General features: G+C 40.5%; 45 protein-coding genes, 1 other RNA gene and 1 riboswitch (1 of these 47 cut by a window edge). Of the genes, 23 read left to right on the forward strand and 23 right to left on the reverse strand.

The features are described from left to right. Positions 1–1149 carry the 3' portion of a phosphoglucosamine mutase gene (gene glmM, locus DBR32_RS03125; protein ID WP_124634812.1) on the forward strand. Its footprint begins 234 nt before the window's first position, so only the last 1149 of its 1383 coding nucleotides appear in the window; the start codon falls outside the window, past its left edge; the stop codon is at positions 1147–1149. Between the two features lie 89 nt (positions 1150–1238). On the opposite strand, the gene DBR32_RS03130 is transcribed toward glmM, so the two are convergent. The 7 genes from DBR32_RS03130 to DBR32_RS03160 all read right to left on the reverse strand — a co-directional run bounded on the left by DBR32_RS03130 (position 1239) and on the right by DBR32_RS03160 (position 8523). Continuing rightward, positions 1239–2087 carry an energy transducer TonB gene (locus DBR32_RS03130; RefSeq protein WP_124634813.1) on the reverse strand — a complete coding sequence of 283 codons (849 nt, stop codon included), beginning with the start codon at positions 2085–2087 and terminating at the stop codon, positions 1239–1241. 25 nt (positions 2088–2112) lie between these two features. Then, a complete protein-coding gene (locus DBR32_RS03135) occupies positions 2113–2667 on the reverse strand; it encodes a biopolymer transporter ExbD (RefSeq protein ID WP_124634814.1) in 555 nt (184 codons plus the stop codon). Between the two features lie 86 nt (positions 2668–2753). After that, positions 2754–3410 (reverse strand): biopolymer transporter ExbD, encoded by a 657-nt coding sequence (locus DBR32_RS03140; protein WP_124634815.1) that lies wholly within the window; start codon positions 3408–3410, stop codon positions 2754–2756. 73 nt (positions 3411–3483) lie between these two features. Further along, positions 3484–4317 (reverse strand): MotA/TolQ/ExbB proton channel family protein, encoded by an 834-nt coding sequence (locus tag DBR32_RS03145; protein ID WP_124634816.1) that lies wholly within the window; start codon positions 4315–4317, stop codon positions 3484–3486. Between the two features lie 246 nt (positions 4318–4563). Next, entirely contained in the window at positions 4564–6396 is a 1833-nt protein-coding gene (gene mutL / locus DBR32_RS03150) for a DNA mismatch repair endonuclease MutL (RefSeq protein ID WP_124634817.1), read from the reverse strand. A gap of 107 nt (positions 6397–6503) precedes the next feature. After that, entirely contained in the window at positions 6504–7493 is a 990-nt protein-coding gene (locus DBR32_RS03155; protein WP_158605889.1) for a YCF48-related protein, read from the reverse strand. Then, positions 7480–8523, reverse strand: coding sequence for an AI-2E family transporter (locus tag DBR32_RS03160; RefSeq protein ID WP_124634819.1), 1044 nt, complete (start codon positions 8521–8523; stop codon positions 7480–7482). The genes DBR32_RS03155 and DBR32_RS03160 overlap by 14 nt, the downstream gene beginning before the upstream one ends. Before the next feature lie 158 nt (positions 8524–8681). On the opposite strand from DBR32_RS03160, the gene DBR32_RS03165 reads away from it, so the two are divergent. From DBR32_RS03165 to DBR32_RS03180, 4 genes are all read left to right on the forward strand, one after another. Then, complete coding sequence (locus DBR32_RS03165; protein ID WP_124634820.1) at positions 8682–8879, forward strand: YtxH domain-containing protein; 198 nt, start codon at positions 8682–8684, stop codon at positions 8877–8879. 59 nt (positions 8880–8938) lie between these two features. After that, positions 8939–9304, forward strand: coding sequence for a hypothetical protein (locus DBR32_RS03170; RefSeq protein ID WP_124634821.1), 366 nt, complete (start codon positions 8939–8941; stop codon positions 9302–9304). Between the two features lie 18 nt (positions 9305–9322). Further along, a complete protein-coding gene (locus DBR32_RS03175) occupies positions 9323–9814 on the forward strand; it encodes a hypothetical protein (RefSeq protein ID WP_124634822.1) in 492 nt (163 codons plus the stop codon). 101 nt (positions 9815–9915) lie between these two features. Further along, positions 9916–10992, forward strand: a complete 1077-nt coding sequence (locus DBR32_RS03180; protein ID WP_233559648.1) for an acyl-CoA desaturase — start codon at positions 9916–9918, stop codon at positions 10990–10992. Between the two features lie 87 nt (positions 10993–11079). On the opposite strand, the gene DBR32_RS03185 is transcribed toward DBR32_RS03180, so the two are convergent. Next, positions 11080–12708, reverse strand: coding sequence for an acyl-CoA carboxylase subunit beta (locus DBR32_RS03185; RefSeq protein ID WP_124634823.1), 1629 nt, complete (start codon positions 12706–12708; stop codon positions 11080–11082). Positions 12709–12963: 255 nt separating this feature from the next. Between DBR32_RS03185 and pruA the strand changes: the two genes are divergently transcribed. The 7 genes from pruA (at position 12964) to DBR32_RS03220 (ending at position 22591) form a co-directional block, all read left to right on the forward strand. Next, a complete protein-coding gene (pruA, locus tag DBR32_RS03190) occupies positions 12964–14595 on the forward strand; it encodes an L-glutamate gamma-semialdehyde dehydrogenase (protein ID WP_124634824.1) in 1632 nt (543 codons plus the stop codon). A 97-nt stretch (positions 14596–14692) separates the two neighbouring features. Next, a riboswitch (TPP riboswitch) is annotated at positions 14693–14785 on the forward strand. Positions 14786–14868: 83 nt separating this feature from the next. Further along, positions 14869–15705, forward strand: coding sequence for a bifunctional hydroxymethylpyrimidine kinase/phosphomethylpyrimidine kinase (gene thiD / locus DBR32_RS03195; protein ID WP_124634825.1), 837 nt, complete (start codon positions 14869–14871; stop codon positions 15703–15705). A 15-nt stretch (positions 15706–15720) separates the two neighbouring features. Continuing rightward, positions 15721–16368 carry a hexitol phosphatase HxpB gene (gene hxpB / locus DBR32_RS03200; RefSeq protein ID WP_124634826.1) on the forward strand — a complete coding sequence of 216 codons (648 nt, stop codon included), beginning with the start codon at positions 15721–15723 and terminating at the stop codon, positions 16366–16368. Between the two features lie 108 nt (positions 16369–16476). After that, positions 16477–17376, forward strand: a complete 900-nt coding sequence (locus DBR32_RS03205) for a YafY family protein (protein ID WP_158605890.1) — start codon at positions 16477–16479, stop codon at positions 17374–17376. Between the two features lie 105 nt (positions 17377–17481). Further along, positions 17482–18525: a 23S rRNA (adenine(2503)-C(2))-methyltransferase RlmN gene (gene rlmN, locus DBR32_RS03210; protein WP_124634828.1), complete on the forward strand. Its 1044-nt coding sequence runs from the start codon at positions 17482–17484 to the stop codon at positions 18523–18525. Positions 18526–18577: 52 nt separating this feature from the next. Next, positions 18578–20695, forward strand: a complete 2118-nt coding sequence (locus tag DBR32_RS15675; protein WP_124634829.1) for a pseudouridine synthase — start codon at positions 18578–18580, stop codon at positions 20693–20695. A gap of 93 nt (positions 20696–20788) precedes the next feature. Further along, positions 20789–22591: an ABC transporter ATP-binding protein gene (locus DBR32_RS03220; RefSeq protein ID WP_199724308.1), complete on the forward strand. Its 1803-nt coding sequence runs from the start codon at positions 20789–20791 to the stop codon at positions 22589–22591. A gap of 70 nt (positions 22592–22661) precedes the next feature. Here DBR32_RS03220 and DBR32_RS03225 read toward each other — a convergent pair whose 3' ends face one another. From DBR32_RS03225 to DBR32_RS03235, 3 genes are read right to left on the reverse strand one after another with little or no spacing between them, the layout of a single operon-like run. Beyond that, positions 22662–23732, reverse strand: a complete 1071-nt coding sequence (locus DBR32_RS03225) for a hypothetical protein (protein ID WP_124634830.1) — start codon at positions 23730–23732, stop codon at positions 22662–22664. An 8-nt stretch (positions 23733–23740) separates the two neighbouring features. Then, a complete protein-coding gene (locus DBR32_RS03230) occupies positions 23741–24409 on the reverse strand; it encodes a hypothetical protein (protein WP_124634831.1) in 669 nt (222 codons plus the stop codon). After that, positions 24393–24953 carry an RNA polymerase sigma factor gene (locus tag DBR32_RS03235; protein ID WP_124634832.1) on the reverse strand — a complete coding sequence of 187 codons (561 nt, stop codon included), beginning with the start codon at positions 24951–24953 and terminating at the stop codon, positions 24393–24395. Before DBR32_RS03235 ends, DBR32_RS03230 begins: the two co-directional genes overlap by 17 nt. 151 nt (positions 24954–25104) lie before the next feature. On the opposite strand from DBR32_RS03235, the gene ssrA reads away from it, so the two are divergent. Continuing rightward, positions 25105–25479, forward strand: a transfer-messenger RNA (tmRNA) gene (gene ssrA / locus DBR32_RS03240). Positions 25480–26071: 592 nt separating this feature from the next. Here ssrA and DBR32_RS03245 read toward each other — a convergent pair. Both DBR32_RS03245 and DBR32_RS03250 read right to left on the reverse strand, forming a co-directional pair. Next, a complete protein-coding gene (locus DBR32_RS03245) occupies positions 26072–29770 on the reverse strand; it encodes a T9SS type A sorting domain-containing protein (RefSeq protein WP_124634833.1) in 3699 nt (1232 codons plus the stop codon). Positions 29771–30134: 364 nt separating this feature from the next. After that, positions 30135–36371, reverse strand: a complete 6237-nt coding sequence (locus DBR32_RS03250; protein WP_124634834.1) for a T9SS type A sorting domain-containing protein — start codon at positions 36369–36371, stop codon at positions 30135–30137. A 1256-nt stretch (positions 36372–37627) separates the two neighbouring features. On the opposite strand from DBR32_RS03250, the gene DBR32_RS03255 reads away from it, so the two are divergent. From DBR32_RS03255 to DBR32_RS03265, 3 genes are all read left to right on the forward strand, one after another. Continuing rightward, the gene (locus tag DBR32_RS03255) at positions 37628–38311 is read left to right on the forward strand and encodes a response regulator transcription factor (RefSeq protein WP_124634835.1); all 684 of its coding nucleotides are present in this window, start codon (positions 37628–37630) and stop codon (positions 38309–38311) included. A gap of 488 nt (positions 38312–38799) precedes the next feature. Beyond that, positions 38800–40092, forward strand: coding sequence for a T9SS type A sorting domain-containing protein (locus DBR32_RS03260; protein WP_124634836.1), 1293 nt, complete (start codon positions 38800–38802; stop codon positions 40090–40092). 755 nt (positions 40093–40847) lie between these two features. After that, complete coding sequence (locus tag DBR32_RS03265) at positions 40848–41486, forward strand: hypothetical protein (RefSeq protein WP_124634837.1); 639 nt, start codon at positions 40848–40850, stop codon at positions 41484–41486. 495 nt (positions 41487–41981) lie between these two features. Here DBR32_RS03265 and DBR32_RS03270 read toward each other — a convergent pair whose 3' ends face one another. Then, a complete protein-coding gene (locus DBR32_RS03270; protein ID WP_124634838.1) occupies positions 41982–42962 on the reverse strand; it encodes a S41 family peptidase in 981 nt (326 codons plus the stop codon). 953 nt (positions 42963–43915) lie between these two features. On the opposite strand from DBR32_RS03270, the gene DBR32_RS03275 reads away from it, so the two are divergent. After that, the gene (locus DBR32_RS03275) at positions 43916–47539 is read left to right on the forward strand and encodes an S-layer family protein (protein WP_124634839.1); all 3624 of its coding nucleotides are present in this window, start codon (positions 43916–43918) and stop codon (positions 47537–47539) included. Further along, a complete protein-coding gene (locus DBR32_RS03280) occupies positions 47464–48465 on the forward strand; it encodes a hypothetical protein (protein WP_124634840.1) in 1002 nt (333 codons plus the stop codon). Before DBR32_RS03275 ends, DBR32_RS03280 begins: the two co-directional genes overlap by 76 nt. Before the next feature lie 31 nt (positions 48466–48496). Here the strand turns inward: DBR32_RS03280 and DBR32_RS03285 are convergent, their stop codons facing one another. Beyond that, positions 48497–48751: a hypothetical protein gene (locus DBR32_RS03285; protein ID WP_124634841.1), complete on the reverse strand. Its 255-nt coding sequence runs from the start codon at positions 48749–48751 to the stop codon at positions 48497–48499. A 543-nt stretch (positions 48752–49294) separates the two neighbouring features. On the opposite strand from DBR32_RS03285, the gene DBR32_RS03290 reads away from it, so the two are divergent. Next, positions 49295–50065, forward strand: coding sequence for a hypothetical protein (locus DBR32_RS03290; protein WP_124634842.1), 771 nt, complete (start codon positions 49295–49297; stop codon positions 50063–50065). A gap of 329 nt (positions 50066–50394) precedes the next feature. Continuing rightward, complete coding sequence (locus DBR32_RS15530) at positions 50395–50568, forward strand: hypothetical protein (protein WP_158605891.1); 174 nt, start codon at positions 50395–50397, stop codon at positions 50566–50568. A gap of 14 nt (positions 50569–50582) precedes the next feature. Here the strand turns inward: DBR32_RS15530 and DBR32_RS15535 are convergent, their stop codons facing one another. Both DBR32_RS15535 and DBR32_RS03295 read right to left on the reverse strand, forming a co-directional pair. Next, on the reverse strand, positions 50583–50720 hold the full coding sequence (locus tag DBR32_RS15535; protein ID WP_158605892.1) for a hypothetical protein: 138 nt from the start codon (positions 50718–50720) through the stop codon (positions 50583–50585). A 26-nt stretch (positions 50721–50746) separates the two neighbouring features. Beyond that, positions 50747–50977, reverse strand: coding sequence for a hypothetical protein (locus tag DBR32_RS03295; RefSeq protein ID WP_124634843.1), 231 nt, complete (start codon positions 50975–50977; stop codon positions 50747–50749). Positions 50978–51069: 92 nt separating this feature from the next. Here DBR32_RS03295 and DBR32_RS03300 point away from each other — a divergent pair, with 92 nt between their 5' ends. Beyond that, on the forward strand, positions 51070–52008 hold the full coding sequence (locus DBR32_RS03300; RefSeq protein WP_124634844.1) for a helix-turn-helix domain-containing protein: 939 nt from the start codon (positions 51070–51072) through the stop codon (positions 52006–52008). A gap of 31 nt (positions 52009–52039) precedes the next feature. Here DBR32_RS03300 and DBR32_RS03305 read toward each other — a convergent pair whose 3' ends face one another. Beyond that, positions 52040–52903, reverse strand: coding sequence for a restriction endonuclease (locus DBR32_RS03305; protein ID WP_124634845.1), 864 nt, complete (start codon positions 52901–52903; stop codon positions 52040–52042). A 115-nt stretch (positions 52904–53018) separates the two neighbouring features. Here DBR32_RS03305 and DBR32_RS03310 point away from each other — a divergent pair, with 115 nt between their 5' ends. Next, entirely contained in the window at positions 53019–53234 is a 216-nt protein-coding gene (locus DBR32_RS03310; RefSeq protein ID WP_124634846.1) for a helix-turn-helix domain-containing protein, read from the forward strand. A 34-nt stretch (positions 53235–53268) separates the two neighbouring features. On the opposite strand, the gene DBR32_RS03315 is transcribed toward DBR32_RS03310, so the two are convergent. The 5 genes from DBR32_RS03315 to DBR32_RS03330 all read right to left on the reverse strand — a co-directional run bounded on the left by DBR32_RS03315 (position 53269) and on the right by DBR32_RS03330 (position 57077). After that, positions 53269–54084: a hypothetical protein gene (locus tag DBR32_RS03315; protein WP_124634847.1), complete on the reverse strand. Its 816-nt coding sequence runs from the start codon at positions 54082–54084 to the stop codon at positions 53269–53271. Positions 54085–54094: 10 nt separating this feature from the next. Further along, positions 54095–55495 carry a hypothetical protein gene (locus tag DBR32_RS03320; protein ID WP_124634848.1) on the reverse strand — a complete coding sequence of 467 codons (1401 nt, stop codon included), beginning with the start codon at positions 55493–55495 and terminating at the stop codon, positions 54095–54097. 101 nt (positions 55496–55596) lie between these two features. Beyond that, a complete protein-coding gene (locus DBR32_RS15540; protein ID WP_158605894.1) occupies positions 55597–55743 on the reverse strand; it encodes a hypothetical protein in 147 nt (48 codons plus the stop codon). 141 nt (positions 55744–55884) lie between these two features. Further along, positions 55885–56565, reverse strand: coding sequence for a fibrobacter succinogenes major paralogous domain-containing protein (locus tag DBR32_RS03325; protein WP_124634849.1), 681 nt, complete (start codon positions 56563–56565; stop codon positions 55885–55887). A 35-nt stretch (positions 56566–56600) separates the two neighbouring features. Beyond that, a complete protein-coding gene (locus tag DBR32_RS03330) occupies positions 56601–57077 on the reverse strand; it encodes a hypothetical protein (RefSeq protein WP_124634850.1) in 477 nt (158 codons plus the stop codon). 147 nt (positions 57078–57224) lie between these two features. Here DBR32_RS03330 and DBR32_RS03335 point away from each other — a divergent pair, with 147 nt between their 5' ends. Then, positions 57225–57596, forward strand: a complete 372-nt coding sequence (locus DBR32_RS03335; RefSeq protein WP_124634851.1) for a helix-turn-helix domain-containing protein — start codon at positions 57225–57227, stop codon at positions 57594–57596. The last annotated feature ends 75 nt before the right edge of the window (positions 57597–57671 follow it).

Raw genomic sequence — 57671 nt, forward strand, 5'->3', positions numbered from 1 at the left:
CTTGGATTGAGCACTACCCCTACGGTAGAAGTGGCCGTAACGATGGCAGCCGCAGCCGGAGGCATTATCCTTACGGCAAGTCATAACCCAAAAGAATGGAATGCCTTAAAATTATTGAACGAGAAAGGAGAATTCATTAGCGCTGCTGAGGGTGCAGAACTGTTAGCCATCGCGCAAAATGATGAATACTCTTTTGCCGAAATCAATCAATTGGGTTCTATCACTCAGGATGACAGCTATTTGCAAAAACACATTGATTATATATTAGCACACCCTCTGGTGGACAAAGAAGCCATCGCTGCCGCCGATTTTAATATCGTGGTAGATGCTATCAACTCCACCGGTGCTACATTTGTTCCGGCATTGCTGGAGGCTTTAGGTGTTACCAAAATAAAAGTGCTGAATGAAGAAGTAACGGGAAATTTTGCCCATAACCCGGAACCTTTGGCCGAAAACCTCAGGGAACTGTGTAGTTATGTCGCCAAAAACAATGCGGACATGGGTATTGCCGTAGATCCGGATGTAGATCGCCTTTGTTTTGTTTGTGAAGATGGTAGCTTATTTGGCGAAGAATATACTTTAGTTGCCGTCGCAGATTATATTTTGCAACACAAAAAAGGAAATACGGTTTCTAATATGTCTTCAACCCGTGCCTTAAGGGATATCACGGAAAAACATGGGGGTATTTATTACCCAAGTGCCGTGGGTGAGGTTAATGTAGTGGCTAAAATGAAAGCCGTAGATGCGGTTATCGGCGGCGAAGGTAATGGCGGTATTATTGATCCGCAATCCCACTATGGTCGTGATGCCCTGATCGGTATCGCATTATTCTTAACACACCTGGCTAAAACAGGCAAAGGCGTTAAAGCCTTACGGAATACTTATCCAAACTATTTTATCTCTAAAAATAAGATCGAATTAAGCCCGGAGATCAATGTAACGACGCTGTTTGCCAATATCCAAGACAAATACAAGAAACAACCGATCAACACCGAAGATGGTTTGAAAATAGAATTTGATATGGATTGGGTACACTTAAGAACTTCCAACACGGAACCGATCATCCGTATTTACAGTGAAAGTAATAGTGAAACGACTGCAGAAAATATTGCCAAGCGTATTATGGCGGATATCAGTGAGTTGATATAAGAAGCATACCGAAAAAGATATAAGGAACATAAAAAAAGGACCGATGCTGATCAGCATCGGTCCTTTTTTATGTTTGTATTATTAAAGCATTATTGTAATCTGTAGTTCACCGGAACGGTAAAGTAACAACGTACTGCTTGTCCGTTTTGTTTACCTGGCTCCCACTTCGGCATAGATTTCACTACGCGTATTGCTTCTTCCGGTAATCCGTTACCCAATTCTTTTCCTTTCGCTACAGCCACATTAGAGATAGAACCATCTCTTTCTACAACAAATGACACATATACTTTACCCTGGATACCATCTTCACGAGCAGCATTAGGATATTTCACGTTGTTAGAAAGATATTTGTTCCAATCATAAGGTGCTTTCGGAGGATTCTCTACCGAACGGAAGATTTCCGTCTTAGAAGGACCACCGTCTCCGTCTCCACCTGTTTTTACCGGCTCTGGTTTACCATTACCGCTTGGCAGGTTACTTAAAGAAGGATCTAAGGCATCCGGGTTATCCGAACCATCTTGTGTGCTTTTACCCACTACAACTTTATCATCTTTAGGTTTTTCAACCAGCTTTTCCTCTTTAGGTACTTCCGCATCTTTTTTAATCTCCGGCACGGTAAACTTCACAGAAGGTTTTACCGGTGGCGGTGCCACGGGCGGCGGCGGTGGTGGCGGTTCATTTTCTTTCAATGGCGGTGGTGGTTCCAGATTTTTCATTTCTGTTACCGTAGGAACATTAGCTGTAAGGCCTTCATCTTTAGGTTTACGCTTAATCAAGGTAGCCCCAAAAACGCCTCCTACCACCAAAACACTGATCAAACCTGCTACCAATGCACGACGAGGATATTTTTTACGCAACTCATATCCACCATACTTTTTGTTTTTACCTTCAAAAAGTATGTCAAGATAACTTGAGTCTAATATTTTTTTAGCATCCATAATTTAATATTTGTTGGGCTTTGAATTATTGAATCCCATTTGCTTTTTCTGTTGCCGCGATAAATTCCAAATCTACCGGGGTAATGTCTACTACTGCATAGATCGGTACTGCATTGATGGTCATTTCGTCCAATACATTGATCAGATCATCTGTGGTTGAATTTTCAGCAGGCTTCACCATAATGGTCAATTTATCATCTGCCTCTAATTGTCCGCCGGAGATCAATCCCTGTACTTCTTTTTTCTTTGCAATAATCGCGTCTCTGATACCATCCAGGTCTTTAAACCCAGTCACTTTTAATTCCGGTGGCTTTGTAGGATCAGAGCCGATACCATAATAATAATAGATACGATGATCTTTACTTAAAAGGATGGTCATTGCGGTACTCTCTTTAACCTTGCTTTTATCCGTATCCTTCATCAAATCATCCTTAAAAGGCATCTGAATCTCCATTGTCTTAGGTTTAGACATGGTAGTGGTAAACATAAAGAAGGTAATCAACAAGAATCCTAAGTCCACCATCGGTGTTAGATCTACTCGGGGGGAACCTTTCCCACCTTTGACTTCCATATCAGCCATAACTCAGTTTTTTGATAGCAAAAGAAATGGGTTGCATTTCTTTTGCTATTAGTTAATAGTATTTTGAATAAGATATAACGCTCTTATTATTTAGCTTTTGGTGTGGCCAGCTCTTGCGCTAATGCCGATCCCGGAGGAACCCCTTTACCGTCGGTAATGAAGTTAAAGCGGAATACTTTCTGATGGCCTAAAGTCGCAATTACTTTTTGGATTTCAGGATACTTCGCATCCCCGTCCGCTTTTATGGCAATACGCAATTTGGCATTGGCATAACGCGCTGTTTTAATCCAATAGGCAAGCTCATTTGTATCATAAGAGTCTGTAGTATCGGTTGGGATACCCGGTGCCGTTTTATCATACTCATTTCTCTGAGCCGGTGTTAAAGACAAATAAGAAGGCAATTTATTAAAAGGAACACCGATAGATCCACCTTCTTTAAATGCTTTAATCTGCTGTGCATTCAAATTTAAGCCTTTAGCCGTGCTGATCTCCGTGATTAACTCTTCTCTTACGTTTAAGTTATCGATAGAGAAAAATACTTTACCGTCTTTAGAAAGAGACAATAAGATATAGTCATTCGGGATAGGCATCGTTGAAGTAGATGCCGGTGTACGAATCACTACAGGCTCTTGTGGCTTAAACTTTGTTGCCAACATGAAGAACGTCAATAGTAGAAACGCTACGTCACACATCGCCGTCATGTCCACATGGCTCCCTTTACGGGGCAATTTTACTTTTGGCATTTTCTTTGTATTTTAAATATTAGACGTAAATGGAAAAACTTTCCACAAAAATTTTTCAGAAAAGCTACAAATATTATTTGTGGTTAACTGCAAAGCTTTGTGTCAAAGTGAAACCACTCTCATCAATATTATAGTTTACACCATCTATGATTGTTGTATAGAAGTTGTAGAAAATGATTGCAAAGAAAGAGGTAGAGATACCTAATGCAGTGTTATACAAGGCCTCAGAGATACCCGCAGCCAAAGCTGTTGCATCAGGAGCACCTGCATTCGCCATTGCAGAGAAGGATTTGATCATCCCGATTACCGTACCGATCAGACCTAATAAGGTTGCTGCGGAAGCAATCGTAGATAAGAATACCAAGTTTTTCTCTAACATCGGAACTTCCAAAGCAGTTGCTTCTTCTACTTCTTTTTGGATAGATAATACTTTTTCGTCTACAGTCAATTCACTGTTAGTCGTCATTTCTTTATATTTCAATAAACCGGCACGCATTACATTACCTACAGAACCGCTTTGTTTATCACATTCTGCGATCGCTGCGTCAATGTTTTTGTTTGCCAGGTGATATTGTACTTTACGTACAAACTCACCACCGTTTGTTTTACCTTTTGCTTTCATGATTGTGATCGCACGCTCAATAACGAATGCTAACATTACTAAGAAAGTAGCCATCAACAAGGGTACGATAAATCCACCCAAGTACATATTACCCATAAAGTCACCTGGTTTTGGTTTGTGCTTCTCTGCATCTAAGAAGTGAGAAGGATCGCCCAATACAAGATGATATATAACCTGTCCTACAATAATACACAATGCTACAATAAGGAGATTCACCCAAAAGCCATTTGAGTTTTTAGATTTAGTAGGTGCTGCTGCTTTCGGAGCATTTCTAACTTCTGCCATAATTCAATTTTTTGTTGTTTACGATTTTGTGTTTTTTAATTGTTCTGTCTATAAAATGTACTAGCAAAGATATTGGTTCAGTTGAAATAAACAATACCTAGAAAAAAAAATTACTGCAAGCATCAGGCAGCAAAGTACGGTTACTTCCAATATAGGGTACAATAATATGTTTACAATATGTTTATCAGCTAATTATCAACGGAAATTATATTTAATTTATTATTTTTCGTCCAAAAAATCACAATTTCATAACAGCGATTCGATACTTTCTTTATGTAATATCCTGAAAATCAACGATCCATCTGGAGCATACTGGGGTTGATCGCAGGCAAAAAGCTCATCGATCAAAGCCTGAGCCTGTTCTTTTTGCATGGTTCTCGGTATCGCCATCCGTTTCGACATCGTTTTAATGATTGCTAACTGCTTGGTATTTTGTACCATATCAGATTCATGTTTCAATTGTTCGATGATCGCTTCCAGGACTTCTGTTTCATAACCTAAAGGAATATCTGTTGGCGTTCCCTGAATCAAAAAGGAATGCGCCGTATCCGGTTTTATATCATAACCTAATAAGAATAAGTCGCTTAGAATCTCTTCAAGGATAAGAGCATCTGCCGGTGCAAAATTGACCGTGATCGGAAACAAAAGCTGTTGGGATACATGCCGTTTGTTTTCCAGACTTGAGGCGAGTTTTTCATAAATAATGCGCTCCAAAGCACGCTTCTGGTGTAGGATCACCACACCCGATTTCATTGTCGTAATCAGGTAATCATTCCATTGGATAATGGCTTTATACCCCACGTCATCCAACACTTCTGTACTCATCAGCGCTGCCTGAACCGGTCGCTCATCCGGTATTATACTTTCGGGAATACCTAAAGAAGGCATATCCGGGAAAAATGTTTTTTGTTGCTGCTTCCAGGCCGCCCGGTCCTCCTGCTTGTCAATAAAATGAGCCTGCCCCCCTTTCGAGAATTTATCGAATAAATAACCCGAAGTGGCGGCTTGCCTTGCCTGCGTTTGCGGCATTTGCAGGGCCGATAAATGCTGTATTTCGGGATCTAAAGTAAAGTCAATAGAAGGCGCTACATTGAATTTATTTAACGCATATTTTATGGCTGCCTGCAAATAGGCATACATCATTTTATCATCATCAAATTTCACCTCCTGCTTAGTAGGATGCACATTGACATCTACTTTTCGCGGATCAATCTCCAGAAACAGCACATACAGGGGAAAGGCATCTTTGGCAATCAGCCCTTCAAAGGCACTATTGACGGCATGATTGAGGTAAGCGTTCTTAATAAACCGGTTATTGATAAAAAAATACTGGTTGCCCCGCGTGCGATTAGCCGCTTCGGGTTTACCGATAAAGCCGGTAATATTCAGCAGGTCAGTTTGCTCCTCGACCGGCACTAAATGACGATCGATATTGTTTCCGATCAGCGCCAGCACCCTTTGTTTGAGGTTACCGACGGGCAGGTTAAACTGCTCTACATTATTATGGGTAAACTTAAAAGCAATATCCGGATGCGCCATGGCAATGCGAATAAACTCATCCAGCACGTGTTTGAGCTCTGTCGTGTTTGACTTTAGAAAATGCCTTCTGGCCGGTACATTATAAAAAAGATTCTTGATCGAAAAACTAGTGCCTTCGGCACAGGCAACGGGTTCCTGTTTGGTCACCGAGGAGGCTTCTATTTCGATAAGCGTTCCCAATGCATCGCCTGTTTGTTTGGTCTTCAGTACCACCTGCGCTACCGCAGCAATAGAAGCCAGGGCCTCGCCACGAAAGCCTTTGGTACGGATCTCAAAAAGGTCCTCTATTTTTTTAATCTTGGAGGTCGCATGGCGTTCAAAACTCATACGGGCATCAATCGCACTCATTCCTTTGCCATTATCCACTACCTGTATCAATTCTTTCCCGGCATCTTTCAGTACCAGGTGAATGCTACTTGCGCCCGCATCAATCGCATTTTCAAGCAACTCCTTTACTGCAGAGGCGGGTCGTTGGATGACTTCTCCTGCAGCAATCTGATTGGCTAAATGATCGGGTAATAATTGAATAATATCGGGCATAAAAGTATCTGAGGGGGAAAGACTATCAGGCTACAAAAATAAAAAATAGCCCGCGCAAAACGCAAAAAAATAAAAAATAAAGAAGGTCAATCGTAGCTGATCCCGTATTAATTACCAACGGTTGTCTTGAAGGCCACATGATGATTTCCGACAAAATAGACGGTATTCCTGGTGGGATGAAAGGCAACCCCGTGTAAATCTTCGGAGGTAAATTTCTTCATTTTAGACCAGGACTTGCCGGCATTACTGGTGTACATAACCACTCCTTTCTCGCCTACAATATATCCATCAGCTCCTTTAAATGCTATATCGCGGTAACGATCGGTATTACCCAAAGGGTTTTGCCCGTTTTTCACTTTATTAAAATGGGTACCGTTCTGCGTAATGTGTGCGATCGTGCCATTATAGCCAACCGTCCAGATATTATCTTTATCAATACCGTATATCGCTCTATAGTTATCGTTGGTCAGGGACAATTGCTGCCAGGTTTTGCCACTGTCTACGGTTTTCACTAAAGCCCCATAGCCTGCAGCATAGGCTGTTGCCGCATCGACAAAGCAAATGTCGTTAATCGCAAAAGGAAAAGAATCGACCTGAAGACTATGCGCCTCAGCATCAATACGTTGAATAACCCCTCGATCATAGCCCGCATGGCCTACGGCACATCCGTTTTGATCAGAACCGAAGGCGATTCCGGTATAGGAATACCAAAAATAATCGCCCTGGCGCAACAACCATTGATCATACCGAAAGTCGGGATTACGAAATATTTTACCATCGTAGCCTACTGCATAAACCATATTATGCCGAATCGTACCGGCATAAAGTACCTTATTGGAATATAACTCTGCATTATAATGAAATACCTGCCAGGTAGCCCCGTTATCGTTGCTTTGTAAGAAATCATTTCGCTCAAACCGGTCTCCACCCAAAATAAATACCCGGTCAAAAGAATCAACGAGCACGGTATTGTACATCCCTTCCCCGACATAAGGCAAGGTTAATTGTGTCACCGCCGTGTCCCAGGATTTCTTTTTGCAGGCATAAAAGCACAGCAGCAAGCCCAGAATCAGGCTTGTATTTTTAACTATCGCCACCACGCTCCGGCAGCGCTTCCTCGTGTTCCCCATATTCGGCTCTGTAAATTCTGATTAACATTAAAAAATAAGACAGGACCAAAGGTCCGAAGATCAAGCCTACAATTCCGAAAAGATTTAAACCCAGGATCACCCCAAATACGGTAATCAGCGGATGTACATCTCCAAATTTTTTCAGGAATAAAAAGCGGATCACATTATCGGTCGACCCGACAATGATAAAACAGTATAAGGCCAGCCCGATAGCATAGTTTGTTTCTCCTTTTGCCAATAAATAAATACAAACGGGTACCCAAACAACCATCGTACCGATGACCGGAATAATCGTGGCAAAACCCGTAAGGGCTCCCCATAAAACGGCTCCCTCAATGCCGCAAAACCAATACGCCAATATCGCGACCAATCCTTGACACAAAGCCAAGAAAGGAATACCGATGGCATTAGATATAACCAGGTTTTGGGTTTCTTTCCATACTTCCTGGCGGCTTCTTCTGGCTAAAGGAATATAAGAACGGAATGCAGCCTCCATAGCCCTTCCGCCCATCAGTAAAAAGTAGAAAATGAATAGCGCAGTAAAGATATTGGCAAACAGATTGGCGGTAGCATTCAGGATTAAGGGCAATATCCCAACTCCTTTCTGCACAAATCCAAGCACCTGTTGCTGAGAAATACTTACCTGAGGTACCTTTTCCTGTACATAGGCATATACCTTAAGTACATTATTTTTAATGTTATCGGTATTGCTTAGTACGGTATTAATTTTGGGGGTCAATACTTCCACCATAAGATAAACCGGCCCCACCATTGCAACCAGCAAACCCAAAATCAGTGTGGTCGCCGCCAGCCATTTTTTCCATTTCCGTTTTTCCGTGAGTTTAAAATACCAGGAGCGAAACATGATATATAAAGCGGCGGAACCCAGGAACCCGGGAATAAAATAGGACAGTTTCCATACAATCACAATTCCTAAAAAAGCAATAAGCAAGAGTATCACGATCTGTCTGATCACATTGTTTTTAATGGCGTCCATATAGCTGTGTTTTAGTTAATTTACAAAATATTTAAGAAAAGATACCCTTAAATATTAATGAATCTATAATTTTTTAATCATATTTTTATAGCAAACAAAAGTAATATAGATTTGTGTTACAAAAGTATACCAAACATAAATCATTAAATTTAAACACTATGGCAAACAGTACAGGAAAAACACTAGCAACCCTTTTGATCGGAACCGCAGTAGGCGCAGCAGTAGGCTATATCTTAGGCACAGACAAAGACAAGCGTGATGAACAAATCGAAAAATTGAAAGATTCTGTTTCTAAATTGAAGGACAGGGTTTCTAAAAAAACAAAAGATTTAGAACAAGAGATCTTTGAATCTTAAGATCGCTTTGATTTATTGGGGTCAAAAAGTTATTTTTGTTTCAAAATCAAAACATTCTCTTGGAAAATCCTATAACAGCTTTAAAAGCATACATAACCCGTTATATCAGCCTTCGTGTTCAAGAAGTTCGTTTAGAAGCACTTGAACGTGTGGTGAATGTAATGGGTTATTTAATTTACGCCTCCGTAGCCTTTCTTTTTGTATTTGCTATGTTTTGCTTTGGCGCTTTGGGCCTTGCCGAATTCCTGAGTGCGGTATTCGAAAGTAAAACCATGGGCTATCTATCCATTGCAGGACTAATGCTCTTGTTCTTATTTGTGTTGTTTCTTTTCAAAAAGAATATCATGCGTTTCCTTACCGGAAAGTTTATCTGGTTGCTCACTAAATCCAGAGACGAAGACGAAGACGAGATTAAAAGTACTTAACACCAGAAACTACGACTTATGCCAAACCAACCAGCAGCTCCCAAGCAAAAAAACAAGACCTCCTTTAGCTCGATGAAATCTTTACAGGAAGCGCAACTTAAGGTCAAGAAGGAATATGAATATTTGGAAGATAATATGTTTTCCAGCATTTTCGATCCACAAACGCTGGGTATGGGTCTGGTTTCCAAAATCATTAATCCTAATGAGGGCGGCCTCTTAAGCCTGAACTCAATCACCTCCTTATTCCGAAAAAAAAGCAAGCCTGCGAAGCCCGCTGAGGTATTGGCGGCAAAAGCACTTACGGATACCAAAGAAATCAGCAGCACCAAAAAGCCGAAAAAATCCTTCGCTAAAAAAGTGGCTGTTTCTTTTGTCAAATGGCAGTTATTTAATCTTGCCTGTTGGGGCATTCATAAAGCCTATGATGCCTATACTGAAAAGCGAAAAAAAGAAAAAGCCCTCAAAGCCCTGAATAAAACCGCCACCAAACTGTTAAAAGAATTGGATTAAGTGGTTCTTATCTTTATTTTAGGATAGATAAATGACATTAATCATTATTTATACCACAATTAAATAGTATTTTTGCTAGATAATTATTCAATCTGGTATTTGTGGCGAAAAACATCTCATTCATAAACAGCATCAACCCTGACTTCACAAAGGAGTTAAAGGGCAAAGTAGATGCCTACTTCAAAGACAACAATAAGAAGCAGACAGGAGACTGGCGTATCTATCATAAGACGCTGGTGTTGGTACTCTCTTTGATTGTCTTGTACGCCTTGCTGGTATTTGGCAGCTTGCCTGTTTGGGTCAACATTATTATGTGTGCCTTGTTAGGACTGACCTTCTCCCTGATCGGATTTAATGTGATGCATGATGGTGGTCACGGCAGCTATTCTGAAAAGAAATGGCTGAATAATGTTATGGGCCATTCGCTGAACATTATGGGTGCCAGTACGTTCTTATGGAAATTCAAGCATAATATCATGCACCATACCTATACCAATATCGAAGGGCATGATGAGGATATTGATATCAAACCTTTTATTCGCACTACACGGGAGCAAAAATTATATTATATGCACCGCTTCCAGCATATCTATTCTATCTTCTTATACTCCCTGACCTATATCTTTTGGGTTGGATATAATGATTTCAAAAAATATTTCGCAGGCAATATCCTAGACAAAAAAATTCCTAATATGAAATTCAGGAACCATTTGGGTTTCTGGTTGACTAAAGTATTTTACGCTACTTTTTTTATTGTTATTCCGATTATGGTCGTAGGCTGGCAACACGCCTTGATTGGCTTCCTGATTGTAGCTGGTGTAACTGGCGTTATTATCAGTATTGTATTTCAGCTGGCACACCTTGTAGAAGGTGTTGACTTTCCGGTACCTAATGAAGATACCCACAAAGTAGAGCAAAACTGGTTTATACACCAATTACAGACTACTGCAAATTTCTCTACCAGAAGCAAAATCGTTTCTTGGATGACCGGTGGTTTGAATTTTCAGGTAGAACATCACTTATTTCCGAAAATCAGCCATATACACTACCCTGCCATCAATAAGATTGTCCAGCAGGTATGTGCCAAATACAATGTACCGTACAATGAGCACCGTACTTTAGGAAAAGCCTTTGGATCGCATTTACACTACCTAAAAGTAGTGGGACAGTCGGCATAAGATTGATTCCCCTTATAATTACCTATAAATAGAAAGGCGCTTGTTGTAACAAGCGCCTTTCTATTTATATGCAACGGATTCTTTTATTTAAACCTGGAATACACCGGCTTTCCATTCTTTAAGGATCGGTGCATTGTTCGCTGCTTTGATCCCTTCGGCAATTACCTTACGGGTGTCTAAAGGATCGATAATATCATCTACCCAAAGCCTTGCCGCCGCATAATACGGTGTGGTTTGGCTCAGATAACGATCGGTAATCGTTTTCAGCAATTCTTTTTCTTTCTCCGGGTCGATCTCTTCTCCTTTGTCTTTTAAAGAAGCCACCTGTATTTGCAATAAGGTTTTCGCAGCTTGTTCTCCGCCCATTACCGCAACCTTAGCATTAGGCCAGGCATAAATAAACCTTGGATCGTATGCTTTGCCACACATGGCATAATTACCTGCACCAAAAGAGTTTCCGATGATAATCGTAATCTTAGGCACTACCGAATTGGCTACGGCATTCACCATTTTAGCCCCATCTTTCGTAATTCCGGAATGCTCACTACGGGTACCCACCATAAAGCCGGTTACATCCTGTAAAAACACCAGGGGTATTTTCTTTTGATTACAATTTTGGATAAAACGGGCTGCCTTGTCGGCACTATCACCGTAGATCACCCCACCCAATTGCATTTCTTTCTTTCCACTCTTTACAATCGTACGCTGATTGGCCACAATCCCTACTGCCCAACCATCTACACGGCCATAACCACAAACAATCGTCTTACCATAATCTTCTTTAAACTGATCAAATTGAGAGTTATCTACAATGCGTTCGATAATCTCTACAACATTATAAGGCTTATTATTTTCAGCACTGACAAAGCCACAAATCTCTTTAGGGTCTTTGGTTGGTAATGCCGGTTTAACCCGGTCATAACCCGCATCTTCCGGTTTACCCAGCTTATCCATGATGCGTTTTACCTGATCCAGGCACTCCTGTTCTGTATCAAATTTATAATCGGCAATACCGCTGATCTCTGTATGCGTCGCAGCGCCACCCAAGGTTTCCTGGTCTGCATCTTCTCCGATAGCCGCTTTCACCAAATAAGGTCCTGCGAGGAAAATAGAAGCGTTACCCGATACCATAAGCGTCTCATCGCTCATAATCGGCAAATAAGCGCCACCGGCTACACAACTACCGGTAACGGCAGCAATCTGTGTAATGCCCATCGCACTCATCTGTGCATTATTGCGGAAGATACGGCCGAAATGCTCCTTATCGGGGAAGATCTCGTCCTGCATCGGCAGGTAAACGCCCGCGCTATCTACAATATAAATTACCGGCAACCTGTTTTCCATCGCAATTTCTTGCAGGCGCAGATTTTTCTTACCTGTAATCGGGAACCATGCTCCGGCTTTTACGGTATAGTCATTAGCAATGATCATACACTGACGGCCACTCACATATCCGATACCGGCTACGGTACCGCCTGCAGGGCAACCGCCATGTTCAGGATACATTTCATACCCGGCAAAGGCGCCTAATTCTAAAAAATCACTTCCGTCATCCGTCAGGTATTCAATGCGCTCCCGGGGAGACATCTTACCTTTTGCCCTTCCTTTTTCAAGGGCCTTTTTGCCACCACCCTCTTCTATTACAGCTTTGCGCTGTTTCATCTGGCTGGTAATTAAACGCATGCCATCTTCGTTTTTGTTGAATTCTAAATTCATATGATACTACTAAATACGCATAAAATGTTTCGGGCTGTAAGATAAGTGTTTTTTTATTTATTTAAATGCCGGGACACCTACAGCAGTTTAGGTTCAGATAAGCAAACCCGCAATATGCCGCATAAAATACCTCAAAAAGGCATTTTCCAAAACAAAACAAGCCATAGAATATACCTATAGATGGTACGCGCGCATAATCATTAAGGTTGGTACAATTTTCCTACCTTTGCTACAAATTGATAAAAAATTCGATATATGAATAATGCATATTTTTCTTTTCCGATGCCTCAAAACGAGCCGGTACGCGATTATGCGCCTAATAGTGCCGATGCACTAAACCTTCAGGCAGCGATTAAGGAGCTTAAAGGTAAAAAGCGTGATATCCCGATGTATATTGGTGGTAAAGAGATTCGCACAGATAAGAAAGTAGATATCTTCCCCCCACACGAAACGGCGCATCTATTGGGCCAGTTTAGTATGGGTGATGAAAGCCATATTAATAAAGCCATTGAGTCTGCTTTAAAAGCACGCGAACAATGGGCTGCTACCAGCTGGGAACACCGCGCCGCAATTTTCTTAAAAGCCGCAGATCTTCTGGCCCATAAATACCGTTTCAAAATGAATGCGGCCACGATGTTGGGGCAAAGTAAAAATGCCTACCAGGCAGAGATCGACAGTGCTTGTGAATTGATCGACTTCTTGCGTTTCAATGTGCATTTCTTAAGCCAGATCTATGCACAACAACCTATATCTGCACCCGGTATCAATAACCGTACAGAATACCGTCCTTTAGAAGGGTTTGTACTGGCTATTACACCATTCAACTTTACAGCAATCGGAGGAAATCTTCCTACTGCGCCCGCCATGTGTGGTAATGTAGTGGTATGGAAACCCGCCAATACACAGGTATATTCTGCCAGTATCTTTATGGAGATTCTGAAAGAAGCCGGTTTACCGGATGGTGTTATCAACCTGGTATATGCCAGCGGTCCGAGCATAGGTGATATCTGTTTCAAACACAGAGATTTTGCCGGCGTACACTTTACGGGTTCTACAGGCGTATTCAATACCATGTGGAAAACGATCGGAGAAAATGCCACCAACTATAAATCTTATCCGAGAATCGTTGGAGAAACCGGTGGTAAAGACTTTGTCTACGTACACCCTACTGCAGACCCTGATGCCGTTGCTGCCAACTTATTACGTGGTGCCTTTGAATATCAGGGACAGAAATGCTCTGCCGCTTCAAGGGCATACCTGCCTTCTAACCTTGCAGAGAAGATTAAAACAAAATTACTGGCCGAGATGAAAACCCTTAAAATGGGTGTGGTAGATGATTTCAGTAATTTCATTAACGCGGTGATCGATGAGAAATCATTTGATAAATTAGCCAGTTATATTGATAGCGCAAAAAAGAGCAAATCGGCTAAGATCCTTGCCGGTGGTACTTATGATAAAACAAACGGATACTTTATCGAGCCTACGGTTATCGAAGCCAGCAAACCCGATTACGTAACCATGTGTGAAGAATTGTTCGGGCCGGTATTGACCATTTACGTTTATGACAAAAAAGATTGGGATAAAATCATCGACACGGTAGACAGCACCTCTGGTTATGCCTTAACCGGTTCCATCTTTGCCCAGGACCGTAACATTATTGAGTACCTGGCCAAACGCCTGGTCAATGCAGCGGGTAATTTCTATATCAACGATAAACCAACGGGTGCAGTCGTGGGTCAGCAACCTTTTGGTGGTGCCCGCGCTTCCGGCACAAATGACAAAGCAGGTTCTGCTTTAAACTTGTATCGTTGGTTAAGTGCCCGTACCATTAAAGAAACCTTTGTACCGGTTACCAATTACCGTTACGCGTTCCACCAGGAAGGATAAACAAACAATTGATATTTTATACAAAAGCGGTTGCAAATTTGCAGCCGCTTTTTATGTGTATATACGCTCCATATTCCCAAAAAACGCCTTACCTTCGTATTGGCTTTAGGGGTATTCTGAACAGAATTGAGACAGTCCCTTCGAACCTGATTCGGTTGATACCGGCGTAGGGAAAAGCGATTAAAAACAGGATGTCTGCTCTTTCTGTGTTTTCTTTCCTTTTCCATGCTTCTTATCCCGTTTTAGCCAGCCTAAACCCTAACGAAGCAGTCCATGAATCCAAAGTACAGATACCCTATAGCATTGACCATCGCCGGATTTGACGGCAGCGGAGGCGCCGGCATTCAGGCCGATTGCAAGACTTTTTCTGCCTTGGGTTGTTATGCGACGTCCATACTTACGGCCTTGCCGGTACAGAATACCCAGGGGGTAAAAAATATCTATCCGATTCCTTGCGCTGCAGTAGAAGCGCAAATAGGAACGATACTTGATGATATTTTTCCGGATGCCATTAAGATTGGCATGGTACACACTGCAGCATTGGTCCAAACGATTGCGGCCGGTTTAACACAATACCCGCAAACACCTCTGATCCTTGATCCCGTAATGGTATCCAGCAGCGGACACCGGCTTATTGAAGACCGCACTATTGCGGCATTGATCGACCAACTATTTCCGATAGCCGAGCTGATCACACCCAATATGGACGAGGCCGCTGTATTGGCCGAAATGGAGATTAAAACACTGGATGATATGTTCCTTGCCGGAACCAAGATACAGCAGCTCGGCTGCCGCGCTGTTTTACTAAAAGGCGGCCATCTCGATTTACCCGAAATCACTTCACTGTATTTCGATACCACCGGACAGGTGCATGCCTTTCGCTTTGAAAAATACAATACCCAAAATACACATGGCACTGGTTGTACGCTGTCTGCTGCTATTGCCGCATATCGTGCGCGAGGCAAAAACCTGGCAGAAGCTATCAACCTCGGCCAAAACTATGTACAGCAGGCAATCGCAGCCGGAAGCGACGTCCGCACAGGCAAAGGGCATGGCCCTTTGAACCATTTCTTTCAGCCTGAGCCATTAATCAAATATAATTTACCTTAAAGCACACTTAGACAAATGATTACAGACCATATAGAAGCCGTTATTTTTGATATGGACGGAGTCCTTATCGACTCTGTCGATTTATGGCAAAAAGCAGAAGCCGAGATCTTTTCTGCGCTGGGCGTGCAACTTAGCGAAGAGGGCTGTGCACAGACATCTGCAATGACCACCGATGAAGTAACCCGTTTCTGGCATGCACGTTTTCCCTGGACCGGAAAGTCTCTGGAGGTGGTAGAAAATGAAGTGATCGATTATGTAGGCCATCTGATCCAGACAGAAGCGCAAGAAATCAAAGGCATACACCATTTACTGGCGCAGGTAAAACAGCGCGGCTACAAAATCGGTTTGGCAACCAATGCCCCTTACCGCTTGATCCCCATCGTCCTAAATAAACTCAACATCAGCGCTTACTTCGATATGGTTTCCTCTGCCGAACAGGAAGTAAAAGGCAAACCTGATCCTGCTATCTATCTGAATGCGGCCAAAATGTTGCATGTTGCACCTGCCAATTGCCTGGTATTTGAAGATTCTTATTACGGCACACTGGCCGCCAAAAATGCGGGCATGAAAGTAGTGGCTTTGGTTCCGGAGACTGCAGCCGACCACAAGGTGCTTGCCTTGGCAGACAAGGTTATTCATGGCTTTGAATCTTTTAGTTTTTAAATACGGCACAGGGTAGCTCCCAAATATGCGCAAAAGAGAAATACAATAAATTGATAAACAATTTCTATCTTTAGTTTGATCTTTGTCGAATCGTATAAATTATTTTCTGTGGCCAAACTAGACGTATTTCACCGGTACCTGCATATTGTCAATTTATTATTAAAAAAACCAGCTTCCTTAGAAGAAATCAACGATTATTTATCCTTGAAGTCAGAACAGGATGGATTGAACTATGCTATTTCCAACCGTACCTTTCTCAGAGATAAAGAAGCCATTTTTTCTTTATTCAAACTGGATGTGCAATACAATAGTAAGGAAAACCGCTATTACATCAGCGAAGAGGATAATCCAGAAGATGTACACCAGCGCTTATTGGAGGCCTTCAGTACCTTTAATGCCTTACAGTTTACCCAGGATATTCCCAATAAAGTACAGTTTGAAAAACGCCGGCCCCAGGGCCTGGAATTTTTCCGCAGTATCCTGCAAGCCATCTCCCAACAAAAAGAGCTGGCCTTTGACTATAAAAAATTCTATGAAGACAAGCCGCAGAGAAGAAATGTGCAGCCGCTTTTATTAAAAGAATATAAACATCGCTGGTATTTACTGGCTTTAGACATCGTGGAGCATGACATCCGTACTTTCGGGCTCGATCGTATGGATAACCTGATTATCTCCTCTAAAAAATATAAGAAAGACAAAAGCTTATTGCCCGAAAACTATTTCAATCATGTATTCGGTATCATGAAGCCTAATGATGAAGCGGTAGAAGAAACCATTCTTTCTTTTAATGCAATCTCGGGCAATTATGTGAAGACTATGCCTTTTCACCATTCACAAAAAATACTGATCGATAATGAAGCCGAACTGCGGGTTTCGCTGAAGGTACACCTTACCCAGGATTTTATTCTGGAACTGCTGTCGCACGGACCCTACGTGAAAGTATTGCAACCGGAAGCACTGGTGTACCGGGTAAAGGAAGCCCTACAACAGGCCTTATCCCAATATTAAAGCCCGTTTTGCCACCCCTGATGGAAATTTAACAAGACCTGTCGGGCGAATCGCACGCAAAACCGGTAATAAAGTGTACATTTGCAAAAATTTAATTTATCACAGATGGAAAATCTGCGACACATAGCTATAGATGTGCTGGAACAAACCCTGACTGATTGGGGAGAGCCGAAGTTCAGGATCAAACAGATCAAAGAATGGATTTGGCAAAAAAACATAGGTTCTATCGAAGAAATGACCAACATTTCCAAGGAGCTTAGAAATAAACTGCATGAATTATTTTTCATTCCTAAAGTTAGTATAGATCATAGTCAATTCAGCGAAGACGGTACGGTAAAAAGCCGCTTCCGCCTGCATGACAACCGTTTTGTAGAAGGGGTAATGATTCCCACCGAAAAACGGATGACCGCTTGTGTTTCATCACAGGTAGGCTGTAGCCTGAGTTGCAAATTCTGCGCTACGGGTTATATGAAGCGGATGCGTAACCTTGAATGGGACGAAATCGTGGATGAAGTCACTTTACTGAATGAACAGTCTCAAAAACATTTTCAAAAAAACTTAAGCAATATCGTGTTTATGGGTATGGGAGAACCCCTGCTCAACTATAAAAACATGATGAAAGCAATCGAACGGATTACTTCTCCTGAAGGATTGGGCATGAGTCCGCGGCGCATCACGGTATCTACAGCTGGTGTCGCGAAAATGATCCGTCAGTTAGGTGATGATGAAGTGCGCTTCAAGCTCGCCCTGAGTTTGCATGCCGCTAATGATACCAAGCGAAATGAGATCATGCCGATCAACGAATCGAACGACCTTAAAACGCTGATAGAAGCTTTGAATTATTTCTATCAGAAAACCAAAAGTGAAATTACTTTAGAATATATCCTGTTTGCCGATTTTAATGACAGTCTGGCCGATGCGGCAGAACTGGTAAAGGTATTCCGGCAAATTCCGGCCGACCTGGTGAATATTATCGAATATAATCCTATAGAAATGGCCGATTTCAAAAAGCCGAACGAAGCGGTAACCGATCAGTTCATGGCTTATTTGGCTAAACATAAAGTAAATGCCCGACTCAGACGCAGCCGTGGTAAAGATATTGATGCAGCATGCGGACAACTGGCCAATGTAGACCAAGCCGCCCAATAATTATATAAATGATCAGCGCGTAGCAAATACGCAATCTATTTTTTCTCCGTATATGAATAAGAAGTTTTCGCATAAAAACATTGACCGCGGCTCTTTAGATGATGAATTTCAAAAAGAAAGATCCGCAGCACAACAAAAATTTTCAGAAAAAGATCGTCAGGATTTTTGGAAAAATTTTGATGCAGGTGCCGAGAATAGTAACCGGAATCCGGCTAATGCCGCCCGTAAACTAGCCACTAATAACAAGGACGTTAATAATCGTCCGGCACATCAACCCACTAAATTTGGGGAAAAGAAATTTGACAAAAGTGCCGATAAACGGGACAATAAATCTTTTGACAAAGACCGCAAACCTTTTGAGAAAAAGCGTTTCAACGATAAAGACGGCGCCCGCAAACCTTTTGAAGACCGAGGCGACAGACCGGAAAGAAAACCATTTGACAGAGACAGAAAACCTTATGAAGGCAATCGCTCTGAAGACAGCCGGGATAGAAAACCATTTGACAGAGATAGAAAACCTTATGCCGGCAATCGTTCTGAAGACAGCCGCGACAGAAAGCCATTTGATAGGGACAGAAAGCCTTATGAAGGCAATCGCTCTGAAGACAGCCGCGACAGAAAACCCTTTGACAGGGACAGAAAACCTTATGCAGGTAATCGTTCTGATGACCGTGGTGAGCGCAAACCTTTCGATAGAGACAGAAAACCTTATGAAGGCAAACGTTTTGAAGACCGAGGCGACCGCCCGGAAAGAAAGCCTTTTGACGGAGACAGAAAGCCTTACGAAGGCAGACGTTCTGAAGATCGTGGCGACAGACCGGAAAGAAAACCATTTGACAGAGACAGAAAGCCTTACGAAAGTAAACGCTTTGAAGATAGAGGAGACAGACCGGAACGTAAATCGTACGGAGATAGAAAACCTTCCGAAGGGAAGCGTTTTGAAGACAGAGGAGACAGATCAGAAAGAAAACCTTACGACGGAGACCGAAAATCTTATGAAGGCAGACGCCCGGAAGAAAGAGGAGAGCGATCTGAAAGAAAACCGTTTGACAGAGATAAGAAACCTTACGAAGGCAGACGTTCTGAAGATAGAGGGGACAGACCGGAAAGAAAACCGTTTGACAGTGATAGAAAGCCTCATGGCGGCAAACGTTTTGAAGACCGTGGAGACAGACCGGAACGCAAATCGTACGGAGATAGAAAACCTTCTGAAGGGAAGCGTTATGAAGATCGCGGAGAAAGATCAGGATTCAAAAAAGATTTCGACAAGACCAAAAGTTTTGAAAAAAAAACTTTCGACAACGATCTTAAAATAGAAGGTGCAGGCAAAGAGAAGAAAGACCGCCAGCATCCGGACAAATTCATGCAACATTTCGACTACGAAAACCCGGTAGAAATGGCTTATGACACTTCTGGTAATAAAGGGGTGAAAGCAGAGCAGCAAACAAAGAGTGATATCAATGAAATGCCTTTGAACAAATATATTGCACATTGTGGCGTATGTAGCCGCAGAGATGCTGTATTATTGATCAAAGAGAAAAAAGTAACGGTTAACAATAAAGTGATTGAGGAACCGGGCTTTAAAATATCTGAAGGTGATATCGTACAACTGGAAGGGAAAGAACTTAAGGTACAAAAGAATTTATTGTACCTGCTGTTGAATAAACCTAAAGGATTTATTACGACTACCGATGATCCTAAAGGCCGCAGAACGGTAATGGACATCTTTGGTGATAATATTGATGAGCGTGTATTCCCTATCGGAAGACTGGATCGTAATACCACTGGTTTATTACTCTTAACTAATGATGGCGACCTGGCACAACAATTGTCGCATCCTAAGTATGAAAACCGCAAAATCTATCAGGTTACACTGGATAAAAACGTAAGTAAACCTGATTTTGAAAAAATATTGGGTGGTCTGGAACTGGAAGATGGCAAGACTCAGGTAGACCAATTGGCCTATCTGGAAAACAAGAATGAGATCGGTATAGAAATCCACAGCGGAAAAAACCGTATTGTGCGCCGTATCTTTGAATCTTTGGGCTATGTAGTTGAAAAACTGGATCGTGTGATGTATGCCGGTTTAACCAAAAAGAATCTCAAAAGAGGTCAATGGCGTTTCCTGACCAAACAGGAACTGATCAACCTCAAACATATGAAACGATAATCCTGTTTCTATAACAATAGCCGATGCGGTCAATATTTTATCAAAATGTTGACCGCATTTTGCTTACATTTATCTGATATAAAGCATTTTATTTTGGCAAAGCCTTTCTCCAAAACCCTCGATCTGATCCGGCTCTTTCAAAAGCTACGCCCTTTTATTGAGCCATACCGGTTAATGATTATAGGTACCCTGCTGCTGACTTTCGTCGGTGCTTTGGCCGCACAGGTGAATGCACTACTGCTGAAATATACGGTAGATGAAGTTGCTGCACTCACCAAGCTTCCGAAACCGATGCACCAGGGGGTGCAATTACTGATCTTGATTTCTGCCATCCTGATCGGGAAAGAGTTATTGAATATCTTTATACAATTTGGGCAGAAGTTTTTCGGAGAGAAAATCAGGATCAATATCAGCAGTGAACTGTCGCAAAAGGTAATTGATCGTTTGCTCTCTTACAAAATGGCTTTTTTTGCCGAAGATGATTACCAATCGGGTAAACTGCAGACCCGGATCGATCAGGGCGTAAGCAGCCTTACCAAGCTGATCCAAAACTTCTTTATCGACATTCTCCCTTTATTTACCAATGCGATCATCGCCCTGATTATTATGTTCAGCGCCAACTTTTATGTAGGCCTGCTCACGATGCTGGTGGTGCCTTTATACTTTTATGTCAGTGCCAAACAAGCCAAGAAACTATCGGGGGTACGCCGGAAATTACGTGCTCAGAGGGAACATAAAAACAATGGCCTGCTCAACCTGATTCAGTCAATCAGCGTGATCAAGAGCTTTGTACGCGAGCGCTACGAAGGCAAAAAGCAATATGATATCCAGATGGAATTGATGGATAGCCAGCTGGAAACGCGCAGAACCAATTTTTTGTATGATGGCATCAAAACCTTTATCGAACAGATCGGGATTGTACTTATCATTATCCTCACGGTTTACCTGGTTTTATCGCAGCAAATAACGATTGGGGCTATTATGCTGCACATTATGCTGTTCAGCAATGTATCGGCACCCATACGCCAATTGCACCGCATCTATGATGAGATGAATGATGCGTTTATTTATGCAGAAGGGTATTTTGATATTTTGGAAAACGATGAAGCCATAGAGCAATCGGGCAGCCTGCCGATGAACAGTAAGCATATTACCTTTTCCCTGCAAGGGGTGAATTTCACTTACCCCAATGGCTTTCAGGCCTTGCATGACATCAACCTCGTTTTAGAAAAAAATAAGACAATTGCACTAGTAGGGCTGAGTGGTGCGGGCAAAAGCACGCTGATCAATTTGCTTTGTAAATTTTACAGCCCCGATTCCGGTGCGATCTTACTCAATGGTACCAATCTGAACAAATATGAGAATACGACGCTTAGAGAGCATATCGGTTTGGTCTTGCAAAAGAACCATATCTTTAAAGGAACCATAGAAGAAAACATCCGGTATGGAAAACTGGAGGCGACTACAGAAGAAATCATCCTGGCGGCACAAAAGGCCTATTTGCATGAACAAATCATGGAACTCCCCTTGCAATACCAGGCGGATGCACAACTATTGAGTGGCGGGCAACAACAACGCATCGCTATAGCCCGTTTATTCTTAAAAGATCCCCCTATACTATTTCTGGATGAACCTACGGCCAGCCTGGATGCGATCGCAACGGAGCAAATCAAAAAAAGCCTGGATGCCATCAAGCAGGACCGTACGGTTGTGATCATTTCGCATTCTTTATCACAGATTATTGATGCCGACATGATCGTAGCCATGGAGCATGGCCGCATTGCCGAAACCGGGACGCATGCTACCTTGTACCAACAACAGGGTGTGTACCGTAAAATATTTGATGCCGCCGCACGCAGCCTTAACCTGGATAAAATGGCGGAGACCCTTTTGTAGCAGAAAAGCGCACCGTTACCGGTACGCTTCCTGTTTTCATGATAGATAGAGCGGGGATGTATGAAAATCGCTAAAGATTATACTTGAGGTACATGCCGAACATGCCAGCCTGTTTTGGATTCTTATTATCAAATATAAAGTTGGAATAAATATCCAGCCCGAGGTTCAATTTGGCCGCCACCGGGAAGTTCATGTACATGCGGAACATATTGGGTATTTGCTGAAAATTACCGGTGTAATTTTTGCTATACGTCCCTTGGAAAAACCCGAAACCCATTGCATATTTATTACAAATACCCCTGCTGGTGCTCATATCAACCGAGCCGAATTCCAAATTATAGCTCAGGTAAATATTGGATTGGTTCAGCGGATAGCGGTAATTCATGATCATACCCATCTTTACCATGGCAAAGAAAGAATTACGTGAATACCTATTCAACAATAGCCCATAACCAAGATCTAAAGCCATTCCAAATCGATCATTGAAATAGGTAAGTCCAAAATCGATTTCTTGCATAAAGCGCATGTCCCTGCTGCTGGCCCGAAGTGTCTGCTGCCGGCGGGGGTCATTAAGATAGGCCGTGAAAAATGAGGGCGCTTTTGCGATACTATCCCGCAGCGGGCCATCATTGAAAGCGGCAACATCATTGACGATAAACGTATAAAGCACCATTCGGTTTAAGGTATCATTATTGTCGGATAAGCTTAAGGCCTGCTTGTACTTCCCATAGGATTTGAGGATAAATACAGAATCCTGCACCGTTTTGAGCGGGTGATAGGCATTATCTTTATAGACCAGCTCTTTATGCCCGGGCTGTACTTCTTCAAAAGCGATCTTGACATAGCTTTCATCTTCTGGTAGTTCTATATATACTTTCTTTTGGGTGAGGGCATCTTTAAAGCCCGATTGCAGGTGTTTGAGCTGCTGACCGGCCAGGTCTGTCAGGTGCCGCATTTCGGCATCGCCCTGCCAGTCTTCTTTATAAGCCATTTGCACCAGTGCTTTTCCCTTACCGGGCAATTCTTTACTCAGGGTAATTCTTCTTTGTACGGTGTCCAGCTGAAAACGGGTTTGGGTTTGTTGTGCATGCAGGCAGGTACCGGACAGGGCCAAGAGTAGCCCGGTCAATAGTTTTTTCATGTTCATGGCTATTTATTTAAGATTTGGTTTATAAATACGATAGGGGGTACGCAGGTGTATTCTTCAAGGTTACTTTTCATATAGCGGATTACCTTACGGGAGGCCATGGATTTGCGCGGTGCTACGGTCAGTACCGCAGGACTTTCTTTTTCCAGGTCGCTCAGGTAGACAACTGCCGGCTGGGCAGCGAGGGCATTTTCTTTTACTATCTGGGAAGATTCCGGCATTGACGGAACCTTGAGCGGGTCGGTTTTTTCTACTGCAATATCCTTCCTATCGGGCAAGCGTTGCGTATCCCCTACCCTTGATGCGTCTTGGTGAGTTACAGACACCGGCTCTTGTTTAGCGGGGTATTCCGTATTACTTTCCTTAGCCACATCTGCCACCGGCGTGGGTGTATCCGTTTTAGCATCTGCAGGTTTAGCCGCTTGCACCAGCGGCGGCTGTACGGCTATTTCTGGTTGCTGAAATTTTATCAGCAGGGCCATCCCAACACAGATGATCAGTGCAGCCGCAAGCTTAAATATTTGCGGAAACCATTGCTTTTTCTGTAGGGGCTTTTGGGTAGTACTGATCCGATCCCAGACCGCATCTCTAGAGAGCATATTGGCCACTTCCGGATCCGATTCCAGCGCTTCCAGCTTTGCTTTTAACCGCTCCTCAAAGATATCTTTCATAAACACTCAGTATTTTTTGTAATTGTAATTTGGCCTTCATCAACTGGGTCTTAGAAGTAGCTACGGATACCAGTAAGGCTTCGCCAATTTCAGCATGACTATAACCCTCCATGACATACATATTGAAGACCGTACGATAGCCTGTAGGCAATTGCTGTACCGCTTTCAGGATATCCTTTGCAGACAGTTGCCCTAGGGCATCAAGGTTTACATCGGCCAGTTGCTCATGTTGCTCCCCCATCTCTTCAAAGGAAAAGCGTTGCTTCCGTAAGAACATCAGCGATTGATTGACCGTGATCTTCTTAAGATAGGCTTTCATACTGCCTGCACCCTGATATTGAAACGAAGTACTTAATGCTTTAAAGAAACGGATAAAACTATCTGCCACTACTTCTTCCGCATCCGGCACACTGGCAATATAACGCAGGCATACCGCCGCCGCCATAGGATAGTATTCGGCGTACAGCCATTGCTGCGCCGCGGGTTTCCCCTGTTTACTCTCCTGATATATGGTGTACTCTTCTGTTGCGTATGGATGCTGCATGTATGTCTCTTACAAAGGCCTTTACACTATAAATGCGGTTTTCGTCAAAATAGTTGCCCGGGCTGCAAATTATTTTTAAAATTTCATTATCAAAACAATTGTTATCTTTGTAAAAGTTCTTTGAGCCCAAAAGGCTTGTAGCACCAGTATCGGGGTCGACTGGTTTTGACAGCACAAGACGGGGAAAGCGTAAGCATGTCGTGCGTTGTATTATTAGCACGTTAATCTGAAGATTCAACATTTTATTTGGCAATACTCAGTATGCCATGGCTGCCTAATCAGTGATTAGTTAGTCATTAGGGCCGCTTGAGCAGGTGATTTCGCTACCAAGCTCCGCCGCCGACTCAACAAAAAATGCGAAATGCTGTAGTGCCAGGCTGTGCACACTGCAAAAGACTATCCAGCTAAGCTTATAATCGGTTTGTTCATTTCCTGTTATTTGCCGACAATTAAAACTGAACTAAACATGTAGAAAACTTTTTCAATCGGTGTTTGGACGCGGGTTCGAATCCCGCCGATTCCACAAAAAAGACAGTACGTTAATCGTACTGTCTTTTTTTATGCCCAGACGATATTGATTAAATAAAAATGCCTGTAAATACACTATTTGCAGGCATTTTTATTTATCGCTACCCAACAAAAAATTCAGAAATCCACAGAAATAAAAAGCGTTAATCGTGGCAACCAGTTTTTTTAAAAAAATAGTTGCCACGATTAAACGTTGAAATCCTTGCTAGGCAACTAGTTAAGCAGGTTTACATCTTGTAAAAAAGCAGTATCCATCCGAACTTTGTTAAACCATAAAATTATTATTTATGTTAGAAAAAAGCTTTGGATTGCTTTTCTTTTAAAGAAAACCAAATTCAGTAAAGCTACTGAGAGGTTGGCCTATATAGATGTATTCGAATTAACACCTGAACAATCCTTTATTGGCATAGAGGAACAATTATGGATTTCCTACAGAAATTAGAAAACGCTAGTTTATGACTGTATGGATTTAGGGGTACTTACAGAACCAGTATAACATGAATACCAAAAAGAGTCCGCCTCAAATGAGGCGGACTCTTTTACACACTAAAACTAAAAGATATATTTCAGAAGGTTAGGTTACAAAAGGCTTATTGTTTTACAAATCGCTGACGGAAAATTACTTTATCATCTTCGCCGGTAACGACTATATAATAAACGCCATTCGCTAAAGCAGTTACGTTCATACGAACTTTGCTTTCGTTCATTTTGACAGCTTTTGAACTTAATTCCTGACCCAAAAGATTGTAGATACGCGCCTGGTTGTTTTCATGAACGCCTTCTACGATTAACTCATGGGAAACCGGATTCGGGTAAATAAGGAATTTATTGTTACCATTTTGCATTACTGCAGCCACAGGGCTGTATTCAAATTTACCATCAAAGTCAAACTGTTTTAAACGGTAGATGTTTTTACCATTCATCGGTTGATTGTCGGCAAAGCCATAATCCAGTCTGGTATTGCTGTTGCCATTTACGGCTTTGCTGTTTACGAAACCGATCTTAGTCCAATAACTGCCTTCTGCGCTTCTTTCGACATCGAACCCTTTACTATTTTGCTCCATAGCAGTAGCCCAGTTTAACACAACGCTACCGCCTTCCATGTTTGCCGTAAACAGTAAGAATTTAGTCGGCAAAGGTGTAGTCGTTACAATACGATAAGGCGCAGTAGGACTGCTCACACCTGCTTTATCTACAATAGCATAATCAAAGCCAATCGCATTTCCTGAAGTACCGGTACCGCCCTGGCCATAAATAACCAGTTTCGTCGCATCAAAGTTCGGGATGCTTACCGGACCGGAACTTACATCAATCGCGACAACGCCTGTTGATCCACCATAGTTATAATACAGTTTTGTATTCGCATTGATAGCATTGATCGTAAATGTAGTTCCCGTAAGACTGCGGCAGGCAGAGGTACTCGAACAATCTTCCGGATCGGTACCGGACAGTGAACCTCCGGAACCGTTATAGCCAGTAAGGCTCGCAGAAGATGCAGGAATAGATTTATAACCTGCTACTGCCGGGAAGCCCGAAACAGGGGTAGAACTGAATGCCGTTTGTGCGATATTAAAGGTTTTTGTATCTGCAACCGGAGGTCTCTCAATACCGAAGACCAGACCACTTCTACCCGTACTCAGTTTTGCTAAAGATAAAGAACCGTTAGGACTGCCATCGCCACCGGCAAGGCCCGTACTATTTTCTCCGGTTGTTACCCAACCTGAAGGCGGGTTCGTATTAACCGGTGTCGTATTGGTATTCGTACCTACAGGATAGACTACGGTAGACAATTTCAGGTCATAAGCATTATCACCCAAAACAGAAATAGAGAAGGTGCCGTCTGCAGCTACCGGAAAGGCTGCATCTATAAGACCCGTCAGTGGATTTACGGCATAGATATATAATGTACCACCTGCATTAGTTCCACTTTCGCCGGAACTAAGCAGCTTATCCCCATTCGCATCATTAACTACCGTTCCACAATAATTTTGTTTTACGGTATCTGTTTTAGAGGCCGCACAGGCGGGGCTGGAGGCATAACGCACCTGCACCGAATAAGTTCCTCCGGCTATAATATCAATAGAGGGAGCAGTTTGCCAAGCAGATGTAAATAAAGAACCTACAGCCCTGTATTCCAGGCCTGTTCCCACCGGGGAGGTAACGTTGATATTGCCGGAAGCACCGGAGCAAGGCATCGGGGTTACCGTGGTCACCGGGTTAGCCGGCGATACGCTGCTTACATTGAAGCTTACGGTATCTACATTCGTACAACCACCATACTGGCTGGTGATTCTCCAGCTATAGGCATAAGTACCCGGTACATTGATATTGCTTACGGTTGTATTTGCAGCAGCAGTATTACCGATCGTAGCCGTGCTGCCCGATGGTACGGAAACAACAGACCATAAGCCCGTACCGGTACCGGCACTATTACCCAACAGGGTCAGGGAATTGGCACAAGTCAGGGACTGATCAGAACCGGCATTAGGATTGATCGGGTTCTCTACATGCACTACAAAGGTATCTACCAGCGAACTACCCGAACAGGCATATTCCTGTTCCAGGAAGTTGCCCACACTCGTTCCGGATGATCCGTTACGCGCAGCAACACTAAAAACATAATCACCGGCCATGGTCAGGTTAGAAATAGTAGTGCTGGTACTGGTAATGCTGCGCAAATTACTCACAGTATAGGTTGGTGTACCCGAACCTACAGGTTTGGAAACTACTGTAAAGTCATACCGGCCATTAAAATCCTGGAAATAACTGCTATTGACCACACCTTTATACACAGCAGGCAGGTTTATATCTGCCGATATAGCGCCGGTACCCGGGTAACATACACTCACATCGGCTATACTTACATCAGGGCGGGATTGGTCGGACACATGGATGTAATAGATCTGTGGAGTGCCACAAGCACCACTGGCATTTGTTGTATTTACAGAAAACCTGTAGGTACCTATGCGCCAGCCACCGCTGGGTGGGGTTACTGTTGCTACCCTATCATAAGTACCCGCACCACTTACCACAACAGTAGGTACACCTCCGGGTGGGATGATACCGCTTGGCGTAACCGTAGTAATAACTGTAGGCGGATCCAGGGGATCAACACTAAAATAAAAACTCTCCGGCGTACTTGTACCCGCCAGGTTACAGTGCACCTCACCACCGGTTCCACTTGCGAAATAAAGCGTCATTTGCTCGGGTGCCGTATGGCCGGTAGGCTGGAAGTTAACCTGGTGCACCGAAACACCTGTATTGGTATAAGTAATTGTAGGCGTCGTATAGCTACCACATCCCGCAGTATTTACCGTAAGTGTAAACTGGTAGATGCCGGGCACATTTACGCCATTCAGGAATACGAAGCTATTATCTATATTTCCATAAGACAGTGCTCCTCCCGCAGGCTGGCTGATCGGAGTAAGGCTTATGGTCGTACCATTGGCTGTAGAACCCGCATAAGCGCTATTAAAATTAGAAAAGAGAGGCGCAGGGTTTAAATTGATATAATCCCTCCCGGACAAATCGGTACAGCGGCTTGCATTTTGCGGGTTGATCTGTGGATTGGGTATAAAACGAACAATAGCCGTATCCGTATAAGAACAGACTCCATCCAGAGAAGTTATGGTTAGAATCGTATAATAAGAAGGGTCTATGTTATGATTTGATGTATTGACCAAAGAGAATGTTGGCGTAGCCACTGTTGTACTGCTCAACTGGGAATTGGTACTTGCAATAACGCCATTCCTAAGGAGCTCATAAATACTCACAGACCTCCAGGAGCCATTAAAACCCGCTGGGATTACGCCCCCTAATGGTGTGCTACCCGTTGTAGCACATATATTGGTAATATCGGGTCCTGCGGTAAAGCCGGCGGGGCGCGGATGCGCCGTAATGGTTACATTACTCACCGCGGTACCCGTACCACAGTTGCGGGTCAAACGGAAGACGTAATTACCATCTGTGGTCATGCCGGTAATATTGGTCGTAAGGCTGTTGGGAGATACAATCGTCGGGGTTGTGGGTCCCGATATAAAGGTCCATAATGGGGAGTTCAGGGTACCCAGATTACCACTGACCGTACCTACAAGTGTGGTCGTGCTACCGCAGACCGTGGCATTACCACCGGCATTGGCCGTACAGTCCTGTGCATACGTTGTATTTGCTCCTGCAAGCGCAAAGAACAGGAAGGCAAAAAGTCTGGCCAGGGTCGTTTTGCCCCGGGACATCCTTCCTCCAAGAAAACGATTCATGGGTCGTTCGCCCTTTGTGTAATGGTGTTTCATAATTTAATTTTAAACGTGGTTATTGGATACAGATACACTATCAATGTTATAAGTTAGCGCCCGTTAAACGCTTTCCCGGTGCATGTCGATTAATTTACCATTCACAGCACCTAAGTTGTTATTTTAGTGTTAATAACATATAACAAAAACATATTCAATTATTCTGCAATAATCAGATTTTTAATGATACCCGCAGAAAAGTACTGTAGAAGTACTGTATGATTACGTTACAACCTCAATAGGTCCGGGATACCATGTTTTAAATGCACATCCCCGGTAAAATTGATCCGGGTAAAGCAAAAAAGGGCCATACACCTGATGCAGGTATATGGCCCTTTATGGTTATGTGAACATAGCTTGTCTATTATTCTTTCACAATCTTCTGAGAAGTCATAATACCATCGTTTCCGAATACGCTGATCACATAGATACCGGCCGGGTAAGCAGCCATATTCAATGTGTGTTGAGATACGTTATCGGTAACTGCAGTGAATACAATCTGACCCAGGGTATTGCTTAACACTATTTTCTGTCTTCCGTTCAATCCGCTGATATTTAATAGTCCGCGAACCGGGTTAGGCGCAATACTGATCTCGGCCTGCTGACGCAGGGTAAAGTCCAGCATCCTTACCGGGCTATACGCATAGCTACCGTTAAAGTCAACCTGTTTCAGACGATAGTAGTTCTTAGCAGCAACAGGGCTGTAATCTGTATAATTGTACGTAAGCGCAACAGTACTATTACCATTTGTTGCCTGGGAAGCTACGAAACCGACTTCTTTCCAATCTTGTCCGTCCGTGCTTCTCTGTACATAATAGCCTTTGTTGTTTTGCTCACTCACTACTTTCCAGTTCAATACTGCATTTTCTTTCTCTTTAGTTACGGTGAACTGGTACAGGGAAACCGGTAATACGGTATTAACGATCTCTGTAGAAGAAAGATAAAGGAAGCTGGAGAAAGAGTTGATGTTATGGAACTCTACATAAGCCACACCATTCTCTACACCGGTTGCATCCGGGGTGATCTGGATCGCTCTTCCTGCGTCAAACACGCCATCGTTGTAGATGTCATTCATTACAGAATCCGCATCTCCTTTGAATTTAAACCAGGCATTTGTTTGCGCACCAGGAACGGTTGTTGCTGCTTTTTCCGCTTCGCTGTAATAGATCCTTACTTTACCGGTTGACAATGGCGTTACATTGTTATTGATTACCGTAGAGATACGGGCCATCACTTTAGTGATTCTTGATCCGTCGTCGTAACTAACACCTTCCGGAGTGATGGTTACATTGAAATTATTCATTTCCGTTGTGGTAAAGCCAGACATACCCAGCATTTTCTGTGTCGCATTACCGGTTTGGTAATAATGACTCCATACACCTACACCACAGTTATTGGTATACTGAACCGTACTTTCTGTTACCGGCGGCAGGTAGATAATACCATTGTTTAACGGTGTCATCTTCGCGTACGTAAAGTAGCTCGCACCATTCGGGAAGGCAGCCATTACATCATAATCTGTACCATTTACCGTAAGTGGCATCACCGTCAGGTTTGTCGTAAATCCGGTATCACTGGCAAAGATGATCGCATAGCTGGCACAGGCATCACCGGTCGGGATTGTCGTGGTTCCTACAGAAGCTACCGGGAAGCGGATCAGCATACTGTCGCTTACGTTGGTATTCTGCACTTTCCATACACGGTTCATACGACGGGCATTATTGGTGCCTCCGGCATAGTTGAACACTCTGAATGTACTAGCAGTATTCGTCATGGCCTGTGTATTACCATTATCACCCCATAAGAGGAACTTGCCATCGGCCAAAGAAGCATCATTACTCACATTTGTCGTATCGATTTTACCCAAGCCCATAATCACCTGTCCGTTCGTATTGGTATGCTGGCTACGGCTTTGTTTTTGCTCCAGGGCAGAAATATAATCCGTACCCACACCGGCTACGTTATTGTAGAATGCGGCATTAGCTGCTGCAGTCCAAACGACAACATTCTGAGAAGTGGTATAGTTCTGGCTATTGTGTAAGGTTACCCCGTATTTAACCGCCAGGTAGCTGTTCACTTTATTCCTTTCGGCAGCAGTGATGGTATCATTTCCATATACAACCAACTCTCCTATATGTCCTACAAATCCACCGTCGTCTCCACTACTGCCAGATCCGGCATTGCTACCAAAAATGTGTCCGCCGGTTACCAATCCAACCAGAGCATTCGTGTAATTCTGCGGAATAGGTGCACCATTCAGGCTCTTATTAAAAGCAATATCGCTGAAATTATAGTACATAATGCTGGAAACATTCGATGCAAAAGCAGGGTTTGCACCCGCAAAGAAGTTGCCCGCTCCTGTGTTGGTACGTCTGGTCACTGTTCCACCACCCCAAAGGCCCGGCTGATCCCAGTTCGTACCATCAAATGTCGTGTTATTCATACCAATGTTAAAATACACACCATTCGTCATTCCTTCTTTAGTCACAGAGAAAATACCGTAGTTTAAGGAGTTCAGGGTTTGAACGGTTATATTACCGATCTTCTGTGTACTCGCCGTAAAGTTTATACCCGGATTATAGTTGAAATAATCAGAAGCACCATTTTTAAGCTTAGGTAAGGCAGCTGTACTGATTTGTTCCGAATTTACTCCTGAAGTGAAATCAGTCCACATGATTACATCAGTACCCTCACCAGCTGACTCTACCAGTTTATCGGCGCGGTACCAGTGGCTCAGGCCATGTGTTACACCACCCGGAGCCCGAACGAATGCCGCAAAAGTAAAGTACTGGCCGTTTGCAAGGGTAATATCCGCATAAGCATAGTCAACTCCGTTAATATTCTCGGTACCGCTCATATCTGTGTACATATCTGAAGCATCGATAACCGCATCGCCACTTTGTACAACTTTCAGATTGGCCAGACCTTTAGGCCATGCAATTCTTATCACACCTACCGATCCGGTATTCTGTGCTTTCCAGATCGCAGCAAAGCGTGTATTCACTCCAGTTACACCTGTAAGGTTAACACCAGGTCCTTTAGCCAGGTTATTATCACCCCAGGTAAGGAATTGCTGATCATTCAGGGAGCTGGTATTGGCTGCGTTACTATTGGCCAGTCCGGTTGTACTGATCAATACGTGCTTGCCAGGATTGATACTCCAGGATTGCTTCTGATACAAAGATCCATTATCATCTCTGGCGATACCGGCGATATTATTGTTATACCCGGTATTGATTGTTGTATCCCAGAATACAGTTGTTGCATTACTGGCAATGTAATTGTGCTTCAATGTAAGACCATATTTGATCCCTACATAAGTACGTACTCTTTGCTTTTCTGCTTCGGTCAAATCTCTCTGGTAAGCGATTACCTCTCCGATCAGACCATTGCGCTCTTCTGGCTGAGCACCTAAGATACTTCCGTTGGCATGGTCGGCATTTCCGGCAGCAAAAGTCTGATTTACCGTACCGAGCTGTCCGTTTTTACCATATTTAATACCCGCAGTACCTACTGTAAAGGAAATATCATCCAGATACATCCTGTTTAGGACAGTTGCGGCAAAAGTAGGTGCAGTGGTATAAGGATACATGATTACATTGTCACCCAGCTTGGTTACCGTTGGCGCATTTGCGTTGGTCAGGTTGGCTGTAGTGGTTGTACCACCAAAGCCAATGATGTCGCTGTAACCGGAAGCCTGCTTGCTTGTAGATGCAGTAAATACAGTACTATTAGTCCCATTGGCCGTGTACGGCTTGCCTACAGGCACCACCATAAAGCGGGCATCAGCACCGCTGGTACCGAAGTCTGCTGCAGGGTTGAAATTATACAAAGTAGAGGCCAGGAACGGTTGACGTGAAGCATTCGTTTGCGTATAGTTATTGTTACTACCGGAAAGATCAGTCCAGTTATCCGGGGCAAAACCCGCATCAGATCGTAACCATACCCTCAGGTCCAGGCTTACACCACCAGGTCCGTTGAGCTGAGTTGCAAAAGTAAAGTAGTTTCCGTTGGATAAGGTTACATCTGCATAATTGTATGCAATTCCATTGACTGTAGTTGTATTTGCAACCATGCTGGCAAATGAGCCTACTGTAGCGAAAGTCGCATCAGTACCTTGCAGTAAAGTAATATTTGTAAGACCTGTAGGCCAGGTCACACGCACATTTCCTACGCTGCCTGTATTCTGCACTTTCCAAACGGCTGCAAAACGGTAATTCACACCCGGTACTCCGGATACTGCGACCGCCGGGGCTTTAGCCAGGCCATTGTCACCCCATAACAGGAATTGACCATCATTTAATCCCGAACCGTTTGCGGCATTGGTATTCGCCAGGCCGGGCGTACCAATCAGCACTTGCTGGCCTGTCACATTACTACGGGATTGTTTCTGGTGTAAAGCACTGTTATCATCTTTAGCAATACCGGCAATGCTATTGTTATAGCCTGCATTTACAGTCGTATCCCAGATCACGGCAGATGTACTGCTCAGGTAACGGGAAGTGCGGGTACCGGCATCATTTTTCAAAGTGATACCATACTTAAGGGCCAGGTATGAGTTAATTCTCAGCTTTTCATCTCCAGCAGAGTTCTGGTGATCTGTGCTATAGGCAAATACCTCCGACATACCACCCTGAAACAGCTCGTTACCATTGCCGGTAAGGTTATATCCTTCAGAACCGATTGCAAAGTTTAAGGCAGAGTTAACACTACCAACATTAGCGGAAGTTGTACTAAGAATCTGTCCGTCAACATTAAGATACATACCATTGGCACTTCCTCTCCAAAGCATGCTACCAATATGAGCAGGCTTTGTCGTTAAGCCTGATGCAGCAGACACAACACTACCATTATCTCTATAGAGATAATAGTTATCTCCTAATCTGTTCAGGTTCGGATCATCATCGCCCCAGCCATATGGCGTTCTCCAGCCACCTGCAGAAGAGTTGTTCATTACTCCATACACAGAACCAGCGCTTGTTGTTGTTGGGAAATACAGGTCGTTTATACGGAAGAAGAAGTCATTCGTACCATCAAAATAATAGAAAGGATTGAAGTTGAAGCTATAATCCTTGCTATTGGCTGTATAACTTGCATTGGTCACCAACGCAGGCTGATAAGTCGCATTATTATTTTGTGTTACATCCCTTCCATTACCGGAAACGTCTTTCCAGATATTTTTCTGGCCTGCAGCCGCGGTACCATCATCGGCTTTATGCCACATCAGGATACCAGTGGTTACACCACCTGGTCCGGCAAGCTTGGACGCAAACGTAAAATACTGACCATTGGCCAGGGTTACATCTGCATAATTATAGGTTATGCCATTAACCGTAGCCACATTAGACGCCATACCGGTAATGGTATTGCCTGTAGCAAACGTAGCATCCGTACTTTGCACCAGGCTCAGGTTGTTTAAACCTTGTTGTGGCCAGGCTACGCGTACGACACCTACAGAACCGGTGTTCTGCACCTGCCATACCGCAGCAAAACGATGGCTTAAACCAGAAGCGGTAAAGTTCACCGTGGGGTATTTAGCCAGGCCGTTATCGCCCCATACCAGGTATTGACCATTGGTCAGACCGGTAGCATTGGCGGCATTGGTATTGGCCAGGCCAGTGGTACTGATCAGTACCTGGTTACCTGCATTGGTGCTCCAGGATTGCTTTTGGTGTAAAGCACCATTATCATCACGGGCAATACCGGCGATATTCGTTTTATAACTGGCATGGGCCGTAGCAGTCCAAACTGTAGCTCCTGTAGCATTTTTATAATCTTTAGTACCGGTAGCATAAGTAGTACCGTATTTAATGGCCATATAGGTTTCCAGCTGGTCCAGCTGGGCTGTACTCAGCCGGTCTTCATAGACCATGATCTCGTTTAGCTGACCGCTGAAAGAACCGTAGTCATCATCGGCACCGATACGCAGGTTACGGGCACCGGTACTTTGGTTCACATTATTCAGCTGGGAAGCTACATAATCTACCCTGCCTCCGTTTAAGGAAACCGTAGCCGCTGCATAGTTGGTATTAGTACCGGCGCCATTTTGCCAACCCGTTCCCGCACTGAAGAACGTCTGCGCCGCAAAAGTTGCAGAGGTAAGGCCCTGGTAACCCGGACCACCGGTAAAGAACAGTAATTGATTTGTGTTTGCCCAGAGATGCAGGCCGGGATAATCCATGGAAGAATGGAAGCCCATGAAACCGCTTCTCTTTAATACGTTTACATAACCTGCGGCATACATGGTACCGTTAACCCGGTCAATAACATTTACTCCTGTACCGGCATTAAACTGCAGCCAGTCATTGCTACCGTCAAAGGTAACGGTAGGGTTAAAGTTTGCCAATGTTGTATTGGAGAATATAGGGCGGCTGCCGGCACTGGCCTGTATCAGGTTAAAGCCGGTGCCCTGGTATTCGTTCCATTGCTGTACGGCCGTGTTATTGGCAGCATTGGTTGATCCGGCATCCGAAAACAGACTGGCTGTTGCATCGGATCGGTACCAGGCCGTGACCGGCACGCCACCGGGGCTTTGCGCAAATACCGGACCACTGAGCAACAAATTAATTGCCAGTGCCCTCAAAAGTAGATTTTGCTTCATAAAATGGGTTGAATTGATTAGCGAATTATTGGTGTAAGAAAAGAACTATACGAATCAGTACTCAAGAAAAGCGCTTAAGAATAAGCAGAAGCATCAACAGTGAAAAGGCCGGATCCAATACAATGAAAACAAGCCATTTATGATTTTCACTAAACTGCGACATGTCAAATTTAGGACTAGATACAGACCTTATTCAAAACTAGAGTATAAGTCCAATATGGCTATTGAACAAAAACAATTCAATAACAGGGGATAAGGATACGGAATCAACCTGTAGTCAAAGAATATACACCTTGGTATCCTGACAGGCAACAAATACCGCGAGAGACTTACCCGTATTGCCTGAACATAATAAATACCGAAGCCCTTAAAAGGACAAAAGAACACTTTAACCATCAACCAAAAGGCTATTAACGGTTCATTTGCATTCGTTGATTTTGCTTAATCTTCAATAATAGGATAGTACTAATTCAACTATGATGCGTAATAACTCATTACCATCAATCAACTAATAATCAAATCATTATTTTTACAATCAGAAACACAAATATATCTGGCACACCGCTTAAACAGGAAAGCAATGAAAATTCCGGCTTATGCCTCAACCTCGAAAAAGCAAAAAAAACGGGTTTTTATGCTTAACGGGATGCACAATGGCAGCAAGATTTGCAGGACTTTAATATAGATGTTCTCAGTATTTACATTTTTTCACTTTAGGATTTGAGGATCAGGCTCACCATCCAAGTGTGAACAAGCCAACCAGCATCGATAGAAAAGAGAAATATACTAGGCGGTTATCACGATTGGGTATGTTTTTGTGGGATTAGGTAAACAGGACCAATTCACCTGTGGCAGCCTCGGGTAATCTCGGTTTAACAAATAGTAAGTGCTCCTACAGCCCATAAACTGTTGACTGAATGTAATATGGCACAATCATAAAAAAGAAGTTATAAACAGGAATGCTGTCTGCTCACTGTAAATAATGCAAAATTGCAAAGCTGGATTGGAGCATGCATTATGGGGAGCAAATGAGACAGGATAGGACAAGGTACCTCTAAGGAGTTTCCACCAGATTTGTAACCGAACATCCCAGTATACTTAAGTTTGGTTAAGGCCGTAAAAAAGCACTGAATTACCCAGACAATAAGTCGGATTGACCTGAACCGTTTACAGTAATGGCTCTAATTAGTATTTACGGCCTCAACTATTTGAGGTAATTGTGTGGCCAGTATTAATTATTAAGGAAGAAACAGACAATGCAGAAAGAACAACATACGGCAAAATACAACCAGGTGCTGGTGATCGATGATCATAAAATGGTTGCTAATGGTATTAAACTTGTGATAGGAGGCTTATTTCAGCAGTTCCTAATGGCCCATGACGGCGCGTCCGGGACGAGCCTGGCATTACAGCACTTCCCCGATCTGGTTATTGTCGATTATATCCTGCCCGATACCACCGGCGACCTGCTGGTCCGCGAATTGAAATTCAAATTGCCGAATACCCGCGTACTGGCCTATTCCTTTTCCTATTCTGCCGATACGATACTTCGTATGCTACAGGCCGGCGTCAATGGCTATTTAATCAAAAAAGAAGATGATGAAGAGTTTGTACACAGTGTGGATATGCTGATGGAGGGTAAAGAATACTTCTGTAAAGAGGCGCGGAACCATATTATTAACCGTTTTTCCGACGCAAACGAGGACCTGGTCATGAAGCACTTGATCGCCAATACGAAGTTTTCGGGTAAAGAACTGGATCTGGTACGCCTGCTTTGCCGCCAGCAAACGGCCAAAGAAATCGGCAAACATCTTTCCCTTTCTGAGCGCACGGTCGAGCAATACCGGAACAATATTTCCAAAAGGATCGGCGCAAAGAACCTGGCCGGGATCATTAAATTTGCCTTAAAGAACGGAATTGTCGATCTGGATGACCTCTAGGTGATCCAGACATTTCTGAAGTTCTTTTTATACTGTATACTTTAGAAAACCGCGACTGGCAGGTCTTGTATCAAAAGTGTTGATATCTATAATAATGCTTTCTACCTTTAGGTAAAACCTTTCATTTGAAAGCAAAATTCTCTCCATTAAGAAAGCGAGCAATATCTATATTGCTCGCTTTCTTAATGATATTTTAAGGTCTACTTTTTCGTATTAAAAGGTCTTTTATCTGCCATAAACATATCTAGTACACTACCATACAATACCATTCATAATACTATATTTTAAAAACAACGCTTAAGCCTTGGTTTAATCCCTTTTAAATTTATTAATGCCCGAAAGACTTTAACCATCAATGTTTTTAGTATTTATATTTTTCGATAGAAAAACCGAGTACTTCTTCAGTAATTTTATTCAAGTTGTTTTATCGTATGGCAGAATAGCCTTTATTTTTCGTTTATTGCTGCGTAAAATTAAATCTAAAGCAGATGAATAAATATATTTATAACGTAAAAATAATAATTGCATTAGTAGCAACTTTTCCTGCATTTAATGCCAAGGCTCAAACTATTCCCAATCCGGACTTTGAAACTTATTCAGCTTGCCCAAGCCAGCAAGTAAACCCTACCTATGCACTTAGAGCTACTGCTTGGACTCGTCCTACTCTTGGCACCTCCGACTACTTTAATAGCTGTGGCTATAGTATTCCCGGCGTAATAACCGCTTTTAGTGGAACTGGTTTTGTGGGAAGTTACATGGAGGTAAAAAATGGCAGTTTATCTAACTACAAGGAGTACCTTACAACACGCCTTTCTGCACCGTTGATCGCTGGGACTACATATATGCTTTCATTTTATACTGCTCATTTATTTGGAGCATCACCTCCTAATATGCTGCCTACATTAAGTTACGCTGATCTTCCGGAAGTGGAACAGGGGTACATAGGTGCAGTATTTTCAACAGTCGCCCCGGTAAACTCGAATTCTGAAAGTGGCTTTATGAACTCTGGGTCGATTGTAAACACTTTTGGTAATGGTAGAGTGTTGATACCTGCAAGCGATACGGTTGTATATGGCGCTGCATCTCGTAATACGTGGGTACCTGTAACACTGCAATATACAGCAGTTGGTGGTGAAGAATATTTGACATTTGGACAGTTTAGGCAGGGCACTACAAGTTTGCCCGATGGCACCGGGGCTTATTATCTATTTGATAATTTATCTGCATCTCTTATATCTACTCCTCTTTCGGTAACTTTACAAAATTTTTCAGTAGAAAAGTATGGTTTTGCCGCAAGGTTGAAATGGGAGACGCTTAGCGAACAAAATAATAAAGGTTTTGAGTTACAACGCAGTGCTGATGGCATAAACTGGGAAATTTTAGGCTTTGAGGCATCTAAATCATCAAGTGGCAATAGTAGCGAACCATTATTATACAGTTATATTGATACCGCTCCATTATCTGGTTCTAATTATTATCGCTTAAATAATATTGACTATGATGGTAAACAGCAATACAGTTCAGTACAAATGTTGAAATTTAACCATAATGCTTCAGTCGCTATTTATCCAAATCCAGTACGATCCGAGCTTTCAATTAATAATTTGGAAGGGGTAAATACAATAAAGCTAATCAACACTTATGGCCATACTATAACCACTTCGTCAACAGGCAATGCAGCTACAAAGCTAGATTTCTCATCTTTACCGGATGGGGTTTATACTATCCAGATCGTGAACGAGAATGGCTGTGTAAAAACGATGAAAGTAACAAAAGATTGATGAAAAGTGTATCGCATTTCTGTTGTTGTTTAGCATAAATTATGATATGAACAACTTTCAATAAATTATAGCCTTATATTTTCACTAGTAGTTAAACAGGTCTTAATAAAAACAATCATTCGGAAGCAATTTTAATTTCTTTGTTCATTAAAAAATCACATCGACATAAGGGCTTGGCTAAATTATTTTGGCACTAATTTACAAGTTTACAACACCCACAATTTTTACACAAAAAGAAAAGACCACTCAATGTATTGCTTTAGATTCGAATAATTAGGAACTTCAATATATTTATAAGAAATAGAATAACTATCGATGATCTGCAACTTGCAGGATAATGAAAATCAGAGGCAAGAACTAAACTATTTTACAGCTCTTGCCTCTAATTTTATATGAAATACATAAGGTTTGTTCTGTATTCTGTCCATACTACCTTTTTTAGGTCTTATTTTCTATGTTTCGGCCAACATGCCCTAATGATTTAGACTTACACTCCAATGCGTGTGCAAATTTCGCAAAGCTAAGCGCTATCTAGCACAAGTCTCCGCACCAAGCCTGAAGCAATGAACAGAATGCGATTTGGTTAAATTTACGGCATTAATCATTCTATAAATTTTAGTAGTAAAATATCGTAATTGCACATTCATCCTACCCGTTACCCTATGCACTAAAGACTTGCGCTAATGAGGATAATTTTTTTTGTCAAATACTCCGTATTTTCACCCAACAATTCTCGCTCACCCAAACATTTCTTTATGAAAGCCAAACTTTTGCTCCAAGCCTTATTCCTTTTAATCTTCAGTTTAAGCGTGTACGCCCAAAAGCCCATTACCCCTGATGTCGATGCGTTTAAACTGCATTTGAGCGATTACAAGAACTTTGACAGGCGTGTTAAAGAGCTGCTGGATATGGGCTACACCAAGATCGACTGGCCGATTGCTAAAAGCGATGACTGGTTGCAGAATTCAACATATGAGTTAACCCGCGATACTATCCAGACCGTATTGGAAATCATTCATGGGAAAAGCAACGAAGTGTTCTCGGTAAATATGTACCTGGGATATTCACCGAAGAAATGGGCAACCCTTACCGATGCAAAGAAAATGGAGGCTGCCGACTTAATTTTCTTTAATGTCTGGAAGATGATCAACGAGCAATTTGAAGAAACCAAAAAGTACCAGCGCATACTTGGGGGAACTTACAAGATAACAGATTACGATATTCCAGAAGCCTTTGTAAAGGGCCTGGATGAAGGGCATCTAGGATATTTCTGCTACTGGGGGCCATTCCTGAAACAGCCTATCGAGTTGCACAGCCATAACGCCAGGCTAATCAAGCTCACCGTTTCTGATCCGGAAGCAGCTACGGCATACTACAGGGCGACAAAAAAATAAATCCCTTGCGAGTGCCCATTCAATGTCGTTAAGGTAAGTCAAAATACTGCCAAAAAAGGATTTAACTATTATCTTCAGGGGAGCCTTTAGTGTATATTTCGGGAATATTATCCATCCCTGTGCGTTCCAAACTGCTCAGTAGGACTATGGTTTTGTAGTCTGATCCTTACCGCGCAGATCCGCTCAGAGAACACCAGATTTTTGTTACCCCTCTATTACTCCTGTGTCGTTAATCCTAAACATACACTGCTTTTGCTTCGCAAAAGCCTTTACGAGATTAGCTTCCCGAACTTAGCCACATCTAAAACTAGCGTTTTTGTATGGTAGAATCACCGTAAATGGCGTTACTAGAGAATCTTCTACCAAAAGAGTGTGGTATGTTGACCGGTAGCGAACGGATGAACAAAAAAGCAGCACTTTCGATCAGGATATGTATCTCTGAGCAATCGCTTAAAATGTTTGTTTTTTTACACAGTTCCCCTTAGCGGTAGTACCTTATTCATTAATATATTTAATCGCAAACTGCAACCAATCTCCAACTGTATCATCTAAAAAAACATCCGGCTGAATTCCTATGTTATCAATTGGATATTGAGGAAGTCTTGCCGAACGATAAGTTGGCAGGTATAATATATAATCCTCGCAACCAAACTTAAACTCCCTAATCGAACCATAATCTAAAACGCCCATTGAAGGCGTTCCCAAAATTTTCACCTTTTTACTTTGACGTGCTGAAAATAAAAAATTCTCTCCTGCACTGGCCACATTTTTATTTGCTAAAATAATTATTTGCTTAGGCGTTTTCGATTTTAATGATATAGTATCAATCGTCACTTTTTTACCATCGTACAAGATAAATTTACCCAAATTATCTTTGTATTCTTTTAGCCCCTCTTCAATTTGATTTATTGCTTTTAAAGAGTCTTTATGGACATTTTTCATGGCATACTCCCGCAAGCCATTGATAAGTGTATTTGTAGACAAAAATTCAACATTCATTATTCGCAAGGGATTGGTCAAAATATAAGGCAGTAGTGGCTGATATACATCATCAGTACCGCCAAAATTATCTCTTATATCAATAATCAATGCTTTAGCTTTTTCAATTTTCTTTTGGTTTAGTTTTATTAATTCTTTTACAGGGATAATATTTTCATATTTAAAACTTTGAATTTTTATGTAAAAAATATTTGATGCTAATAATTTCCCCTCTACCTCTATTCCTTTGGGTTTTGGTTCCCCCAAAATCTCAGCGTCATTGTTGTTATTTGCACTTGTTTGTATGTATATATGTTCGTCTTTAAAAAAAGATATATAATCGTTTAATACCTTAATACAGTTAGCACTATTTGCAGTATCGGATTTTGCAATACCTAAAACTTTGTGATTTTTGTATACATCAAATCTGCCATCCGTTTTTTCCTTAAAACCAGGATAGTCAACTTCTATTTTAGTTATTAACCGTTCTAATGCCATTTGACAATTACATTCATTTTGGGCATAAGATATATTTAAAATACAAATTATAAAACAGAAGACTAATGGTATTCTTTTCTTCACAGCTATACTAATTATTTAGTTTATTGATGTCGTTTTTTATCGAGCTGGTAAATATACACAACTTTTAAATTTGCTCAATTCCTTTCACATCAGTTATCTCCTATTCTAATAATCAATGGTATAACCTATTGATCCCGGTTGCGTATTCTGTTTGTTTTTAGTTCCCGGTATAAATATTTAATGCTAAAATATGCAAGCCCAATTGTACACTAAACATTCCATGCCTTTGTGCAAAAACCACTTAAATTGATCCCTTGATTCCATCAGAAGCAAGCCCTTCATAAATTTAAAATGTTCCCCAAAATATAGTCAAGATCCGGAAGGCTAATTCTTGTTATTAACCCTTCAGAATGCCCTTGAGAGAACAATTGATTGTGCATGTTAACGTCACCTTAGCTATAATCACCCTCTCGGGTGATTGTCCTATTAGACATAGACCTCTAATTTTGTCCACGCAATAATAATAACTTATTGCTCATGTAGTTTGGTCGTTTGATGCTTTTAAGGAAAATTTTTGACTAGAGTGACAGCATAATAAATCCCATTCGTTTTGCACTATCTAATTTATTTTAAAAGATACTTATGCTTAGATGGTATACTGATATTTAGTCACTTAATCAAAAAGGGAATATGTTATTTCAATTAGCCGACTCCTTTACAAATCCTTTCTTGCACATAATAATCAGACTGGGCAAAATAAAAGCCCCCGTTCCGAAAACAGGATTTTCCATAAACCTGAAGATATTTATGGAAGATCGTATGATGCAAAGATATAATGATTATTCATTTTAGCCATCCTGCATCCTAGCTGGTTACATTTTAAATAGTACCTATTAAGATGGAAGTACATGAGATTTTAAAATACTATAATGAAGAAACAAATGAGAAAATTAAAACTAAGTGTACTCTGTATACTTATGACTACACTGTTGTTACCCAACAGTTACAGCCAATCTTCACTTAAATTTGAGAGTGGAGGAGGACCTACAGGAAGTGGGCCTACTGAAGCAGCCCAAACCGTAACAATGTACAAGGGAGATGGTGCAGTGCATAGTCCTTCCACTACGGTTACCTATTCTTTAAGTAACCAACAGTACGCCATAGATGGTGCATCGGGTTATCACGGCATCATGTTCGGAGGAGCGGACAATACCGGAGGCAATACTCCTTCAGCGACCCCGCTTTATCAACTCATGAATTCAATTTCCAGTCCGACTAATGATATGTACTCAACGGACGGTGCAACGCCGGCTTTAAACATCACCAATGATTACGGTATTCAATTATTTGTGTGTGCGGATGCGCTGATCAACCCAGACGGTACCGACAAAGTGGGTACAAATGTTAAAAATCTGCTTTTTGGAAGACTTACGTTAACCTTTAACCGGCCTGTGACCAATCCCGTGATCCATATTACCGGCATGGGAGCAACAGTATTGTTCAGTCTTGGAAACCAGTTAGGCATGTCCACCGGTTTTAAAATCGTTGGTACAAATACGATTACTGAGTTGGGAGGCAATATCGCTTTTAAGGCGGATAATGCTACGGGAAAAATCTTTAATCAAGCTGTTATTTATGGTGCTTCATCAGCTGTAACCAGTGCGAGTAAGGCGGCATCGGGTAGTTTCCGGGTTAATGGCACTAATATCACTTCAGTGGCGCTTGATGTATATATAAGTGGTGACGGTACCGCCCAAACATGGGCAACTACAAGCACGGTAGGAGGGGATGGTTTATTTGTAAGCGTATCATTGACGACCTACAATTTAAGCGGTAAAGTGACCAATGACAACAATGGCATGACAGAGGGTGTCAACGGTACTAATTATAGCGGCGCCACAGTAACTTTGTATGCATCGAACGGCACTACTGCTCTCGCTACCACAACAACTGATGCCAGCGGCAATTATAGTTTTGCCGATCAGCAAGCCGGCGATTATGTTGTTGGCGTAACCCTTCCCTCGGGTTACAACCATGTGAGTGCTACCGATGGTACACCAACGGACGGAAAAACCGCTGTAACTATTGGCAGTAGTAATGTTAACGGTATCGACTTTGGTATTAACCAGAAGCCGACCGCTACGAATGACAATCTGAATAACCAGACACCGGGTAGCACAGTAACGGTATCCAATATCTTAAGTAACGATACCGACCCGAACGGCGGTACCCTATCTGCGGCAAATATCAGCTTAATCGCTCCAAATGGCGCTACCGGAACGGTTACAAACAACGGGCTTACAACTAGCTTTACAGTACCTAACGAAGGTACATGGACGCTCAACACCAGTACAGGTGCAATTACTTTCACGCCGCAAAGCGGTTTTACAGCTGATCCTACACCTATAAAATATACCGTTACTGATAATGCAGGACTGACGTCCAATGAAGCAACGATCACCATAGATTACAATAGCACCGTAAGTATCAGTGGTACAGTATATGATGATAACAATGCCGGTACACCAGACGGCACCGTGTTTCCTAATGTAGGCGTAACCCTTAAGAAAGATGGTGTATCTGTTGGTTCTAGCACAACAGATGCAAGTGGCAATTATAGCTTTAACAACCTGGTTCCGGGTAACTATACCGTGGTGTTAAGTGTAGGTGGAGGGTACAATAATGTAGGCTCTACCGATGCGACACCACTTGATGGCAGTACAAACGTAACGGTTTCGGGCAGCAATGTGACTGGCATTAACTTCGGTTTAAATCTTGCTCCAACCACGGTAAACGATGCACTTGGCGGGCAAACGCCCGGTACTGTGGCTACTGTACCTAATATATTAGCCAACGATACCGATCCTAACAGCGGCACCTTGTCAGCTGGAAAAATCGGCATTACGACACAACTCACGGCTACAAATCAGATTATCGATGCTGCTGGCCGCTTAACAAGCTTCACCGTACCTGGAGAGGGCACCTGGGCATTGAACAGCAGTAACGGCAACGTAACCTTTACCCCGCAGGCTGGCTTTACAGGCGATCCTACGGAGATCTACTACAGGGTAACAGATGAAGCAGGCCTGATTTCGAATTGGGGCAAGGTAACGGTAGACTACAATCCTTTGGCCACATTAAGCGGTACAATTTATGATGATAACAATGCAGGCACGCCTGATGGAACAGCACTTTCGGGTGTTACCGTTACCTTGTTCAACAATGGAAGCTCTGTCTCTACAACAACGGATGCCAACGGTAATTACAACTTTTCCAATATTACACCTAACTGGTATTATGTTAGTGTGAGCGCTCCTTCCGGCTACAATCATGTAAGCTCTACGGATGCCTCGCCAACTGATGGCTATCATTTAGTCTATGTGGGCTCCAGTAATATTACCGGTATTAACTTCGGTCTGAACAATAATCCGACCGCTACGAATGATGACCTGAATAACCAGACACCGGGCAGCACAGCAACCGTATCTAATATCTTAAGTAATGATAGTGATCCGAACAGCGGTACCTTAGCCAAAGACAGCATCAGCCTGGTAGCGCCATCAGGTGCAACGGCTATCACTACCGATGCTCAGGGAGATGTGACCGGCTTTACCGTACCTAACGAGGGCGCCTGGGCACTGAACAGCAGCACCGGTGCCGTTACTTTTACACCGCAATCGGGTTTTACAGCTGATCCTACACCTATAAAATATACCGTTACTGATAATGCAGGACTAACTTCCAATCAAGCAACGATATCCATCGACTATAATCCTTTGGCCACATTAAGCGGTACAATTTATGATGATAATAATGCAGGAACTCCGGATGGAACAACCCTTTCAGGCGTTACCGTTACCTTGTACAACAATGGAACCTCTGTCTCAACAACAACGGATGCCAGCGGCAATTACAGCTTTTCCAATATTATACCTAACTATTATTATGTTAGTGTGAGCACTCCTTCCGGCTACAATCGTGTAAGCTCTACAGATGCCTCGCCGACAGATGTCAATCATTTAATGTATGTGGGCTCCAGTAATATTACCGGTGTTAACTTCGGTCTCAATAAAGCACCTGTGGCTGCCAACGACAGCCTGAATAACCAGACACCGGGCAACGCAGCAACTGTATCTAATATCTTAAGTAATGATAGTGATCCGAACAGCGGTACCTTAGCCAAAGACAGCATCAGCCTGGTAGCGCCATCAGGTGCAACGGGTATCACTACCGATGCTCAGGGAGATGTGACCGGCTTTACCGTACCTAACGAGGGTACATGGGCACTGAACAGCAGCACCGGTGCGGTTACATTCACACCTCAGGCTGGTTTTACTGCAGATCCTACACCTATAAAATGGCACCTAATCGGCAGATTGGACAAACTATATTACCAAGTAAAAAGCTCTCAAATTGAGGGCTTTTATTTTGTTAAAGAAATATATATCTTCACAAAAAAAGGAATAAATACAGTTAAATGGAAGCAATTACAGACTTTTTTAAAGAAATACGTTCGAGATTATCAAATCCATTACTTGCATCATTTGCTATAAGCTGGTTAGTAATTAATTGGCAAGTTCCAGTTGGATTAATAGGTTATAAGCAAATTGATCTAAAGATAGATGGTTATAAGTCATACATTGATCTGATTAATCTAAATGCCTCATACTGGCTTTACTTTTGGAAACCTCTTATTTGGTCGTGTGCATACACATTTGGATTTCCATTAATTAAGATGTGTATTACAGCTTTTCTTAATGGAGTTAAAAAAAGAAGTGATAATTGGAACACTAAGATATTAAAGAACTACTATGTTCCGATGCAGATTTATGTAAAAGAAAAGGAACGTTATCAGAAAGCCGCTGCACAACTAACTGAGATATATTTAAAAGACTCTGAAATCATACAGAAAAACACCGAATTACAAACAGAAAATCTATCATTAAAAAGTAGTTTCCAATCATTAGAAATTGACAAATCAAAGTTAGATGATGATATTGCAGGATTACAAATAGCCAATATCCAATTACATGAGAAAATTGAAATAAAAAATAGTGAGTTAGTTACGCATAAAACCTCAATTGACAATTTTAGATACGAACAATTTCATCAACATGATTATAAATTACTTAATGGTAGATGGGTATTAGTAATTGTAAATAAGGAATCAACAAGGGCTATAGAAGTCGATATACTAGATAAACAAATTACAGATTCTAAGGGTATTCCTTTGGGAACAATTGATCTTGTATCTTTTGACTTTTTAAAAGACAATGTATACATAATAGCTAATATGCTTCATTTAGATAATTTCATTGCTTCGCAACAAACTGGAATTCTTATAAGCAATGAGTTCACTATGAAGATTTTGAACTTATCATTCGAGCATAGGGCTAAACAAAAACCTGAGATCAAAATAACCATTATGAGAGGAATTGTTGATGAACAAGCTTACGAATTTCGATCTTTAGATGATTAACAAAAAGAACCTTATAGGTGCTTTTTTTATATTATACAACAACCACAAGGTCATCTTCATTAAATTCTAAAGTTTCTTCCGAATCTTCTTTTTTTACTTCAACCCTTCCTGTATCGATATGGATAGCAGTAACCCAATAAACTTCTTTTGGATTATCTTTCGTAGTGACTTTATCCCTCTTCTTTATTTTAATGGGTTCGTGATTAAGAGCTAGTCTCAGGAAATCATTAAAATCGCCCTCAAATTTTAAAGGTTCTTCCTTTTTGTCTTTTGATGTTTTAGCCATAAACCAAAGTTACGAAAAATGTAATATTATTGAATCCCCTTGTCTTTCCGTTTTTATAATTTTAGATTTTGTTTCTATTTTAAAACAGCAACTTACATTTTACCAAAACATAATTATATAAATTTCTCATATGGCATTATTTTAATATCTTATGTTTGTACAGCTATTCATTCTCATAAGTGTAAGTTAGGTTTCGTCTTGCTTGAATAGTGCCCCTGTAAAGGGGCTTTTTTATTCTGCATATTCACATTTAGTCCTCTTATATAATAAAACTACTGCACCGATAAGAATAGAGTACATTTACATCTCATAGTTAACCATAACCATTACAGAGATGTGAAAGCCCCTTTTTAGGGGCTTTACAATTATAACTTTTAAATTTATTTGCCCCCTATATAAATTTAGCATTATCGTTGAACCGTTAATCAATTGTGCCCCTTTATATGGGCTTTTTTACAGGAAACTATTTTTTATCACATTTTTGTGTTAAATAATATATAATTATTATATTTATACAATTATTCACTTAAATATCTAATAATTATGAAAAGGAAATTATTCGCATTAGTAGGTGTATTAACTCTAATTACCTATTCGATTGGCTGTAGTAAGAATAGTCATGAACAACCGAACACAAAAAAGGTAAATGTTCAATCTATAACTTCAAGCACTTCTTGTACACCTGAAAATAGCTTAAATCCATATGACCACATCGGCGAAAAACACAATTTAGGAGTATATGCAGTAGTTAATGATCAAGATTTAGACAATGGCTCTTATCAAACTATTTCAAATTCACTATCTCAGTGGTGGACTGATAATGACAATTCAGTATATGATGAAGAAAGTGCCATGTATACTATGACTACTGTTGAGGGAGATTATGTAAATAACTTTTCAAATATTATTCAAAACAGCAGTTTTAGCAATCACGCCAAAAGCTATCTTACTTATATGATAAATATAAGCTTGAACCCTCCACAAGGCCTAACATACTGTCAACTTTATCAAATGCTAATTACTGCGGAAAATGAAATAATTGCTGATCAAAATCTTAACAACAACGAGAGATCAAAATTATTAACCGCATATGCCATAGGACGTTATTCTGCATATAACCCTCCAATAGTTGACCCCTATGTAACAGCTAGTATTTCCAGAGGGTGGGTAACTTTTGCATATGATGTTATGGGCTATATAATGGCATATGAAAATGCAGAAGCAAATAACAATTTAGAAAATAGAGATAATTTAGCCCTTCAAGGTGCAATTGCCGCATCAAGTTGTTGGTGCTTACCATATAATCCATGGTAAAATTAGGGAACTATATCAAGTTATGAGAAATTAGAAAAAGCATCATTTTTGATGCTTTTTTAGTTACTATTTATCTTTTGGATATTCAATTTTGTTTTCAAACGCTTCTACCTTTTTTTACTTTTGAGCACAAAACTCTATTAGCGAAAAATATACCTCCATATAATTCGGTGAGAGGTGCTTTTATTGAAGGGAGGCTTCTCTATAAAGGTGCGGAATTCTATGAAAAAACCACATTCAGATTTATATTAGAAATCCCAACTGTATTAAAAAAAAATTCATCCCAATAAATGCACAATAATGGAACGGCACAATTTAATATATACTTTATGGAAAAGTACATTAAGAAATTTGAAGAGTATGTGTCAGGATTACCTAGACACGAAGATGATAGGGATGTTAAAGATATAGTCGATGATAAAATGCGGAAAGAAAAAGAAATAACAGATAAACTAATTAATAGAGTTGATACTGAAATAACTAATCCACAAGAAGATAAATAAAAAAACTGCATCAATTATGATGCAGTTTTTTTATTTTCGGGCTTTGTCCCAACTCCTTTAGGCTCATGATTAAGAGCTAGCCTTAAGAAATCATTAAAATCACCTTCCAATTTTAACGGTTCTTCCTTCTTGTCTTTTGATGTTTTAGCCATATTACAAAGTTGCGAAAAACGTAATATTACTTAATCCCTTGTCTTTCTGTTTTCTCTGCCTTTAGATTTTGTTTCCTTATTTGGTGACTATCTAATTTATTCATAATATCTCCTATATTCCTCATTACTTCAACATGGTTTAAAGAATGCGCCGTTTCTGCTTCATCATCTTGCTCTTTCTTTTTCATATCCTTTACATGATCGTATAACGTATGAAAAGGCTTATTGAATTCATTAAATGGTTTAATATACTTCATACAATATATAGTAAAAAGATTATACTCATCTTCCTTCCTATATTGCAATTAAAAAGTGTATCAAAATTCATAACTTTAAACTAAAAACATGTATGGAACTTTTAAATTTAGAAGAATTTACTAGCGATACAATTGATCAAATCATCAACTCAAGATTAGAAGAGAGCATTAATATAGAGTTTAAATCAGGGGCTGCCTTATCTAATGAGAAATCAGTAAAAAAGGAAATATCAAAAGATGTTTCTTCTTTTGCTAATTCTGATGGTGGTTTGATTTTCTATGGTATTGAAGAGCAAAACCACGTTGCTTCATCTTTTTCGTTTATTGATGGCAATACTTATACTAAGGAGTGGTTAGAAAATGTCATTTTGTCTAATATTCAACCTAAAATAGAAGGGTTAAAAATATTTCCAATTAGAGTTGATAATGATATTGAAAAGACATTTTATGTGATAAAAATACCAAACTCAAATAGTAGCCCCCATATTAATGGTGACAAAAAGTATTACCGAAGGTTTAATTTTCAATCAGTACCAATGGAAGAGTATGAAATAAGAAATTTATATTTTAAACCTAATAAATCTACAATTGATGGTCATAGAATTTCTGTTAATCAGGGTCAAGCTGAGTTCTGCAAAATAGATCATTATTCTTTTAGAATTATTATTGAAGTAACTAATTCAGGTAGATATGTTGCTGAAAAATATAAAGTGGCATTTACTGTTAATGGTATTAAAGAAGTACAGTTAGTATACGACAAATCATATAGTTATAACACTCTTCAAGGAAACAATTCTATAACTGTCTCAAATAGTGAAATGATACCAATATTTCCAAAAGAAGTATATACAATTTTGAGATTTGAAATATCTATACCTGTAGCGAGCTATGAAGAGTTTATTGACGAAGCTGAGTATAAATTAGTAGTTTATAATCTTGGCGAAATGGATGAATACCCTATTGATCTCAATCCACTTATTGAAGAAAGAAGAAATATAGACTATGATGAACTTGATATGTTAAGTATGTAATTCAGGAGGCAAATCAGCAGATTGGACAAATTTAGGCTTCCAAGATCAAATTTTCATAATTTTCATAGGCTTTTTCGCGAACATGAATCGAAGCAAATCTCTCAACAGTTTCTTTTGAAATATTAGCCAGAAATTCGTTGCGCCAATTTATTATATCATCCCTCAAAAAGTCAATATTAATTCTTAAGAAATTTTCAATTTCACTCCTGTTTACTTTACAGTAATACAAGTACTTTTTATTCGTAAAATTTGTACTGCTGTCATTTTTATTTGCTGGAATAAAGATATTTATTGTATGTAAGCGGTCAAAGTCTCTGAATGCTCTGACAATATTCTCTAGAAGCTTTTTATATGCATAATATTCGGTAGTAGCATAGCCCTCTTTGAAGCAGATAGCCCTTTTTTTATAATCTGATTTGTCAACATCAAAGTATGCCGAATTCTGCTTACCTCTTCTCAAAAATTCCGATTTAGAGAGCTGCAAACCTTTTATATTCTGATTGAAAAAATAATCTACAGTTAATTCTAATTCATTCAACTCATTAACTCTTAATATATCAAGCTTCAAATTGGAATACTTCACTCTATTTTTAGCCGCTTTTGAGTACCCATTATTCGTAATCATAAACCCAAAATTAGCATTGACATCTTGTATCATTCCAATAAAAGATTCTACATCCTTCACATCAATATTCCTACTATAATATTTTGAGTCAACAACTCCTAATATCCGTTTTCCAGCTAGATTACCTCTTATAGCAAAATCAATTTGTCTTTCTGTTTTACTATATAGTCCAAATATAGAATCATCATATTCAATTTCACATTCAGGATATGTTTCTTTTAAGAAATTGAACAATTTATTTTCATAATCCTTCCACATATGCTTTATCATAGTAATTACTAATTACAAAATAGTTTAACTATGTCAAAATAACTGAATATTCCTTAATTCTATTTGGCTAATTCATGCACATTCCATATACTTTTCTTACACAAATCAATATATTATGAAACAGTTACTAGCTTTCTTATACAAAAATCGAAGAATGGTATCATTTAAAGAAATAGAAACACAATTAGGTTTTAGTGAATCAAAGATCAACAATGCTTGTAAAGAAGCAGAATTCAGGCTTGGTCATAATGTAAAGTTCTTTTTTGCTGAGGAAGGAGCGGTATTTATGTCAGGTAATATGGCTAGAATAGCGGAATACTTAGATAGTTAGAGAAAGGCAGTCAATTATGACTGCCTTTCTCTATTTAAAACTTGAATAACTCTACTCCTAGCCTTATCCCGATAGAACAATATTTGGGAAATGTACCTTCACCATATATTTCACCGGGATTGCCATATTGCCTATTACCATTCAAATCATTTTTGTAATCACCTAATCTTGAAAATCCATTCACATAGTTATCATTGATAATAGGATAATGAAATCCCGGATAACCTGATAAACATAAACCAACAAAGAAACTCCGTGACAATTTTTGTGAGTAAATTCGATAGGTAATGTTTAAATCGAATACAGGTGCAAAGTTATCCAGTCCCCATTCAAGTACACCATAATCATAACGGTGATCTCCTTTTACCCTTAATGTATCCGTTACATATTGTTCTCCTTGTAACGAAAACATTGTTCTAACACCAAAGTCAATATCTAATGTAGCCTTTACTTTATTGTTCTGTTTAATCGGAATTGAATATCCGACAAATGCTTGGGCAGATAACATGTCCATTGATGCAGTATAATGACCTACTGAATGATAGTTACTAGTACCGGGAATATAAAATCCCATGTTATCATATTTAAGTCTCAGTTTTTGAGAATAACGAGAATAACCCCCACCTACACCATAATACCATCTTCCTTTTGTGGTTCTACGATAGGTAAGATCAGCAGTATAACCCATTCGATTTAGCGAACTAAGCGATTTTTCTCCAAAATTATCACGGTACACATCAAGACTGTTAAGCCAAATCTTAGGTGTTGCACTAATATCTATATGATTTTTTTGTGCACTAACATTAAATCCAACAATAGTTAAGCCAGTCAATAAAGCAATTCTTTTCATTAAAATATTTTTAGTCACAAACGGACATGATAAATCTTTTTTCGTGTGTGTGAGAACCAATGGTTACTTTAAACAAGCCCTCAATTGTTATCCATTTTAATTGGATTGTTCTAAGTAAACCTGCATCACAAGATTTCCTATTAATATTAGCATCATCTACATTATTCAACCAGATACTCTGTTCCGGTGTAGCACCATATAAGGTACATGGAACAACATCATTTTTATAACCGTAAGAGAACAAAGATAAGCCAAGAGCAGTTGCTTTTTTGTTTTTCCATGATGAGCCTTCTTTTACAAAATAAGTTACTTCACCTAATCCATCAGCACATTTACCCTGTAACCAGTGCCGTCTTTTATTGTAAGTCAACTTACATCTTATTGCATGGGTAGCATCTATCTCATGCCAATAGGTTTTTGTTTTTGATGCATTAGAACATAGGTTACCACCTACAACAGTTACTTGATATGATTTCGTAACAACAATCTGTCCGTTACTTGTTGCTCTTGCTTTAATTGTTAATGTATATGTTCCTGCTGCCGGATATTGGTGCTCATCATATAGTTCTATACCAAACATACCACCTGTAGCATGATAATTAGTGTAACCTGCACTACCATCACCATAATCAACATCATAATAAGCAGAAAGTGGTGTGTATGGGTTAATTGTGTTTATCAATACCATTGAACGTATAACAGCCTTGTTAAGTTGACCGCCACACTCATTCATACTATGTACTAATCCAGACAATTCCCATTGAGCCAACGGTTGAGGGTCTTCTCCTATTGTTGGGGTAATTTCCCATCCATTAATAGAGATGTCATTTATAACAAGATGCTTTTTACTCCAATCTAAAGCCCTTATTTGGCTTATTGAAATCGTACCATTACCCTCTTGAAGTAATCTTGACCCTGCTAGAATTTCTTCTGCTTTGGTTACATTTTCACCTAAAATAATAATGTCAAATTGAGAAGACATTCTTTTGTAAATATTGTCTCCAATTTTATATTCCTTGTATTGGTTCATTATAGATTGCTCCACCTTAGTAAAGGGTTCGTCAGGAATTTCACTAGGCTTGTTCCATCCAATAGCATTTTGAGCATCAAAAGCATCTGCTTTAATTTGGCGATATGAATTAGAAAAACCTACTTGTTCTTCTATACTCATTAATACATCATCTGTTTCCTGATCAGAACTACTTACTTGTTCCTGTAATAACGCCATATATGCTTTAAATTGTTCTTCATCCTTAAATGTAAGAATGCCATTTTGTACAGTCGGCATTGTCATTAAAGTACCATTCATTGTACGCAATTGCTTTTTATTTGCTTCTTGTACAATTTCCTTTTTACATGCTCCAAATATTATTGCAACTAACAATAATAGAACAATAGATGTTTTTTTCATTTGTTTTTGTTTTTTGAATTAAAAATTTCGCAATAGTAGTAATTATTTTTTGGCATAAAGAACATCTAAGTGAATTATTTATTGATAATCAATAAACTTTTTTATAACTGTTTCTCTAGTCTTGCTATTTTCTCTCTTATAGATAACATCTTTTTATCAGTATCTAAACGTTGTCTAGTTTTAGTTTCTTGGAGCCTTTTTAGATTCTCCTTTTCTCTTTCAATTTGGGCTTTAATCTGGTCTTTCATAAGGTTGTTTTTTTAATTATATATTCCCCAAAACCACCCTTAAATGCCCATTAGGCAATGTTTTAACATTTATTTATGACCATTTATTGAGTATCAATTACTTATATTTTAATATATAATTCCCTAAAATAAGCTTTGAAATTATTTGATTTTAATACATCTAATAGAGAATCCATAATCAAGTGAGTAGCTAGTTTCACCCCCTAAATCATTAGAGCAAGAACCAATACTTACACCCCATAGATTAGGCACTTCTTGTTTTGTTTCTTCATCATTAATAAAGTTTTCTGTTGAAGTCCACCAAAAATTGCAGGCACCTTTATCCGCATTACCTTCATTATTTACTCCATAGCAAAATCCACCCATCCGGGCATTAAAACCATATATGTTTTTTCCTGCTACTTTTATATCGATCAAATTTCCGTTTGGTGCTTCATCCTCTGCCGTAAAACTATAACTGGTTAGCTTACCTGTATTCTTTATATTGGTTAGTCCACCGATAAACCCAAACAGTAGCTTAAAGTCCTTTAATGTAGCTATTCTAAAGCCATCAGGTGCAAGACCTCTTTTATCTGCTAAAGCATAACCATTATAGATAAAAGCACCATTGCTTAATCTTCTGTAACATGGAGTTTCCATCTTACACATTTCACTCCATTCTATATTGTCTCTTGCTTCACTTATTAAATTGCCATTCTTAAAACACATAACTTTTAAATCTTCATTCATCCATATTTGGTTGCCGATCTTTACGGTGTTTTGTGCATGCCCGTTATTACTTATTAATATAAAAGCGATGATGATTGATAATAATTTTCTCATTGAATAAATGTGTTTAATTGTTAGATAAATTGTTTTTATTGTTGAGGTACTTTAGTATTCCATTTGTAGTCGATTAACATCCAACCATCCTCAAACTTTCTTTTAGGTGGTCTTGGCTTTTCTTCTATATTTGAATTACTATATTGAATACGACCATCTTTTAATACTTTATACGTACCATCAGGTTTGCCTTTAAACAAAGACTCTATGTTTGATTTATTAAAGTCACAATGCATACAACTGGTATAAGTGCCGTCATCAAAATAAGCGGTCATTCCTGCATTTGTAGTATTTAAATACCGCAGTTGCTTTTCCTGTTTTTTAGCCTCATTTTTGGCTTGTTTTTGAGGTTCGGGGTCATTGGCTGCCTCTGCTCTTAATTCCTTGTATATGGGCATCACAGAGGGTGTATTGCTACAACTTGATAGAATTACATATCCGGCTAGTAATATAAATTTAGGTTTTAGAATTGAGCGGATTTTATAGGCTCGTGATAGGTTAATAGTTTTCATTTAATTAAGATATTTATGCTTACTCTTTGATACAGTTTTCAGCTACCCTGTAAATATTTCCAAGGCAAAAGAAATAAATATCTTATCATAAAATATTGAAAATTGGTACTGAATTAGTACCTTGCAAGTACTTAATTAGTACTTAAGATGGATACTACAATAAAAGAAAAAGAAATAGGCAGTCGTATAAAACGATTAAGAGAAGATAAAGACTATTCTCAGGACTATCTTGCTCAAAGGTTAGGCATAACACAAAAGGCATACTCTAAAATAGAGACAAATCAAACAAGGCTTTCTGTAGATAATTTATTGAAAATAGCGGATGTTTTGGAAACATCTATAAACAAAATATTAGATGTTGACGGTGGTACAGTTTACAATAATTATTCAACACATCATGGTGAGGGGATTGTTATTCATAAAACTACATCGGATAAGATAATAGAGCTTTATGATAAGCTGCTGAAAGCGAAAGATGATGAAATTGAAGCTTTGAAGAAACTATTAATTGGTACATAATAGACACCGAGTAAAATTCATAAAACAATATCCAATCTCAATAAATAGAAGTGTTTCACTACCAAGAGAATATTT

The sequence above is a fragment of the Taibaiella sp. KBW10 genome (assembly GCF_003852495.1).
GTDB lineage: Bacteria > Bacteroidota > Bacteroidia > Chitinophagales > Chitinophagaceae > Edaphocola.

Coding starts and splice junctions, on each gene's coding strand:
- DBR32_RS03130 (WP_124634813.1), bottom strand. CDS start 2,087: ATGGATGCTAAAAAAATATTAGACTCAAGTTATCTTGACATACTTTTT.
- DBR32_RS03135 (WP_124634814.1), bottom strand. CDS start 2,667: ATGGCTGATATGGAAGTCAAAGGTGGGAAAGGTTCCCCCCGAGTAGAT.
- DBR32_RS03140 (WP_124634815.1), bottom strand. CDS start 3,410: ATGCCAAAAGTAAAATTGCCCCGTAAAGGGAGCCATGTGGACATGACG.
- DBR32_RS03145 (WP_124634816.1), bottom strand. CDS start 4,317: ATGGCAGAAGTTAGAAATGCTCCGAAAGCAGCAGCACCTACTAAATCT.
- mutL (WP_124634817.1), bottom strand. CDS start 6,396: ATGCCCGATATTATTCAATTATTACCCGATCATTTAGCCAATCAGATT.
- DBR32_RS03160 (WP_124634819.1), bottom strand. CDS start 8,523: ATGGACGCCATTAAAAACAATGTGATCAGACAGATCGTGATACTCTTG.
- DBR32_RS03165 (WP_124634820.1), top strand. CDS start 8,682: ATGGCAAACAGTACAGGAAAAACACTAGCAACCCTTTTGATCGGAACC.
- DBR32_RS03175 (WP_124634822.1), top strand. CDS start 9,323: ATGCCAAACCAACCAGCAGCTCCCAAGCAAAAAAACAAGACCTCCTTT.
- DBR32_RS03185 (WP_124634823.1), bottom strand. CDS start 12,708: ATGAATTTAGAATTCAACAAAAACGAAGATGGCATGCGTTTAATTACC.
- pruA (WP_124634824.1), top strand. CDS start 12,964: ATGAATAATGCATATTTTTCTTTTCCGATGCCTCAAAACGAGCCGGTA.
- thiD (WP_124634825.1), top strand. CDS start 14,869: ATGAATCCAAAGTACAGATACCCTATAGCATTGACCATCGCCGGATTT.
- hxpB (WP_124634826.1), top strand. CDS start 15,721: ATGATTACAGACCATATAGAAGCCGTTATTTTTGATATGGACGGAGTC.
- rlmN (WP_124634828.1), top strand. CDS start 17,482: ATGGAAAATCTGCGACACATAGCTATAGATGTGCTGGAACAAACCCTG.
- DBR32_RS15675 (WP_124634829.1), top strand. CDS start 18,578: ATGAATAAGAAGTTTTCGCATAAAAACATTGACCGCGGCTCTTTAGAT.
- DBR32_RS03225 (WP_124634830.1), bottom strand. CDS start 23,732: ATGAAAAAACTATTGACCGGGCTACTCTTGGCCCTGTCCGGTACCTGC.
- DBR32_RS03230 (WP_124634831.1), bottom strand. CDS start 24,409: ATGAAAGATATCTTTGAGGAGCGGTTAAAAGCAAAGCTGGAAGCGCTG.
- DBR32_RS03235 (WP_124634832.1), bottom strand. CDS start 24,953: ATGCAGCATCCATACGCAACAGAAGAGTACACCATATATCAGGAGAGT.
- DBR32_RS03245 (WP_124634833.1), bottom strand. CDS start 29,770: ATGAAACACCATTACACAAAGGGCGAACGACCCATGAATCGTTTTCTT.
- DBR32_RS03250 (WP_124634834.1), bottom strand. CDS start 36,371: ATGAAGCAAAATCTACTTTTGAGGGCACTGGCAATTAATTTGTTGCTC.
- DBR32_RS03255 (WP_124634835.1), top strand. CDS start 37,628: ATGCAGAAAGAACAACATACGGCAAAATACAACCAGGTGCTGGTGATC.
- DBR32_RS03260 (WP_124634836.1), top strand. CDS start 38,800: ATGAATAAATATATTTATAACGTAAAAATAATAATTGCATTAGTAGCA.
- DBR32_RS03265 (WP_124634837.1), top strand. CDS start 40,848: ATGAAAGCCAAACTTTTGCTCCAAGCCTTATTCCTTTTAATCTTCAGT.
- DBR32_RS03270 (WP_124634838.1), bottom strand. CDS start 42,962: ATGGCATTAGAACGGTTAATAACTAAAATAGAAGTTGACTATCCTGGT.
- DBR32_RS03275 (WP_124634839.1), top strand. CDS start 43,916: ATGAAGAAACAAATGAGAAAATTAAAACTAAGTGTACTCTGTATACTT.
- DBR32_RS03280 (WP_124634840.1), top strand. CDS start 47,464: ATGGAAGCAATTACAGACTTTTTTAAAGAAATACGTTCGAGATTATCA.
- DBR32_RS03285 (WP_124634841.1), bottom strand. CDS start 48,751: ATGGCTAAAACATCAAAAGACAAAAAGGAAGAACCTTTAAAATTTGAG.
- DBR32_RS03290 (WP_124634842.1), top strand. CDS start 49,295: ATGAAAAGGAAATTATTCGCATTAGTAGGTGTATTAACTCTAATTACC.
- DBR32_RS15530 (WP_158605891.1), top strand. CDS start 50,395: ATGGAAAAGTACATTAAGAAATTTGAAGAGTATGTGTCAGGATTACCT.
- DBR32_RS15535 (WP_158605892.1), bottom strand. CDS start 50,720: ATGGCTAAAACATCAAAAGACAAGAAGGAAGAACCGTTAAAATTGGAA.
- DBR32_RS03295 (WP_124634843.1), bottom strand. CDS start 50,977: ATGAAGTATATTAAACCATTTAATGAATTCAATAAGCCTTTTCATACG.
- DBR32_RS03300 (WP_124634844.1), top strand. CDS start 51,070: ATGGAACTTTTAAATTTAGAAGAATTTACTAGCGATACAATTGATCAA.
- DBR32_RS03305 (WP_124634845.1), bottom strand. CDS start 52,903: ATGATAAAGCATATGTGGAAGGATTATGAAAATAAATTGTTCAATTTC.
- DBR32_RS03310 (WP_124634846.1), top strand. CDS start 53,019: ATGAAACAGTTACTAGCTTTCTTATACAAAAATCGAAGAATGGTATCA.
- DBR32_RS03315 (WP_124634847.1), bottom strand. CDS start 54,084: ATGAAAAGAATTGCTTTATTGACTGGCTTAACTATTGTTGGATTTAAT.
- DBR32_RS03320 (WP_124634848.1), bottom strand. CDS start 55,495: ATGAAAAAAACATCTATTGTTCTATTATTGTTAGTTGCAATAATATTT.
- DBR32_RS15540 (WP_158605894.1), bottom strand. CDS start 55,743: ATGAAAGACCAGATTAAAGCCCAAATTGAAAGAGAAAAGGAGAATCTA.
- DBR32_RS03325 (WP_124634849.1), bottom strand. CDS start 56,565: ATGAGAAAATTATTATCAATCATCATCGCTTTTATATTAATAAGTAAT.
- DBR32_RS03330 (WP_124634850.1), bottom strand. CDS start 57,077: ATGAAAACTATTAACCTATCACGAGCCTATAAAATCCGCTCAATTCTA.
- DBR32_RS03335 (WP_124634851.1), top strand. CDS start 57,225: ATGGATACTACAATAAAAGAAAAAGAAATAGGCAGTCGTATAAAACGA.